We start from the raw sequence: 55291 nt of genomic DNA on the forward strand, positions 1-55291 counted from the left end.
GGCGAGGCCTTCCGCTTGGCTCAATTGGAAATGGTTGAGAGCAACGCCAAGGCGCGTGCCTTGCAGCAGCGCCTGTTAGACGGTTTGAAGGATATCGAACAGGTGTTCATCAACGGCAGCCTAGAGCACCGTGTGCCGCAAAACTTGAACATCAGCTTTAACTATGTCGAGGGCGAGTCGCTGATCATGGGCATCAAAGGCTTGGCGGTATCGTCCGGCTCGGCCTGCACCTCGGCCAGTCTGGAGCCCAGCTATGTGCTGCGCGCCTTGGGCCGCAGCGACGAGTTGGCGCACAGCAGCCTGCGCATGACTATCGGCCGTTTCACGACCGAAGAAGAAATCGACTACGCCATTGCCACCATCCGCGAAAACGTCGCCCGGCTGCGCGAACTCAGTCCGCTGTGGGAAATGTACCAAGATGGCGTGGACATCAGCAGCATCCAGTGGGCAGCGCACTGACTGCGGTTGGATAGCTGCCTGCATTGAACGCATTGACGTATTGAAGAGGAGAACTCCATGGCTTACTCAGAAAAAGTGATCGACCACTACGAAAACCCGCGCAACGTCGGCTCGTTCGACAAGGGCGATGAATCGGTGGGCACCGGCATGGTCGGCGCGCCCGCCTGTGGCGACGTCATGAAACTGCAAATCAAGGTCAACCCGGACACCGGTGTGATCGAAGATGCGCGCTTCAAGACCTATGGCTGTGGCTCGGCCATTGCCTCGTCTTCGCTGGTCACAGAATGGGTCAAGGGCAAGACGCTGGACGAGGCGGCTGCACTGAAAAACAGCACCATTGCTGAAGAATTGGCGCTGCCGCCGGTCAAGATCCACTGCTCCATCCTGGCCGAAGATGCCATCAAGGCCGCAGTGAATGATTACAAGGTGAAGCATGGCGCAGCGGCTGCCACTACTGCCTGAGGACACGCCATGGCTATTACGCTGACTGAAGCAGCGGCGCGGCACGTCAGCCGCTATCTGGCCCGGCGTGGCCAGGGGCTGGGAGTGCGTTTGGGTGTCAAAACCAGTGGTTGCTCCGGTCTGGCTTACAAGCTGGAATACGTGGACCAAGCCGAACCCGAAGACGTGGTGTTTGAAAACCACGGCGTCAAAGTGCTGATCGACCCTAAAAGCCTGGCTTACATTGACGGCACCGAACTCGATTTTGTGCGCGAAGGTCTGAACGAGGGCTTTCGCTTCAGCAACCCCAATGAGCGCGACCGCTGCGGTTGTGGAGAAAGCTTCCGGGTGTGAGTTTGCTGTGCAAGAGCGTGATAACGCTTTTTTGTTCAACCGCCACCGTGCACTGCGCTGGCGGTTTTTTTATGGATCATCCTGGACCCCCTTAGATCACCATGAATCTGCAATCTGACGATTTTGAATTGTTTGGCGTGCCCCGGCACTTTGCCCAGGAGCGCAGCGCACTCGACGCGCGTTGGAAAGAGTTGCAGCGCGAGGTGCATCCCGATCGCTTTGCCGCCCAAGGCGCCGCTGCGCAGCGCGTGGCCATGCAATGGTCGGTGCGCATCAATGAGGCTTATCAGCGCCTGAAAGATCCGCAGCGCCGCGCCGCCTATTTGTGTGAACTGCACGGTGCGCCCATCCGCGCCGAAGACAACACCGCCATGCCGGCAGAATTTTTGATGCAGCAAATGGAGTGGCGGGAAGCCCTGGAAGATGCCGACAGCGTCTCTGCCGTGGACGCGCTGGCGGCCCAGGTGCAGCAGGCGCGCAGTGCGGCGCTGGAGCGTTGCGCCGCCTTGATCGATACGCACGGCGATTTTGCGGGTGCTGCCCAGCAGGTCAGAGCCCTCATGTTCATTGCGCGTTTTGCCCAGGACATCGGGCAGCGTCAGGATCAACTGGGACAATAGGCCTCTTTGCCTCTCACTTATAAAATCCATGGCGCTGTTGCAGATCTCCGAACCCGGCCAGTCTCCCGACCCGCACCAACGGCGCATTGCCGTGGGCATTGACCTTGGCACCACGCATTCTCTGGTCGCCGCTGTACGCAACGGGGTGGCCGAATGCCTGGCCGATGACCAGGGCCGTGTGCTTCTTCCTTCCATCGTGCGCTACCTGGCCGATGGCAAACGCCAGATCGGCCATGAAGCGGCCGCGCAGCAGCAGCACGATGCACACAACACCATCGCCTCGGTCAAACGCCTGATGGGCCGCGGTCTGGGTGATATTGCCGATCGGAAAAAGCTGCCCTACGATTTGGTCGGAGCCGACACCGCGGGCGCACCCGCCAGCGGCATGGTCAGCGTCGTGACGGCGGGCGGCACCAAGTCGCCGGTGGAGGTCAGCGCCGACATTCTGGCCACGCTGCGCTACCGTGCGGAAGATACCTTCAACGATGACCTGTACGGTGCTGTCATCACCGTTCCGGCCTACTTTGACGATGCCCAACGCCAAGCTACCAAAGATGCGGCACAACTGGCCGGCATTCATCTGCTGCGCCTGATCAACGAACCCACGGCGGCGGCGATTGCTTATGGCCTGGACAACGCCAGCGAAGGCGTTTACGCCGTGTACGACTTGGGCGGCGGCACTTTTGATATTTCGATCCTGCGCCTGACGCAGGGCGTGTTTGAAGTGATTGCTACCGGCGGCGACTCGGCCCTGGGCGGCGACGACTACGACAGTGCGCTGGCCGATTGGGTGTTACAGCAACTGGGTCTGAGCGCCCAGACTGCGGCCGACAAAGCCGCCGTGCGCCTAGCCGCACGGGCCTGTAAAGAAGCCTTGACTACTACTGAAACAGTAGCTTATAGCGCTTGTCTGGCGGGCGTTACAGCCCGTTTTGATGTAAAAAAAGACGATTTTGATGCTGCCACTGCGCACCTGACGGCGCGTTCACTGGCCGCCGTGCGGCGTGCACTGCGCGATGCTGAACTCACGCCGGGCGAAGTGCAGGGCGTGGTGATGGTGGGCGGCTCCACCCGGATGCCGCAGGTGCTGCAGGCCGTGGGCGCATTTTTTGACCGGGCGCCGCTGACCAATCTGAATCCCGATGAAGTGGTGGCTTTGGGCGCCGCGCTGCAAGCCAATCAGCTGGCCGGCAACAATACCGCCGGCGATCTGCTGTTGCTGGACGTGATTCCGCTGTCGCTGGGCGTGGAAACCATGGGTGGCCTGGTCGAGCGCATCGTGGCACGCAACGAAACCATTCCGACTGCCAAGGCGCAAGACTTCACCACCTACCAGGATGGCCAGACCGCGCTGGCCATCCATGTGTTGCAAGGCGAGCGCGATTTGGTGCAAGACTGCCGTAGCTTGGCGCGCTTTGAGTTGCGCGGCATTCCACCGATGGCCGCCGGGGCTGCACGCATCCGCGTCACTTTTACCGTCGATGCCGATGGCCTGCTGAGCGTCAATGCCAAAGAGTTGGTCAGCGGTGTCGAAGCCCGCATTGACGTCAAGCCTTCGTATGGCCTGAGCGATGCGCAAATTGCCCAAATGTTGCAAGACGGTTTTGCCACGGCGACCCAAGACATCCAGGCGCGCGCCCTGGCCGAAGCGGGCGTCGATGCGGATCGCCTGCTGATTGCTACGCAAAGTGCGCTCAATGCAGATGGCGATTTGCTCGACAGCGCCGAGCGCACCGCCGTGGACGCACTGATGGCCGAGTTGCGTAGCCTGCGCAGCAAGGGCAGCACTAGCGAAAGTGGTATTGATGCCGCTACGCTGGAAGCCGCGACGCAAGCCCTGGCCAAAGGCACGGAACTCTTTGCCGCAGAGCGCATGAACCGTGGCATTCGCCAGGCGCTGGCCGGTAAAAACGTGCAATCCCTCTAAACCACTTCACCTATAACAAGAACGACGCCATGCCCGTCATCAAAATCCTGCCCCACCCTGAATACTGTCCCGACGGCGCTGAAATTACCGCCCCGGCGGGTACGTCGATTTGCGAAGCGCTGCTAGAAAACAAAATCAATATCGAGCACGCTTGCGATATGAGTTGTGCTTGCACCACTTGTCACGTCATCGTGCGCGAGGGTTTGAATTCGCTCAATGACGCCGAGGAAGAAGAAGAAGACCTGCTCGACCGCGCTTGGGGATTGGAGCCCCAGTCGCGCCTGTCGTGCCAAGCGATCTTGGCGGCGAAAGATGTGGTGATTGAAATTCCCAAATACACCATCAACCACGCCAAAGAAAACCACTGACATGAGCCGGCAGATTTTTCTCGATACCGAAACCACTGGCCTGTCGGCGGAAGGGGGTGATCGCATCATTGAAATTGGCTGCGTGGAGATGGTGGCGCGCAAACCCACCGGCAACAACCGGCACTTCTATCTCAACCCAGGACGCGACAGTCACCCCGATGCGCTGCGCGTCCACGGCATCACCAGCGAATTTTTGCAAGACAAGCCCCAATTTGCGGTGGTGGCGGAGGATCTACTGGAGTACCTGCAAGGGGCCGAGGTGATCATCCACAACGCGGCTTTTGACCTGGGATTTTTGAACAAAGAGCTGGAGCTGATCGCCCGCCCGCCCTTAAAAACCTTTATCGGCAACGTCATCGATACCTTGGTCATGGCCAAGGAGATGTACCCCGGCAAGCGCAATTCCCTCGATTCGCTGTGTGACCGGCTGGGAGTCGATAACTCGGGCCGCACGCTGCATGGTGCGCTGCTCGATGCCGAATTGCTGGCCGAGGTGTATATCTGCCTGACGCGTGGCCAAGAAGCCTTGCTGATCGCCGATGACGAGGGTGAAGACGCCAACGGTGTGAGCGTGCCGCGCATGGACTTGCGCGGTATCGCCTTGCAAGTACTGCAGGCCAATGCAGCCGAATGCGCCGCCCACGCGCAGATGCTGGAGCAACTGGACAAGGCCAGCGGCGGTAAAACAATTTGGCGCAGCGCGCAAAGCGGCGAGAAAGCTGTGCCATAATTTGAGGCTTGCGAAAAATGCAGACGGGTGATTAGCTCAGCGGTAGAGCACTGCCTTCACACGGCAGGGGTCACATGTTCGATCCATGTATCACCCACCAATTTTGCGTCGCAACTCCTGTATTCGGGCTCTTCCCGTTTATCGGGTCGTTAACTCAGCGGTAGAGTGCCACCTTCACACGGTGGAAGCCAGTGGTTCGATCCCACTACGACCCACCAAATCCAAAACAGATTTTTCGCGCCACGCCCGCCAGTGACTACTTGACGGGCTTTTTTCGTGCACGATGCGTTGGCGCCAGCACCCTCGACAAGCCCCAGCCTCTTCAATGCATCCCTTTCATGGCACACCGCGCTCTTTCGACACCGCCACGCCTTCGTTTTGATCGACTCGATGCCCTGCGCGGCTTGGCCATGGTGTGGATGACCCTGTTTCATTTTTGTTTTGACCTGAGCTATCTAGGTTACTGGTCGCAAGACTTTCTTGCTGATCCAGTCTGGACGCTGCAGCGCACGGCCATCGTCAGCCTGTTTTTGTTCTGCGCCGGCTTGGGGCAGGCGGTGACCTTGCAGCAAGTCCAAGGATGGGCGCGTTTTGCCCGGCGCTGGGTGCAGATTGCCGGCTGTGCGCTGCTGGTCAGCGTAGGCTCGTGGTGGATGTTTCCGCACAGTTTCATTTATTTTGGTGTGTTGCATGGCATGGTGGTGATGCTGCTGCTGGCACGCGCTACGGCCGGTTGGGGCCGCTGGCTGTGGCTGGCGGGTGGCGTGGCGCTTTTGCTGCCTTGGGCTGCACACTGGGCGTTGTCCGGGCCTTGGGTGCAATGGGCCATTGACTTCAATGCCAACTCTCTGAACTGGCTGGGGCTGGTGTCGCGCAAGCCCTTTACCGAAGACTATGTGCCGGTGTTGCCGTGGCTGGGCGTGATGTGGTGGGGGCTGGCAGCCGGTCAATGGCTGCTGCTCCACAGGCCGTGCTGGCTACAAGGTGCGCTGCCGCCAGCGTTACAACCACTGCAGCCGCTGGCGACGTTAGGCCGCTGGAGTCTGAGCTACTACCTACTGCACCAGCCCGTGCTGCTGGGCGTGTTGTTCGCTGGGGGCTGGGCTCTTGGGCGCGCACCATGAAAAAACGCGGCCGAAGCCGCGTTGTGGTGGTGCTGCGGTGAGTGCTAGGCGCTGTCCCACCGGCAAGGTTGACTCGATTTAATCGACCTTGGCCTTGCTGCGCAGGTCTTCTTGGAATTTTGACAATTTTTGTTGTTGCAGTTGCTGAGCAATCTGGGGCTTGACTTCGTCGAGCTTAGGCAATTGTGCTTCGCGCACGTCGTCCAAGCGAATGATGTGCCAGCCAAACTGGGTCTTGATCGGCGTTTGCGTCATTTGGCCTTTGCCCAGTTTGACCAGGGCTTCGGTGAATTCTGAGACGTAGCTGCTGGGGTTGGCCCAATCGAGGTTGCCACCATTGGCACCAGAGGCTGGATCTTTCGATTGTTTTTTGGCAATGTCAGCGAACTTTGCGCCCTTTTTGATGGAGGCAATGATCGCCTTGGCCTGGTCTTCTTTTTCTACCAGGATGTGGCTGGCTTTGTATTCTTTGCCGCTGCTGGCGGCGGCAAATTTGTCGTATTCGGCCTTGATTTCGGCGTCGGTGACGAGATTTTTTGTCTGGTAATCGTTAAACAGTTCGCGGATCAGGATGGTCTGGCGGGCCAGTTCCATTTGTGCTTTGTAATCGCTCGAAGTTTCGAGGCCGCGCTTTTGCGCTTCCTGCATGAAAATTTCACGGGCGATGATTTCTTCCTTGATCTGGCCTTCGATTTCTGGGGTAATTTTGCGGCCTGAACGCTCTACCTGTTGCTTAAGCACTTCAATGCGCTCTTTGGGAATGGGTTTGCCGTTGACGATGGCCACATTCTGGGCCAGAACCGGCAGGGCCACAGAGCCCAATAAAGCGGCGGCGACAAGGCCGGACAGAAGCTGTTTCTTCATTCGAAATCCAAAATAAGAGAGATGAGAGTGCAGGTTAATTGCCGGTAAGCAAGAGTGCTTTCAAGGGGGCCTGATCAGAGAATTTCTATCGCAATGGCATGGGCGCCGCGGTCAATAAATTCTTGCAGCGCATCATACACAAGGCGGTGCTGGCGCACGCGTGCCAAACCGGTAAAGGAAGGTGACGCGATACGTACTCGAAAGTGGGTGCCAAAACCGGTGCCGTTGGCACCAGGGTGTCCAGCGTGGAGATGGCTTTCGTCCAGCACTTGCAGCGTGGTCGGGGTCAGCGTCGTGCGCAGGCTGCGCTCCATGGCCGGAGCGATGAGGGCGTTGCTGTGGGCGTCGGTGGCAGGGTCGAGGTCGGGGTAGCTCATGCTTGGGGGTCCTTGGCGTTGGCGGTAGTGTTGTCGGTGTCCTTGACATAGCGGCCCAGGAACAAAGCCTGTGCAATGACAAAGGCAAACATCAGCCCCATGCCGCCAAACAGTTTGAAGTTGACCCAGGTGTTGGTGTCAAAGTTGTAGGCCACCCACAGGTTGAGTACGCCCATGACAGCAAAAAAGCCTGTCCAGCCCCAGTTCATGGCGCGCCAGGCGGATTCGGGCAGTTCCATTTGCGCACCCATCAGGCGCTTAATCAGGTTAACGCGGAAAAACACTTGGCCGATCAGCAAGGCACCACCCATCACCCAGTACAGCACCGTGGGCTTCCATTTGATGAAGTTCTCGCTGTGAAAGTAGATGGTGGCACTGCCCAGCACCGTCACCAACGCCAAGCTGACCCACAGCATGGTGTCCACCTTGCGGCCCTTCGCCTTGATCCAGAGGATTTGTGCCAGCGTGGCTACGATGACCACCACGGTGGCTAGCAGTACCGGTGCTTCGGCCATGCCGACCACGCCGCCGGCGACCATAAAGCCCAGCCATTCAGTGGCGGTGCTGGCGGCCCATTCCTTGTGGCCGTCGGCGTACTTGAACATGCCGAAGAAAAGGGCAATCGGCAAAAAGTCAAACAATATTTTCATCGAGCGATTATCACCAAGAGCCAGGCCGGCAAGTACGGTCGGCGTAATCCGGTTGGTAACGGTTTCACCGGGGGGTGAAATCCAGCGCGGCGGAATTCATGCAGTAGCGCAGGCCGGTGGGCGTGGGGCCGTCGGGGAAGACGTGGCCCAGATGGGCACCGCACTGGGTGCAGACGGTTTCGGTGCGCACCATGCCGTGCGCGCGATCGACGTTTTCAGTGATGGCATCGCCATTTGCTGTTTCTGAGAAGCTCGGCCAGCCGCAGCCGGCATCGAATTTGGTTGCCGATTCGAACAATTTGGCGCCGCAGCAGACGCAGTGGTAGCTGCCGTCCGCCCATTGACTGTTGTATTTGCCGGTGAACGGGCGCTCGGTGGCCGCATGGCGCGTCACTTGCAGAGCGCCCGGTTCGGCGCCTTTGTCCTGCAGTACGGTCTGCCATTGGGCCTCGGTTTTTTGAATGGGAAAGGTCATGATGAGCAGCTGATGGAAATGGTGGACGCCCAATCGGGCGGAAAGTCGGCATAGGCTTCAAAGCCCGGATGCTCGTCAAATGGGCGTGCCAACAGGGTTTGCAAGGTCTGCAGTTCCGACAGGTCGCCTTGCTGCGCGGCGCGAATGGCTTGTTCCCCCAAATGGTTGCGCAAAATGAAGCGGGGATTGGTTTTTAGCATCAAATCGGCCGCTAGCCCTTTATCAGTAAGCGCTAGCAGCTCTTGATACGATAGCAGCCAAACATCCAGTGCAGCGCGGTCAGCAAACAGGTCACGCACCGGTTCAAAGTTGTGCTGTGCCACGGCGTGCGACAGACGGCGCCAGAAGATGGTGTAGTCCACGCCGTTCTCGACCAGCAGGCGCAGCCCGTTGTCCATCACATCGGCCTCGCCCGTCTGGGCGCTGGACAGACCCAGCTTGGCGCGCATCAGCGCCATGAACTCCGCCGGAAAGCGGGTGCGATAAGAATCCAGCGCTGCCATGACCACGGCTGGCGCACCGATCAGCGGTTGCAGTGCCTGACCCAGGCGCAGCAGATTCCAGTAAACGACGTTGGGTTGGCGATCAAAGGCGTAGCGCCCCTGCGTGTCGCTGTGGTTGCAGATGTGGTTGGGCACAAAGGCATCCAAAAACTGGAAAGGCCCGTAATCGATGGTCAGACCCAGAATGCTCATGTTGTCGGTGTTGAGCACGCCGTGGCAAAAGCCCACCGCCTGCCACTGCGCGGCCAGCGTGGCAGTGCGCTCGCTGACGGCCTGCAGCAGGGTGGCGTAGGCGTTTCCCTGGAATTCGCTGCTCTTGCGGCACGCTGGGTAGTGCCGGTCGATGACATAGTCGGCCAGTTGGCGCAGCTCAAGCAATTGGTTGCGCGAGGCAAAATGCTCGAAATGGCCAAAGCGGATGAAGCTGGGTGCGGTGCGGGTGACGACGGCGGAGGTCTCGATAGTTTCGCGCCGCACCGGGTTGGGCGAGCCAGTGACGCACAGCGCACGCGTCGTGGCAATGCCCAGCGCGTGCATGGCTTCGCTGCATAAAAATTCGCGGATGCTGGAGCGCAGCACCGCCCGACCATCGCCCATGCGCGAGTACGGTGTCAGGCCACTGCCTTTGAGCTGTACCTCGGTGCCGGCAGCGGTTTCGCCTAGCAATATCGCGCGGCCGTCGCCCAGCTGGCCGGCCCAGACACCAAATTGGTGGCCGCTATAGACACTGGCCAGCGGATCGGTGCCGGCCAAGCGCTGGTTGCCCGAGAACACTTGCAACGCTGCGTCGGAATGGAACCAGTCCAGATCCAGCCCCAACTCCTGCGCCAGCCCGTCATTGCGCCCGACCCAGTGCGGTGCGGGCAGCGGCGTCGGGGCCAGACGGGTAAAAAACGCCGGGCTAAGCGCCGAAAAAGTGTTGTTCCAAGCCAGACCGCAGTCGGCGGCTACAGCATCGTGGACGTGTAAATTCATTTTTTCATTGTCCCGCAGACGACATGGCCCAGTGCGGGCAGGGCCATGCGGGTGCGCGGCGCTGTCGATCCGGCGACACAATGCGGTGGATTGGTAAAGCAACTAAAGGAGCACCTATGCTGGGTTTGATGCAGAGTCAGCCATTGCTGATTTCGTCGTTGATGGAGTTTGCTGCGCGCCACCATGGTGATGGCGAGATCGTCTCGCGCCGGGTCGAAGGCGATATCCACCGCTACACCTACCGCGACTTGGCCGCACGCGCCAAGCGCTTGGCCCATGCGCTGGACGCCCTGCCACTGGCATTTGGCGACCGTGTCGGCTCGCTGGCCTGGAACGGCTACCGCCACATGGAGATGTACTTTGGCGTCAGCGGCTCGGGACGGGTGCTGCACACCATCAATCCGCGCTTGCACCCCGACCAAATTGCCTGGGTCATGAACCACGCCGAAGACCAAGTGCTGTGTTTTGAACTCAGCTTTTTGCCGCTGGTGCAGGCGGTGCACAAAAAGTGCCCGATGGTCAAAAAGTGGGTGATGCTGTGCGACGCCGACAAGCTACCCGCCGACAGCGGCATTCCGGGGCTGGTCAGCTACGAAGACTGGATTGGCGCTTACCCGGACACTTATGTGTGGCCGCAGTTTGATGAAAATACCGCCTCCAGCATGTGCTACACCAGCGGCACTACCGGCGACCCCAAGGCGGCGCTCTACAGCCACCGCTCGACCACGCTGCACGCGTATGCCGCTGCGCTGCCGGATGTCATGTGCATCTCGGCACGCGACGCGGTGCTGCCGGTGGTGCCGATGTTCCACGTCAACGCTTGGGGCATTCCGTACTCGGCGGCACTGACCGGTTGCAAACTGGTGTTGCCCGGCCCGGCCATGGATGGCCAATCGATCTATGAGCTGATGGAAGCCGAACAGGTGACCTATGCCGCCGGCGTACCGACGGTGTGGCAGATGCTGCTGAGCTACATCGGGCCCAAGGGCTTGAAATTCTCCAGTCTCAAGCGCACCGTGATTGGCGGCTCGGCCTGTCCGCCGGCGATGATTACGGCTTTTCAGGAAGGCTACGGCGTCGAAGTGCTGCACGCCTGGGGCATGACCGAAATCAGCCCGCTGGGCACCCTGTGTACGCTGAAGAACAAGCAACTCAAGCTGCCCAAAGACGAGCAGATGAAAATCCTGCAAAAGCAGGGCCGGGCCATTTATGGCGTGGACATGAAAATCGTCAATGGCGAGGGCCAAGAGTTGCCGTGGGATGGAAAAACCTATGGCGACCTGATGGTCAAGGGGCCGTGGATTTTGGACACTTATTACAAAGGCAGCAGCCCGCTGGTGGCCGACGAGTACGGCCAGCGCTGGTTCCCTACGGGCGATGTGGCGACCATCGACCCCGACGGCTTCATGCAGATCACCGACCGCACCAAGGACGTGATCAAGTCCGGCGGTGAGTGGATCAGCTCCATCGACATTGAAAACATTGCCATGGGTCACCCGTCGGTGGCCATGGCTGCCTGCATTGGGATGCCGCACCCCAAGTGGGACGAGCGCCCGATTGTGGCGGTGGCGTTGAAAGCCGGTGCGCAGGTGACGCGTGAGGAGCTGCTGCAGTTCTACGAAGGCAAAATCGCCAAGTGGCAAATCCCCGATGACGTGGTGTTTGTCGATGCCATCCCCATCGGCGCCACCGGCAAAATGCTCAAGGTCAGACTGCGTCAGGAGCTTAAAGATTACGTCCTGCCGACGCTGTAAATGCTGGCTACGCTAAAGCGTTGACTCCTCTTAGGCCCGATACTCCATCGGGCCTTTTTAATTTTGTCGTGACTATTGTTTGATGAACGCTGAGTTTTTTGTGATCGCCCTGCTCAATGGCGTTAGCTATGGACTGCTGCTGTTCATGCTCAGTTCGGGGCTGACGTTGATTTTCAGCATGATGGGCGTGCTCAATTTTGCGCACACCAGCTTCTACATGTTGGGCGCGTACTTGGCTTACAGCCTGTCGGGCGTGGTTGGTTTTTGGCCGGCACTGGTGCTGGCGCCTTTGATGGTGGGCGTGCTGGGTGCGCTGTTTGAGCGCTACAGCCTGCGCCGCGTCCATAAATTTGGCCATGTGGCCGAGCTGCTGGTGACGTTTGGCCTGTCTTACCTGATTTTGGAAGTGGTGCAGCTGATCTGGGGGCGCGGCACGGTGCCCTATAGCCTACCGACGCAACTGCAAGGGCCGCTGTTTACGTTGTATGGCACGCAGTTTCCCAAGTCACGCGCCTTCATCATGCTGGTGGCGCTGGCGATGCTGGCGGCCGTGTGGTGGTTGCTGACACGCACTCGCATTGGCCTGGTCATACAAGCCGCCCTGCAACACCCCGACATGCTGCAAGCGCTGGGCCACAACGTGCCGCGCGTGTTTATGAGCGTGTTTGGCGGCGGCTGCGCGCTGGCGGCGCTGGCGGGCGTGATTGGCGGCAATACCTACCTTACCGAGCCAGCGATGGCCGGCTCGGTCGGCTCCATCATCTTTGTGGTGGTGGTGGTCGGCGGCATCGGCTCGCTGGCCGGGGCGTTTCTGGCTTCGCTGTTGATTGGCTTGGTGCAAACCTTTGCGGTGGCGATGGACGGCATTGCTGCACAAATGGCGCCGATCCTGCCGTACCTGCTATTGGTTTTGATGTTGATTTTTCGCCCCCAAGGCTTGCTGGGCGCGCGGGATGACTGAGGTCGTCGCTGCACCGGCGTCCTTGAATGGGCGTCGCTGGCTGGTCTGGAGCTTGTTCGTGCTGTGGCTAGTGGTGGCGCCGCTGCTGTTCCCCAGCAGCTTGGCGCGCAGCATCTTGGCACAAATCGGCTACCTCGGCATCATTTGCCTGAGCTACAACCTCTTGCTCGGCCAAGGCGGCATGCTCAGCTTTGGCCATGCGGTGTATACCGGGCTCGGCTCTTTCATAGCCATTCACGCGATGAACTGGGCGGGCCAAGGCACGCTGATGATTCCGTTGGTCTGGGTGCCGCTGGTTGGCGGGCTGGCCGGCTTGCTGTGTGCGGCGCTGCTGGGCTTTGTCAGTACGCGCAAGTCAGGGACCACCTTTGCCATGATTACTTTGGGCATGGGCGAACTGGTGGCAGCGATGGCGCTGATGTTTCCGCAGGTGTTTGGCGGCGAGGGCGGCATTACCGCCAACCGCGTGTACGGCGCGGGGTTCTTTGGCTTTCGCTTTGGACCAGGGCTGCAGGTGTATTACCTGATTTCCGTCTATACCTTCGTCTGCACCGCCGCCATGTTTGCCTTTACCGGCACGCCGCTGGGGCGTTTGTTGAACGCCGTGCGCGACAACCCTGAGCGCGTGGCCTTTATTGGCTACAACCCGCAGCACGTGCGTTATGCCGCATTCATCATCGCAGGCTTCTTTGCCGGCGTGGGTGGTGCGTTAGCAGCTATCCATTTTGAAATAGTCACTGGCGCCGACAGCTTCAGCATGGCACGCTCGGGCAGTTTTTTGCTGTTCACCTTTTTGGGTGGTTCCACCTTCTTTTTTGGCCCGTTGATCGGTGCGGCGCTGTTGGTGCTGGGTTCAGTGCTGCTGTCTGAGTGGACGCAGGCCTGGCTGCTGTACCTGGGGTTGGTGTTTTTGTGCATGGTGATGTACGCACCCGGTGGTATGGCCAGTTTGATCGTGTTGCAGTGGCGCGCGCTCCAGCGTGGTGAGCTGCGCGGCAGGATGCCGGCTTACTTTGCGCTGGGCGCCGCCTTGCTGCTGGCGCTGCTGGGCGCGGCGTGCTTGGTGGAGATGACCTACCACCTGCAACGCAACGCCATCGAGGGACCGGAGCTGCCATTTTTCGGCATCACGCTGGACGCCAGCGCGCCGCTCAGTTGGTGGGGTGCGGCTGGACTGATGTTGACCGGCTTGGGCCTGTTTGCGCTAGGGCGGCGTAAATCATGACGAACACTCCCCCGCTAGCGCTGGAACTGCGCAACGTCCACAAGCGCTTTGGCCAAACCGACATCATCCGTGGCACCGACTTGGCGATCGCGCCCGGTGAGCGCGTGGCGCTGATTGGCCCGAATGGCGCCGGCAAATCGACGCTGTTCAACCTGATCAGCGGCCGCTTTGCTCCCAGCAGCGGACAAATTTTTCTCAACGGCCAGCGCATCGACGGCAAGCAACCGTTTGAAATCAACCGCCTCGGCCTGTCGCGCAGTTTCCAAATCACGCACTTGTTTGCTGGCCTGAGCGTGTTTGACAACCTGCGCTGCGCCATCCTGTGGAGCTTGGGTTACCGCTACAGCTTCTTGCGCTTTCTGGCCCATTTACACGACGTCAATGCCCGCGCCCGCCAACTGATGGCGCAAATTCGCCTCGACACCCGGCGCAACGTGTTGGCCGCCAATCTGACCTACGCCGAGCAGCGTGCGCTAGAAATTGGCGTCACCATCGCCGGCAACGCCCCGGTCATCCTGCTGGACGAGCCGACGGCCGGCATGTCGCGCAGCGAAACCACGCGTTTTATCCAGCTGATCAAAGAAGTCACCGAAGGGCGCACCCTGCTGACGGTGGAGCACGACATGGGCGTGGTGTTTGGGCTGGCCGACAAGATTGCGGTGCTGGTCTACGGTCAAATTATTGCCTTTGACACCCCCGACAAAGTGCGCGCCAACTCGCGCGTGCAAGAGGCTTATCTGGGTTCGGTGGTCGCCGACGCACCAGCCGAAGGTTACTTACATGTTAGAAATTAAAAATTTCTATGCCGGTTACGGCCAAAGCCAAGTGCTGCACGGCGTAACGGGTGTGGTGCAACCGGGTGAAATCGTCGCCCTGTTGGGACGTAACGGCTCAGGCCGCTCCACACTGGCCAAGGCCATCATGGGCTTGGTCGATTGGCAGGGCACGCTGCGCTGGCAGGGCCAGAGTCTGCAAGGCAAACAGACCTGCGACATCGCCTACCTCGGCATCGGTTACGTGCCCGAAAGCCGTGATGTTTTCCCCACACTCACCGTCGAACAAAACCTGTTGCTCGGACAAAAGAGCCACCACAAAAACAGCCGCTGGACGCTGCAGGACATGTACCAAATGTTCCCGCGCCTGCACGAGCGCCAGCACACCGCCGCTGGCGTGCTCTCGGGCGGCGAGCAGCAAATGCTGACGCTGTGCCGCACGCTGATGGGCGACCCTGAGCTGATGCTGATTGATGAGCCGACCGAAGGGCTGGCGCCGAAGCTGGTCGAGTTGGTCGGCGGCTATTTACAAGCGTTGAAAGCACGCGGCATTGCAGTGTTGTTGATTGAGCAAAAACTCACCATTGCCCTGACCGTCTCCGACCGCGTGCTGGTAATGGGGCGCGGCAGCATCGTCTTTGACGGCACGCCGGCCCAGTTGCGCGCCAACCCGTCGGTGCGGCAAGAGTGGCTCGAAGTCTGACCAGCACGCCCGAGACACTGGACGCTGACGCGCTGGCCTTGGCCGAGCGGGTGGCCGATGTGCGTCCGCTGCCGTCGGTGCGCCATCTGACCGCCGCGCCCCCAGCTGGCGGCGCTGCCTACTTTGTCCAAGCGCGCAGCCGCGCCCAAGCACAGGCGCCGCACTTGCCAGCGCCGCTGCGCTGCATCGATGCTGTCGAAGCTGCCACCCAGCGCTCCCTGGCCGACGGCTTGCTGTTCGAGCGTGAACTGTTCTTGCAATTGCTCGCGTCCAGCGAATCGCGTGCGCTGCGCCACCTGTTCCTAGCTGAGCGCGCTGCCGCCAAAATTCCCGATGTACCGGCCAATACGCCCCAGCGCAACATCCAGTCGGTGGCGGTGATTGGCGCCGGCACCATGGGCAGCGGCATTGCCATGTGCTTCCTCAACGCCGGCCTCCCCGTCGTGCTGCTGGAGACGCAGCAGTCCGCGCTGGATCGGGGCCGTGCGCTCATCGACAAAAATTACGCCACCCAAGTCAGCAAAGGCAAGCTGACCCAGGCACGCTACGAGCAGCGCATGGCCTTACTGTCAGGCACGCTGGACTACGGTGATCTGCGCCATGCCGACTTGGTGATCGAAGCAGTGTTTGAGGACATCGGCGCCAAAGAAGCGGTGTTTCGCCAACTGGATGCGGTCTGCAAGCCCGGTGCCATCTTGGCCAGCAATACCTCGACACTGAATATCGACCAAATAGCGGCCTTCACCCAGCGTCCGCAAGATGTACTCGGCCTGCATTTTTTCAGCCCGGCACAGGTGATGAAGCTGCTGGAAGTGGTGCGCGGCGCGCGCACTGCGCCCGAGGTGCTGGCCACCGTGATGGCGCTGGCTAAAACTATTCGTAAAACTGCCGTGGTGTCGGGTGTGTGCGATGGCTTTATCGGCAACCGCATGATTGAGCAATACCTGCGCCAAGCAGGCTTTTTGCTCGATGAGGGCTGCACGCCAGCCCAGGTCGATCAGGCGATGGAAGCGTTTGGCATGGCGATGGGGCCGTTTCGCATGAGCGACCTGAGCGGCAATGACATCGGCTGGGCCATCCGCCAGCGTCGCTACCAAGAGCAACCGGACAAAAAATACAGCCGCACCGCCGATTTGCTGTGCGAGCAAGGACGCTTCGGGCAAAAAACCGGCGCTGGCTGGTACGACTACGTAGCCGGCCAGCGCGAGGCCTTGCCCAGCGCCGCCGTGCTGCAGCTGATTGAGCAACACCGCAGGGCCTTGGGCATCACACCGCGCACCATTACCGATGAAGAAATCGTCCAGCGCCTGGTGTTCAGCCTGGTCAACGAGGCCGCGCGCATCCTGGAGGAAGGCATTGCCAACAAGGCCAGCGACATCGACGTGGTGTATATCTTTGGCTACGGTTTCCCGGTTCACCGCGGTGGACCGCTGCACTATGCCCATGAAGTGGGTTTGCACACGGTGCTGCAGACCATGCAGCACTTTGCCCTCAATCCGCTGGACGACGCTGCGTTCTGGCAGCCTGCCGCCTTGCTGGCTCGTTTGGCTGCGCAGGACCAAACCTTTGCCTGAGTTGGGTAAACCACCCCTGCAACCCCCGGCCCTGTCATTCACTGGCATGATTCGGGAAAACCCTTGGTGGCATGTGGCGCACTGGGGATGGCGCCTCTGCAAGGGGTAAAGAAAGGTTTCTGGTTTTGGCTTTGCCGCATTTCAAACTTGATTACAACCCGGCCCTGGATGGGCTGCGCGGCGTGGCCATCGTACTGGTGCTGCTGTCGCACGCCCATGTGCCGCTGTTTAACGGGGCATTTTTTGGCGTGGACCTGTTTTTCGTCCTCAGCGGGTTTCTGATCACCTCGCTGCTGCTGATCGAGCACCAAGCCCACGGACGCCTGCAGTACTGGCGCTTTTACCGGCGCCGCTTTTTTCGCCTGATGCCAGCGCTGGCGCTGTTTTTGCTTGCCTACTGTTTGTTGGCGCCGCTGCTGTGGCCGGGGCTGGACGACGTCTATCAGGACGCTTTGGTATCCATCCTGTACTTGGCCGATTACGGTATCGCCTTTTTTGACAGTCCGGAAACCTTGCTGCATATGTGGTCGCTGTCGGTGGAAGAGCACTTCTATCTGATCTGGCCGCCGCTGCTGGTGCTGCTGCGCCGCTCCCGTGGTGCGGTGTGGCGCCCGATTGCCTTGCTGTATCTGCTCAGCTGGTTGTGGCGCATTTTGTGGGTGGCGCAAGACCAGCAGTTTTACGAAATCTTTTTTCGCTTCGACACCCGCGCTTCGGGTTTGCTGGCGGGAGCCTTGCTGGCGGCGCTGATGGTGGAAAAGCCGCACTGGATCAAGTGGTTGCGCGCCCGCATGTCCTACGCCATGTGGTTGCCGCTGTCCATTCCGCTGCTGATGGAGTTAGGCTGGGATAACCAGAGCGCCATGGTGTGGGGCCTCACAGTGGTCGAATTGGCAGCGGTGGTGCTGCTGGTGGCCGTACAGCAGCGCTCGGGGCTGGTGTACGACATGCTCAATGCCCCCGTGCTGGTGCGGCTGGGCACGCTGTCCTATGGCATCTATCTGTGGCATTACCCGGTGGTGCGTTACCTGCGCGCTGACTACGCCTGGCCGGTGGTGGTAGTGCTGGGCTTGCTGATCTCGACCGCGCTGTCGGCCTTGTCGTTCTACACCCTGGAGCGCTGGGCCATGCGCTATCGCGATGGCGGCGATCGCCCCGAGGTGGGCAAGAATTTGACGCCTGCGGGCACGCGGGAGCCGGCAGGGGCCAGCAACAGGATGCCTGCACCCTCGGCGCTGGTGGGCGTGCTGCGTTAATCGCTGTCCGCCGTCCGCCATCTCCCAAGTGACAGGCTCGGTGCACGCTCCAGCACACAATGAGCGCAGCCACACCACCACCCCAGGAGACACGCCCATGACCCGTACCATCCAGCAATTGTTTGATCTGTCCGGCAAGACCGCCCTGGTGACCGGCGGTTCGCGTGGCCTGGGACTGCAGCTGGCGCAGGCGCTGGGCGAAGCCGGCGCGCGCATCATGCTCAGTGCGCGCAAGGCGTCTGAACTGGAAGAGGCTACGGCCACGTTGCAGGCAGCGGGCATCGATGCCCGCTGGGTGGTGGCCGACTGCGCCAGCCAGGAAGACATAGGCCACTTGGTGGACGAAACCTTGCAGCGCATGGGTGACATCGACATTCTGGTCAACAACGCCGGTGCCGCTTGGGGCGCGCCGGCCGAAGACCATCCGATCGAAGCCTGGGACAAGGTCATGAACCTCAATGTGCGCGGCTATTTTCTGCTCAGCCAGCAGGTGGCTCGGCGCAGCATGATCGCCCGGCGCAGTGGCAGCATCATCAATTTGGCCTCGATTGCCGGCCTGGGTGGCAACCCCGCCGGCATGAACACCATCGCTTACAACACCTCCAAGGGCGCTGTGCTCAACTTCACGCGCGCGCTGGCGGCTGAATGGGGCAAGTACAACATCCGCGTGAATGCGATCTGTCCGGGCTTCTTTCCCAGCCGCATGACGCTGGGCACGCTCAAGGCCCTGGGCGAAGAAACCCTGGCCGCCCATGCCCCGCTAGGCCGATTGGGTGATGACGAGGATTTGAAAGGCCTGTGCGTGCTGTATGCATCCGACGCCGGCAAGCACATCACCGGCCAATGGCTGGCAGTGGACGGCGGCGTGAGTGTGGTGACCGGCGGCTGAAGCGCAACGCAAAGGCACGCTGTGGATTCTCCATCGCGGTTAATATATGAGTAAAAATGCCCTCTAGCGCTTTACCAGTAAGCGCTTATAGCTATCTTATTTGAAGTAAAGAAAACCATGCCACGCAACCCGCAAATGTCTATTGAACACTGGCAGTGGGCGCGTTTTGATGACCTGGGCGTGCACGCGCTGCACGATGCGCTCGCGCTGCGTTGCCGGGTTTTTATTCTGGAGCAGGGCCCGTACCAAGACCCGGACGGTGCCGACAAGCAGGCCTGGCACTTGCTCGGGCGCGACGCTGCGGGTGCCTTGCAGGCCTGTTTGCGTGTGGTCGATCCGGGCGTCAAGTATGCCGAGCCGGCCATAGGCCGCGTCGTCACGGCCCCCGAAGTACGCGGCGCCGGCGTCGGCCAAGCGCTGATGCGCGCTGGGCTGGCGCATTGCCAGGCGGTCTGGCCGGGCAGGGCGGTGCGCATCAGCGCACAGGCGCATCTGCAAAGGTTTTATGGTGCGCTGGGCTTTGTGACAGTCTCGCCTGAGTACTTGGAGGACGATATTGCCCACGTCGAAATGCTTTTGGTGCCCGATCTGAATCTTGCCTTGGAGGAACCATGACCACCACACTCATCCTGCACCACTACCCGGCCTCGCCATTTTCTGAAAAAATCCGCCTGATGCTGGGCTTCAAGGGGCTGGCCTGGAAGTCCGTCATCGTGCCCAGTTTGATGCCCAAGCCCGAGGTGCAGTCCCTGACCGGCGGCTATCGCAAGACGCCTTTCTTGCAGATCGGTGCCGATATCTACTGCGATACCGCCTTGATCTCCACGTTGCTGGAGCACGCGCAGGACGAGCCCCCGCTGTACCCGCCGCCGCTCAAAGGGTTGGCGCGCATTTTTGCGCAGTGGGCGGACACCACGTTGTTCTGGACCGCCATGGCCTACAACCTGCAGCCACGCGGTGCAGCGGTGCTGTTTGCCAATGCGCCCCCAGGTGCGGCACAGGCGTTTGCCCATGACCGTGGTGCCATGTCGGCAGGCATGGCGCGCCTGCGCCCGCAAGACGCCACGGTGGCGTACCGCTCGTATCTGCGCCGCTTGGGGCACATGGTGCGGGAGCACGACTTTCTGTTTGGCGCCGAACCCTGCGTGGCCGATTTTGCGGCCTACCACCCGCTGTGGTTTACGCGTGCCTGCGTACCTGCCATGGCTGGTATTTTTGACGCCACTCCCGCCATCACCGAGTGGATGGACCGCATCGCCGCCATCGGCCACGGTTACCCGGAAAAGCTCAGCGGCGAGGATGCTATCACTGTCGCTGCCGCTGCGGAGCCTTTACCGCTGCTGGGCGAGGCGTTTCAGGATGAGCACGGCATTGCGCTGGGCACGCAGGTGAAGGTGGCTGCTGAAAGCTTTGGCACCGAGCCAACCCAAGGCGAACTGATCGCCGCCACCCGCACCCGCTACACCCTGCGCCGCCAAGATGAGCGTGTCGGCACCGTGCATGTGCATTTTCCGCGGGTCGGCTATGTGCTGAAGGGGTGCTGAGGGTTGATGGCTGGCCGGGGCTGGGTGCTTACACCAGTGGCGCCACTGCTTATGGCACCGATGCGGCCGCAAACTGGCAGGGCTCGTCCACACCCACAAAATGCAGCTCCGCAAAACCGGCTCGCGCCTGCTCCCCGGTGTTGTCGGTATCAGACGCCACGGCCAGCAGGCTGGCCTAGAAGGGAAGTGGGCCAAACGCGCGCGTGGCATCGGCCAGCACGTTGACGCGCTCGCTCACCCAGCGGCCCACCTGTGCCTGGCCAGAGCGCTGCACGATCATGGCAGCGCGGTCGGTGTAGGCGTTAAAGGCGCGGGTGCCGACGGGGTGCCGGTTGTCCCAAACATAGTTGACCGCAGCATCCGGCACCAACGCGCCATACAGGCTGCGCCCCAGGGCCAGCTTCATGCGCAAACCCAGGCTCAGGGACTCTGCGGGCAAAGCGAACGTGACGTAGACCCGGGCCGCGTAGTCATCCCCCGACTTGTGGCGCAGGTCAGCCTTCTGCAGCACGCCATCCACACGCCACAGCCAGCACAAGACCGGAGTCGCCTGCAGATCAATGGCCAGTGGCCGCGCCAGCAGCGCCATGCTGGCATCTGCGCGGGCCTCCACGGCGGCGCGTCCATCCCAGGGAAGGGCGCGGTACTGGGTGGCCGGCACACGCTGGTCGAGTTGCACCACCTGCCAGGGCGTGGGCGGCGCATCGCCATCGCTTGCAAAACTGCCGACATGCACAGGTGCTGCCATGGCGCTGGTCGCCAGCGTGAGCAGTAGGGCCCACCTGCAGGGGCCGCGCCGGAGGTGGGTGAAGACAGGCTTCATGGTGTGGGACACGGAAAAGCAGGGAGGTCGTCCCGCAGTTCTGCGGGCAACCAAGGCAGGTCGTGCGGCTCGTCGATGTCGTGCAGCGTTGGCAGCCTGCACAGGCGCCAGCCCAAGCGGTCCAGGCGGCGCTGGGTCTCAACGGCCACGGCATCGGTGCTCCAGGGCATGGCGTCGAACAGCACGGGGTGAAAACGGTGCAGGCCCAGCAAGGCATAACCCCCATCGGCGGTGGGTACGAGAGCGGCCTCATGGCGCTGCAGGGCTGCTGCGGCGCTGCGCAGCACAGGGCTATCGAGTGCCGGACAGTCCGTGCCGATCAGCACAATCGCTTCCCCTTTCTCTGTTACCCGCTGCGCCGCGCGGCCCATGCGCGCGCCCAGATCGCCCTCACCCTGGTCAGACCAAACTAGGCCGTCTGGCAGGCCCATGCCCTGCCAGTCAAAGTCCTGCAGCCCGGGGGTGACGCAGAGTTCGACCGGGCCCAGCTGGGTCGCCAGGGCGGTGTGCACCGTGCGTACCAACATGCGTTGCGCCAGTTGGGCAGCGCCGTGCTCGCCCAGGGCAGGGATCAGGCGCGTCTTGCAAAACCCCGGGATGGGCGCCTTGGCGATGATGACGATGCGGGTGGGCTTCATTGGTAGGCCTTGGCAAGCTGGCTGGCAGAAGTGCCCCGCCAATAGGCCCAGCGCAAGCGCCACATGAGGAAAATAGTGCGCCACAGTCCTCGCTGCTCCCAGCGGCGGCCCGACGTGACCACCTGATCCGTCAGGCAGATCGGACGTGACAGGCAGCGCAAGCGGCTGGACATCTCGATGTCTTCCATCAGCGGCTGCGCCGGGAAGCCGCCGACGGCATCAAAGGCCGCACGGGTCATAAAAATACCTTGGTCGCCGGTGGCGATGCCGGTAAGGCGCGAGCGCCAGTTCATCAACCAGGCCACCAGTCGCAGCATGGCGGGGCGGCCTTGTATGCGCACATCAAAGCGCCCCCAGGGATGCGCTTGCGACACGCTGACCTCCAGCCGCTGAAAGGCCGCAGGCGGTAAGCAGGTGTCGGCATGCAGGAACAGCAGTACATTGCCGCTGGCAGCGGCGGCGCCTGCGTTCATCTGCCAGGCACGGCCGCGCGGCGCACGGACCACGCGAAACCCCAGACATTCGGCTAAATCGGCACTGCCGTCTTCGCTGTCGCCATCGACCAGAATGATTTCCACACCCTGGCGCGCCAGGGGCCTCAGGTGCTCGCACAGCCCGGCCAAACCAGCCGCTTCGTTGAGCATGGGGACGATGACCGAGAGCTTCATGGCTTGGTTCCCGGTGACGCCAAAGGTGCGTTGTGGTTTTTGCGACGCCAGGCGTGGTAGCGCTGTAGCCAGGCCAGCACCTGCTGCGGCGCATGTGCCCGCTTCCATTCGCCCGCAGCGTATTTGTTGGCTTCGGCCAGCGTGGGGTAGGTGTGGATGGTGCCGAGGATCTTGCTTAAGCCCAGGCCATGGCGCATCGCCAAAACAAACTCCGCCAGCAGGTCGGCCGCATGTTCGCCGACGATGGTTACGCCCAGAATGCGGTCTTTGCCCGGCACAGTGAGCACCTTGACAAGGCCGTAGGCAGCGCCGTCGGCGATGGCGCGGTCCAGATCGTCGATGCCGTAGCGGGTGGCTTCATAGGCGACGCCCTTTTCCTTGGCCTCTTGTTCGTTGAGGCCGACACGGGCCACCTCCGGGTCGATGAAGGTTGCCCAGGGGATGACCGAGTAGTCCACCTTGAAACGCTTGAAGTGCCCAAACAGCGCATTCACGGCGGCATACCAGGCCTGGTGCGCGGCGGTGTGGGTGAACTGGTAGGGGCCGGCGACGTCGCCAGCGGCGTAGATATTGGGGTAGAGCGTCTCTAGGTACTCGTTGGTCACCACCGTGCGCTGCGTGGGGATGCCCAAGGCCTCCAGGCCATAGCCTTGCAGGCGCGCCACGCGGCCGACGGCACAAACCAGGGCGTCAAATTCGATGCGCCGCTCCACGCCCTCCCGCTCGACCACGATGTATTTGTGTGTGGTGCCGTTGCGTTCTTCGCGTTCGCAGCGCAGCGCTTTGTGCCCGGTGAGCACGTCCACACCATCGCGGGCCAGGGACGCACGGGCCAGCTCAGACACCTCGACATCCTCGCGCGCCATGATGCGTGGCCCCATCTCGATTTGCGTTACGGAGCAGCCCAGGCGCGCAAAGCTCTGTGACAGCTCGCAGCCAATCGGGCCGCCGCCCAGCACCACCAGCCGCGCCGGCGCGGTATCGAGCTGGGCAAAGGTATCCCACAGGGTGTCACTGGTGACGTAGCCCACCGCGTCGAGGCCGGGCAGTGGCGGCACAACGGGCTGGGCCCCGGCGGCGATGACGATGCTGCGCGTCGTCAGGCGCTGCTTGCTGCCGTCGGCCGCCTCGATCTCCACCGTCCAGGGGTCGATCACACGACCGTAGCCTTGCAGCACTTCCACGCCCAGCGATTGATAGCGCTCCACGCTGTCGTGCGGCGCAATGGCGCGGATGACCTCATGCACCCGCGCCATCACTTGACGAAAGCTGAACTGGGGCGCCACAGCCGCCAGGCCGTAGTGGTCTGCATGGCGCATCTGCGCTGCCAGCTTGGCACTTTTGATCAGGGCCTTGTTGGGCACGCAGCCGTAGTTCAGGCAATCGCCGCCCATTTTGTGCGCCTCCACCAGGGTGACCCTGGCCTTGACGGCTGCCCCGATATAGGCCGTGACCAACCCGGCCGCGCCGGCGCCGATGACGATAAGGTTGCGGTCATAGCTGCGCGGACGCGTCCAACGCGCATAGACACGGCGGCGCTGCAGCCAGCCCAAGACGCTCTTGGCGATCAGGGGGAAAACGCCCAGCAGCACGAAGGACAGCATGACGCCGGGCGAAACGATGCCGGCCAGGCTGTCGATCTGCGCCAGCTGGGTGCCGGCGTTCACGTACACCAGGGTGCCAGCCAACATGCCTAGCTGACTGACCCAGTAGAACGTCAACGAGCGAATAGGCACCAGGCCCATCAGCAGGTTGATGAGGAAGAAGGGAAACACTGGCACCAGGCGCAGCGTGAACAGGTAAAAGGCGCCGTCGCGGGCCACGCCCTCGTTGATGGGCTTGAGGCGGTTGCCAAACCGCGCCTGCACCCAGTCACGCAGCAGATAACGCGCGCTCCAGAACGCCAGCGTCGCCCCCAGGGTGGAGGCAAAAGAGGCAATCACGGTGCCCCAGAGCAAGCCAAAGATCGCACCGGCTGCCAGCGTCAGGATGGCGGCACCAGGCAAAGAAAGGGCAGTCACCAGCACATACACCCCGCCAAACGCCAGCCCCAGCAAGGCGGGGGATATGTTCTTCCATGCGGAAAACTGGTCAAGACCGGCTTTCAGACCTGCGAGCGTGAGCCACTGGGGCCCGTCCAGCACAAAGAAGGCCCAAGCCAGGGCGACCAACAGAACCAGCAGCACGAGACGTTTGGCGTTCTTCACCTCATTCCCCGGTGAGTGCGCCGCCGCAGCTGCTGCCCTGGCCGGCCGTACAGCCGTAGCAGTGATCGGCGGTGCGCACCGGTCGGCCGTCGGGGTTTTGCACTAGCAGATCACGCAAATGCGGTTGGACCGCCATACGCACGGCACCGCCAGCGGGCAGCGGCAGGCCCAGCTGCTGGTTGAAGTCACAGTCGTAGAGGTGGCCCTGCCAGTCCACGCTGATCAGGCTGCGGCACATCACGACAGCATGGTTGGGTTCGCTGAAACTGTCGCGCAGCAACTGCATGTAGCTGTTGAATTGCCCTTTGGAGATCAGCATGGAGCCAAAGCGTTGGATGGGCATATTGGTAACGACGAACAGCTCGTTGAACTCAATGCCAAAGTGCGCCTTCAACTCGCGCTTGTAGTCCGCCTGCAGGCGGCCCTGCTCAGGTGGCAGGGTGGCGCCTTGCGGGTTGTAGACCAAGCTAAGCCGCAGGCCAGCGCTTGGCTGGCCGTAGCCCAGGGCGTTGAGCTGCTGCAAGGCAGCAATGCTTTTATCAAACACGCCCTTGCCGCGCTGCTTGTCCACGTTCTCCAGTGAATAGCAGGGCATCGACGCCACCACCTCAACCCCTTGATCGGCGAGGAACTGCGCCAGATGCTCTTGGTCTGGCTCAAACAAAATAGTGAGATTGCACCGATCGATGACATGCACGCCCAGGGCCCGGGCCCGGCGGACCAGCTCCCGAAAACCCTCATTCAGCTCAGGGGCTCCACCGGTCAAGTCCAGCACCTGGATGGAACGGGCTTTCAGTACCTCGATCACCAGGTTGAGGTGGGTGCTGTCCATCATTTCGGTCCGGTTCGGGCCGGCGTTGACGTGGCAATGCACGCAGGTTTGGTTGCAACGGTAGCCAAGATTGACCTGCAGGGTGGTCAGGGCGCCCCGGCGCAGGGCCGGGAAAGTGGTTGCTTCAAGCAAGGGCAAGGTGGCGTGCATGGTGGTTCCCAATGGTGCTGGTGAGCGCGACTGGATACGCGTCATTCTCTGTTAGTCGTTTAGTCGTCCCGCATTTCAGACCCGAGCCGATTCGGCGGAAGGCAGCGACGATACCGCTGTGCCAGTCCAGCACTGGTACCGCCGATGTCGAAGGTAAGGGCCTGGATGTCCATGGGAGCTCTCCTTGCAGATAAAGTGCAACGAACCGGCGCTGCTCGGCAGATCAATCGACCTTGTAGGCGGTAAAGCGACGGACAAAGCGACGGTCGATCCAGTCTTTCCAATGCCAGACCCATGCACCTTCGGCGGACCAAGGCCCCCAGGAAGCAATCGCATAGCGCGGCCCACATGCGAGCAGATAGAGCGAATGGGGCCGGGGCAGATACGCCCGCAGCGGAGCACTTTGCAGCACGGCGAGCAGGTTGTCGGCGAGCACCGGCCCCGCATGCACGGCATGCACACCCGAACGGGACAGGCCCGTATTCGGACGTGCGCAGACGTCACCAGCAGCAAAAACGTTTGGGTGTGACACGCTGCGATGGTATTTGTCCACCAGTATGTAGCCGTCCGTGTCGAGGGCCAGTTTCGACAATTGGAGCCAGACAGGTGCCCGGGCTCCGGTGGCAGCAATCACTAGGTCAGCCGCTATTGGCTGGCCATCTGCCAGCAGAACACCTTCGGGCGTCCCGACGGCCCGCTGAAAATGGATGGTCATGCCTGCACGGCCGGCGTAGGCGAGCAGGCGCTCTTGCACGCGCCGGTGGTGGCCCTTCAGAACACCGCTCTCGGAGGCGATCAGATCCACCTGGACTTGAACGCCTGCGCGTTGGAGCGCAAATTGCGCGGCCAGGGCGATCTCGACACCGGCGGCCCCGGCGCCCACAACGGCCAGATGGAGCGAGCCGCGCTTTTGTGCCGCGGTCAGTTGCTCGGGCCAGCGCGTGAAAAATAGATCCAAGGGTTTGACCGGCAACAACTTGGTGCCCAGAGTTTCGAGCCACGAGGTTTCGGTTTCAGTTCCCACGTCCATGGACAGCCAGTCGTAATGCACATGCCGACCATCACCCAGGCACACGCAATGTCGGGTGGCGTCCATGCCCACCACGCTTTCCAGAATGAGCTGCCCACGCGCTGCGTTGACCAGCGGCTGTAAGTCAATTTGGCAGGCAGAAAGTTTGTAGTGGCCAGAGATCCATCCCGGCAACATGCCGGAATAGTTCTGCTGCGGGGATGGCGTGATCAGCGTAATCTCGACATTCGCTGGGCGTCGGACGGCCAGAGCCGTCAGCACCGAGAGATGGGCGTGGCCTCCTCCGACCAGTACGAGTCTTTTCATGCAGCAGGGGATCAATCTATTTGTTGAAGTGACGCTTGAGCATTCGGGCTGCTACCACGCGGCGTGTGGTGGATGCTTTTTAGTCGCTCTACACGGCGCCGTTCTTACACTGGCAAATACTAATTTTGTAATGAATGCGCCTCGGCAACGACCAAGAGATGCCATCGTCTCAAAATTCTGGAGTAATCACCATGACACATGCCCTGATAGGGATCATCGGCGGAAGCGGCCTCTACCACATGGACGCCTTGCGGGATGCACACGAACACGATTTGGAGACGCCGTACGGCAAGCCGTCCGACAGGGTTGTCACCGGCACCGTCCACGGCGTACCGGTGGCCTTTCTGGCCCGGCATGGCCGGGGCCATCGCTTGACCCCTTCGGAGCTGCCTTATCGGGCGAATATCCATGCCCTGCGACAGTTGGGGGTGCGCTACCTGGTTTCGTTCTCTGCAGTGGGTTCCCTGCGCGAAGAAATGCGCCCGCTGGACATGGTTTTGCCCGATCAGTTCATTGATCTGACCAAACGCAGGGACAGCACGTTCTTTGGCGCAGGTGCCGTGGCGCATGTGTCGCTGGCGCAGCCAGTGTGTGTGAACCTTTCCGACGTTCTGGCCCGTGCCGTGACCGAAGCGGGACTGGGTGACACGATCCGTCTGCACCGCGCAGGCACCTATGTGTGCATTGAAGGCCCCCAGTTTTCCACCATGGCCGAATCGCACTGGTACCGCAGCATGGGGGCCAGCGTGATCGGCATGACCAACATGCCTGAAGCGAAATTGGCGCGGGAAGCTCAGATGGCCTATGCCACGCTGGCCATGGTGACCGACTACGACTGCTGGCACCCCCGCGAGGCACATGTCAGCGCCGAAACCGCGATCGCCAACCTGATGCAGAACGCCGGCCATGCACAAGCGATTGCGGCCGAGGCTATTCGGATACTGGGGCGCGAGATGCCAACCTCTGCCGCCCACACAGCGCTGGACGCGGCCTTGGTGACCGGCAGAGAATCGATGGCCCCACAGGTAAAGCAGCGCCTGCAGGTATTCTGGAGTTGATCCGTCTTTGGATTTGCAGTCATTTACGGCTTGGAGCCTTATGTGGACAGCGCTTCTAGCTATCGAAAGGTGAAAAATGCAGCAACTAGCAACAGGATGGGCACCGTTTGAAACCGCTTTAGGCACCTGTGCCGTAGCCTGGGGGCCGCGCGGTATCGTCGCCATGCAACTGCCTGAAGTCGATGCGCCAGCGACGCAAGCACGTTTGCTCAAAGCCAGCGGCCCGCTGCCACAGGCGACGCCACCCGCAGCGGTGGCCAGCGCTATGGTTGCGGTTCAGGCGCTGCTGGCTGGGCAGCCGCACGATATGGATGCGGTGGTGCTGGACATGCAGGGTGTGACGGAGTTTCAGCGCCGCGTCTACGACCTGACGCGCCGCATTCCGCCCGGCCAAACGCGCACCTACGGCGAGTTGGCCACCGCGCTGGGCAACAAAAACAGCGCCCGCGCCGTCGGCCATGCACTGGGCCTGAACCCGTTTGCCCCGGTGGTGCCCTGCCACCGCGTGCTGGGCGCAGCCGGCAAGCCGTGCGGCTTTTCTGCGCATGGCGGCGTGGTCACCAAAATGCGCATGTTGGCCACGGAAGGGGCTGTGTCGAGCGATACGACGGCGCTGTTTGGATTTGCAGGCTAAATATTGCGCTTTTGTCCCACACGCCAGTGAAAGAAAAATGCCCATTATTGGGCCATGACCGATTCGCTCAACTGCGCTGGCACTGGTGCCTGTCACCGTTAACTCGCGCTGGTCCTTGTGGCAGCGGCGGTCGTGCGGTATCGAGAGTTCATCGTCGTGAGCCTCGGTTCCCGGTTGTGTAAAGGCGACGCCCCATTGGCGTTAATCCCGGTGGCAATGCCACCCGATAAAGGAAACGTAATGAACAAAGATCAAGTCCAAGGCACCCTGGAAAAAGCCAAAGGAAACGTAAAGGAAGCGGCTGGCAAATTGGTGGGCAACGAACGCCTGCAAGCCGAGGGCCAAGCTGATCAGGTGGCTGGCGCTGTGCAAAAGAAGGTCGGTGACGTCAAGGACGCTGTCGAGACCATTACCAAAAAACCTTGATTCCAGCGTCGAATTTTTGTACTGACATAGTGCAAGCCTGCCTGTTTTGAAACAGGCAGGCTTTTTTACGTGCTCTCTTGAATGTCAATGGTTGTTTTGCGCCGCTGGGTCGCTCATCCGGCGCGTCAGGGCGCTGCGGGGGTTTTATGTGTACCGCGCAGGTACGGAAACGGGTTGATGGGCACACCGGTCCACCAGCGCTGTTCGGCATCCAGCCGAAAGATGCCGAAGTGCAGGTGAGGCGCCGCTGGGTTGGCGTTGCCGGTGGAGCCGACGTAGCCCAGAAGTTGGCCCCGGCGAACCGCTTGGCCCTGGGCCAAGCCTGCGGCATAGCCGTCCAAGTGGGCGTAGTAATAGGCAAAGCGGCGGCTGGGATCAAACTGGTAAATGGTGATGCCGCCGGGTTGGCTCAAAAACAGCTTGGTAATCACGCCGTCGTCTACCGCCAGCACCGGCGTGCCCCGCGGGGCCATGAGGTCCAGCGCCTCGTGTACGCGGGCGCCACCACTGCGCTGGTCGGCATAGGTGTCGCGCAAGGACTCTGCTAGCAGCCCTTGCACCGGCATGTCCAGCGCTGGCGGCTCGACCGGCGCAGCTAACACATGCGCCGGTGGTAATGGTGGCGCCGCAGCGGTGCTCCAGGCGGGTAAAACCAGCACCGCGCCCGCCAACCAGGCCAGCCGCCAGCGGTGCTCAGGCATGGACATCCACGCCAAAGCCGGTCTTGACCAGTTGCGCCAGGCGCAGCACGTCCCAGTTGGTCAAGTGGACACAGCCGTTGCTCTCGGCCGTACCCACGCGCGCCGGGTGCGGTGTGCCGTGGATGCCCCAGTGCGGCTGGCTCAGGCCGAGCCAGTACACGCCGACCGGGTTGTTGGGGCCCGGGGGGAGGTCCACTTTTTTATCGGTCTTTTTAGTGCCCTTAAGCAAGTCGGGGTCAAAAGTGAACACCGGGTTTTTGGCAGCGTTCTTGATTTCCAGGCGCCCGACCGGTAGGGGATCGGAGCGGCCACCCATGCTGATCGGGAAAACTGCTATGACGGCATCGTCCTTGCCCAGCACCGACAGCACCCGGCCTGCTTTGTCGATGCGCAGAGCGCTGGCGCCCGTTGGTGCCTTGTCGGTTTCGTCCGCCACAAACGGCACCACGATGCTGTCGCCGGTTGCAAAGCGGCTGCCGGGGTTGGCGTTGCGCAGCCAAGCAGGACTGCAATGGAATTTTTCACCTAGCGCTTCTGGCAGGCTCTCGAAGTCCAGGGCTGTGAGCTTGGCGCGCTCCATGACATCTTTGGGCAACTTGGCAAAGGGGCCGGCCGTGTCCGCTGCCTGAAGCGTGTATTGCGCCAGCACGGGCGCAGGGGCGTCGCCTTGCAATGCTTTCCAAGTGCTCGCGTCGATGCGACCGCTGACCTGCAGACCGCGTGCCTTCTGGAGGGCGCGCACGCTGCGCTGCAGGTTGATACCAAAAATGCCGTCGATCTCGCCAGGCGAGAACCACGCCTGGTCCATAAGCACCTGAGCGCGCAGCACCGCTTCACCGCGCGCGCCCTTGGTCAGCGTAGGGGTGTCGGTGGCGGTGTTGACACGTTCGAGCAATTCACTGGCATTGGTCTTTTTAGCTGCAGCACCCGTAGCCGCAGCGCGCGGTGCAGCGGCGAAGGCAGCGGGGCAAGTGAGCGCTGCGAATAGGCAGACCAGCAAAGGGCGGCGTGTCAAAGAAGCGTTTGAAGAGGGAAGGGGCATTGCGTAGAAAACAGAACAGCCACAGTGGCGATGGGCCATCTTAAAAGCGATGCTGCTGTCGCCATGTCAGCCGAGGCCGTGTTACGCAGTTGCTGCGGAGCGCCATTAACTGTGCAGCCAGGCGGCCAGAGAGGTGCAGTCGTTGCCCATAGACGCGGCTGAGTTTGTCTGATCCGGCGCCCTGGCTTGCCCTGTATCTGACAGTGTTTACCGATGCCTGCCAGCATCGATGGAGCCGTGTAGCGACAATCGTGGGCTATGCTTTTTTCTCGCTATTTCCGCTTGGCCCTGATTTTGGGCTTGCTCTCGGCCATTGGCCCGTTTGCCATTGACATGTATTTACCGGCGCTGCCGGCCATTGGCGCCAACTTGGGCGCCTCGGTCGGTGCGGTGCAGTGGAGTCTGACGGCGTTCTTTTTGTCGCTCGGTGCCGGTCAGCTTTTGTATGGCCCGGTGTCCGACATACTGGGGCGCAAAGTGCCGCTGTATTTTGGGTTGGGCATTTTTACCGTCGCCAGCATCGGCTGCGCGCTGGCCAGCAATATTGAAACCCTGGTTGCGCTGCGCTTTTTGCAGGGCTTTGGCGCTGCGGCCGGCATGGCCATTCCACGCGCTGTGGTGCGTGACCTGTACACCGGTAACGAAGCAGCGCGGCTGATGTCGCTGCTGATGCTGGTATTCAGCGTCTCGCCCATCCTGGCGCCGCTGGTCGGCAGCGGGGTGATTGCCGTTGCTGGCTGGCGCGGGGTGTTCTGGATGGTGACGCTGGCGGCGCTGGCCGGGCTGGTGCTGGTCTATACCCAGCTGGACGAAACCCGGCCGCCGTCGCAGCGCGTCGATAGCAGCCTGGGCAGTGCGCTGCGGGGCTATGGCCTGCTGCTGCGCGACGGGCATTACCTCGGGCTGGTGATGATTGGCAGCTGCTCGATGGCCGGTTTTTTTGTCTATCTGGCCAGTTCACCGTTTATTTTTATCGACTACTACGGCCTGACGCCGACGATGTACAGCCTGACGTTCTCCCTCAACTCGGTGGCGTTTATTGGCGCGGCGCAGTTCACCGGCTGGCTGGGTGAGCGCTTTGGCTTGGTGCGCGTGGTCAAGGTGGCGGCGAACGCAGCCGGCGCAATCATGGTGCTGCTGCTGGGCTACTACGTGGCCGGGGGCGACAACATGTGGGTGCTGATGGGGCTGTACTTTGTCTCCAGCGCCTTTATGGGGCTGGTGATTCCGACCACCTCGGTGCTGGCGCTGGAGGAGCACGGCGCCATTGCCGGCACCGCGTCGGCCTTGCTGGGCACGCTGCAAATGCTGGGCGGCGCCTTGGCTATGGGCGTGATTGGCCTGTTTGCCAATGGCAAGCCGCTGCCGATGGTGATTGGCATGACCACCGGCGCGCTGATCGGTGTGGCGCTGACGTGGATCACCTTGGGCCGCGCTGGCACGCAGCGGCTGGCGCAGCAGGGCAGTTGATGGCTGACAGCACGCAGCCATCCCCACCCGACGGCCTAGAAAAGCCGGCGCGTGGCCGGGCGATGCTGGTCATCGTGCTGGGCATCACGCTGGCGGTGCTGGACGGCAGCATCGTCAATTTGGCCCTGCCCGGCATTGCGCGCGAGCTGCACTCCACGGCGGCGCATTCCATTTGGGTGGTCAACGCCTACCAGATCGCTTCGCTTCTTTTGCTGCTGCCGCTGGCCTCACTGGGCGAGCGCATCGGCTACCGGCGCGTGTATCTGGTCGGGATGGCGGTGTTTACGGTGTCGTCCGTGGGCGCCATGCTGGCCGACTCGCTGCCCACCTTGATTGCCGCGCGGGCGGTGCAGGGGCTGGGCGCCGCTGGCATCATGAGCGTGAACGCGGCCATGGTGCGCCTCATTTATCCGCGTGCGCTGCTCGGGCGTGGCATGGGCATTAATTCGATGGTGGTGGCGTTTGCTGCCATGTCGGGGCCGACGATAGCGGCGGGCATTTTGTCGGTGGCGCCGTGGCCGTGGCTGTTTGCGCTGAATTTACCGCTGGGCGCGTTCACGCTGTGGCTGGGCCGGCGTGCGCTGCCGTTCAACCCGGTGGCCAGTCGGGGCGCGCGCCCTGCGGCCATCGACCTGATCCTCAATACGTTGATGTTTGCGCTGATTTTTATCGGCGGCGAGCGCCTGAGCGTGCGCGGCCCCGGTGGCGCCGGTACCGACACCGGTCTCGGGCTGGCGCTGCTGGTCGCTGGGGTATTGGTCGGCTGGATCTATTTGCGCCGCCAAGCGCGCCAGCCGGTGCCGCTGTTTCCGCTCGACCTGTTGCGCCTGCCGGTGTTTGCGCTGTCGATGGCGTCGTCGGTGGGCGCGTTTTGTGCGCAAACGCTGGCCTATCTGTCGCTGCCGTTTTTGCTGCTGGAGAGTTTTGGCCGCACGCCGTTGCAGGCCGGCTTGCTGATCACCGCCTGGCCGCTGGCAATTGTGGTGGTGGCACCGTTGGCCGGGCGCCTGATTGGCCGCTACCCCGACGGCCTGCTGGGCGGCTTGGGCATGGTGATTTTTGCGGCGGGTGCGGTGCTGCTGGCGCTGCTGCCGGCCAGCCCGTCAGATGGGGACATGGTGTGGCGCATGGCGCTGTGTGGTGTCGGCTTTGCGTTGTTCCAGTCGCCTAACAACCACACCATCGTCACCTCGGCGCCGCTGGAGCGCAGCGGTGCTGCCAGTGGCATGTTGGGTACGGCACGGCTGACCGGACAGACTATGGGGGCCGTGCTGCTGGCCGCCATTTTTGGCCTTTTGCCGCCCAGCAGCGGCCAGGGCGAAATGTGGGCGATGTGGCTGGCCGCCGGCTTTGCCGCGCTGGCAGCGGTGTGCAGCACGCTGCGGGTGCACACGGCAGCCGGCCCAAGCCACTGACGCTGTTGCGATACGGGTGTCTGACGGGGCTAATTGAGCTATTAAAAAAATAGCTTAAAGCGCATATCCACTATGTCTTGGATGCGTATTACATCCCTGTTTTTAATGGTGCAGGCCGGCCATCTTGGCCGCGTGATGGCTGTGTGATGGTCGCCAAGCTGCGCGCGCGTTTAGTGCCTGCTGCCGTTCTGCGCGGCGCGCCAGGGTAGCGGAATCATGTCGTAGAGGGGCGTGGGGTCGTGCACAAAAAGCTGTGGACTGGGCGCAGACAGGATCGAGAGTACGGCGCCTTCGCGGGTGATGTCCAAGTTGGCCAGTTGCTGCATCCAGGCGAGGTCCACTGCGCCATCGGGGCCAGGGCGCGAATAGATGCGCTCCAGCATACGTTGGGCTGCCTGGCTGCCGTTGGCGGCGGCGACCTGGTACAGGCGCAGGGCTTCGGTGTAGTTGGCGGGTACGCCGTCGCCCCGGTGGTAGCGGCGGGCCTGGGTGAGCCATGCGTCTGCGCCCTGGTGACCGGGCGTTGGCTGCAACTGCACTTGCAAGCGGTTGGCCAGCAGCCGGGCGTTGGCGGCGGCGGCGGGTGAGTGCAGCGCGGCAGCGCGGAACTGTGCCAGTGCCTGGGGCAGGCGAGCGCTGCTTACGCTCTCCAGGCCCAGCTCGTTGAGGGCTTGTGCATTGCCTGCCTGGGCGGCGCGCACCAGCAGTTGGTGCTGGGGGGAGCTGTCTATGGTCGCCGGGGTGTTTGGCATCTCGGGGGTGGCAATGCGCAGCGGCGCGAGTTGGGTTTCCAGGCGCCACTCCAGGTAAAGAGCGCGCCCAGGGTCTGCGCTGCGCAGCTTGGCAATCCAGGGGCGTGCTGCAGTCGGGTTGGGCGGGCCGGTGCACCCGTCCATCAGGCACCAGGCCAGGCCGGCAGGCGCCAGCGGGTGGCCCAGCCGTTGTGCGCGCTCAAACCAATAGCGTGCCTCAGCGGCATTGGCGGGCATGGCGCGGCCATGCAAGGCCAGCAAGCCCAGTAGCCAGGCTGCATCCCGTGGCGCAGGGTGGCCAGAGGCCCGCCTGGACGATATGGCATTGGCTGCGACACGCAGTTTTTGCAGGGCTCGCTCCTGCGAGGGGTTGTCGGGGCCGGGAGGCTGCAGCGCGTGGGCATTCAGTTGCTCTGGGTCGATGTGTTGTGGCGTGTCCGGACTGGCCATGCGCTGCTGGCCGGGATCGCGGTAGCGTGGTGCAGTGGGGTGCAGCTGGGCGGGGTCAATAGGCTGAGCCTGGGGCAGGCCCTGCGCCTGGGCACATACGCCGCCTTGGCAGAGCGCCAGCGCAAGGCAGCACAGCAAGGTCGAGTGCGCGCTGGCGCATGGCAAAGGCCATGGGGGGCAGGGCGCCCTGCTCATTTGCTGGCCTGCGGCGCAGTGGGTCGCTTGGGCACCACTTTCCAGTATTTGGCGTTGCCGGTGTAGCCGTCTGCGCCCAGTGCCTGGGCAAAGGCTTGGTTGACCTGCTCGAGCCGCTGGTAGTCCGGGATGGTCTTGAGCGCTGGGCCTCGCAATGCCTCGGGCAGCTGTGCCATGTGGTCTTCTGCGGTGGCAAAACAGGCCACACCTTCGATTCCGGGGGCGACTGCATCCATGATGAAGCCGGGGTTGGGGCTCATCCAGTCGGGAATGCGCACGGCTTGGTTAGCCGACACCCAGCCCGAGGGGTTGGCGCTGTTGGGTAATAGGCGCATTACCGTGCCCAGGCCGTCCACCAGGTAGCACGACAGGTACGAGGTACGCGAGAGCGTGGCCGACAGGAAAATCTGCTCGCCCACTTCAAAGGCCGTGCGCTCCAGCAGGATGTTTTCAATCTGCATGTTGATGGTGCGCGCCGGGGCGGCTGCTCCATAGGCCAGTCCCGTCGGGTGGGGCAGCAGCTCTGTGGTGGCGGCAACGCTAGCGGCTGCCGCGTTGGGTGGTGGTGCGGGAGGCACCGGGGTGGCGTTGGTGGTGGCCCAGCCCACGCGCACGAGCTTGCCATCGGTGCCCAGTCCCACAAAATTGCGCAGCGCGCGCTCGTAGGTGGTGAAATCGATCACGCCGCTGACCACCATGCCCTGATCGGCCTGAAAGCGCGCTACGGCAGTGCGCAGTTGCGGGCTGTTGTTGGGCCATTGTTCGTCCCCGGCGCTCAGGTAGCCGCGGCTGATCAGTGAGCGCTTGACCAACTGGTGTTGCACCACCGAGTCGCCCTCCTCGTACCAGTCGTGCAGCTGGCGCTGGAAGTCCGGGTGTGTCTGCTCCAGCGTCAGGCACTGCCAATACGGGATGCGTGCCCATTTGCCAATCAGCTCGATGGTGGCCAGCTCGACCAGGGTGCGCACAGCGCCGCCCGTGCCCTGGGTGTAGTCACGCCCCACGTTGAATTGCACGCCATAGGTGCCAATGCGCCCCGCCAGATCTACCCCCTGGCCGCCGTTGCCGACGATGACCTCGTTGGCAGAGTCCAGGCCCGGAATCAGCGTGCGCGTGCGAAAGTCGCCCAGGTGCATCTCCAGCCCAATAACGGTGGCATTGCGGCTCTTGCTGTAGCCCATGTCAATGCGCGGGCCCGACAGGCCGGCATCAAAGCGGTTGTTAATCACGTTTTGGTCCACGAAGGCAATGGCCCCCGACAGGTACAGCGCGGGGCGTTGCAGCTGCATCTGGTTGTTGTTGAGCAAGATGGTGGTGAGGTTTTGCACCGTGTCCTGGCGTGCAATATCTACCTCGTAGTCCACGAAGCGAAACGCATTGCTCAGCCGCGACATCTGCGAGATGGCGGTGATCACCATGTCTTTGGTAGCCACCGAGACCCGCGCCGAATAGTCGGGAATTTGCTTGCTGGTAATGAGCGTGGTGGGTAGCTGGGCATTGCGCAGCATGTGGTCCATGCACTGCAGAGAATCCGAGAAGCTGGAGATCGAGCGTGTGGGCCGCACTACAGGTCGGTCTGCAATGGATGCCTGGCTTTGGAAGGCAGCATCGTTGCGCGCGTTCATGGGCGTGCTGCAGCCCGTGGCCATCAGCACGAGTACGAGCGCCAGGGCCAGCAAAGTGCCACAGCGCAAGCGATGAAACTGCGACAGGCGGGCTGCAGTGCCGGCAACGGCGGTGGACGACATAGGCCTCCCTCTACCTGCTGTGCAGGCGCTTTTTTATTGGATGTCGATTTATTTACAGATGTTCACCAGATCGCCGCGCAGTACCACCACCTGCGGCGCCTGGTTGGGGCCATAGCGGGCCGTGCTGGTGCTGCTGCCCGACAGCGTGTTGCTGCCCACTTCCTGGACACAGGTTTTTTGCATGCCTTGGGCATTGGCAGTGGTCACCACGTCGTTGTTGGTGAGGATGCCGGCAGTGTCTGCCGAGTAGGCCTTGGCTTCGTAGCGGGCAATACGCGCCCGCAGCCAAGAAGGCGTGCCGCCGTTGGAATCGAGGTTGCCCGAAGCTTGGGGCGGGGCCGTAGGCATCATCTGGATGATGAGTTTTTTACCCAAAACGACCGGGTCTTCGCCGGGTGCCTGCGCCCAGACCAAGGTGGTGGCGCACCAGGCCACGAAGGTGGCCGCCATCCATTGCGACAGGGTAGGTAGGGTCATGGGGCACCTTTATGAATTAAGGGGAGAGGCGGCCCCGCCCTGTCTAGGGAGCAAAGTCCGCCTTCCTGCAATACACCGGCAGTGGCTCACTGGCCGGAGGTGGTGCAGAGGTTTCTGCACTAGGGGGACATTTAATTAATTGCCCCAACCGCCACCGCCATGGTTGGCAGGCAAGCAGCTGACGCAGGCGTTGTTGCTGGCGACGTTTTGTACCGCTTTGCTGTTGGTACCGCTTGCAAGGTTGCTGAGCGTGGAGTAATTCAAGGTAGTCGTTTGCGTGGAATTGCCTGCGATGGTCACGTCGCCCAGGTTGGACGACACGTTCTGGCTGGCATAGGCGTCAGTGGCCGAGGCCTCATTGGTCACCGATGAGCCCCAGTTGGCAGTCATGGATTGCGTTGAGTTACCACCGATGGTCACATCGCCGGCATTGCTGGCCAGGTTTTGAATCGCTTGGCTGTCAGTACCGGTTGATTTGTTGCTGGCATTTGCCGAACTCATCGATACAGTCTGGGTCGAGTTACCTGTGATCTTGATTTCTGGATTGGAGCTAGTGGGTGTAGAGGTGGCCGCCATGGCGGCGGAAGCGATAACACTCAGGGCGATGAAAGCAAGGGATTTCATGATTGTTCCTACAAGATGTGGATTCAACACTGGCAGCCTTTGCAGTGGATCTGCGGGGGCAGCCGACCTTGACAGGACGTTGAGTGAAACCGCTGTGCCGAAATTTCGGTCAAGGCCCGTTGGCGTTCTGTCTGTGGTCAGTTTCTGCCCGTTGTCGTGCGGTGCACATACCTAATTTACGCGGCCTTCATCGTGTGAGTTCCCCGCCCTTGCAGGCACGTTGCTCTATAGGGAAAAAGTGTCTCGGCGCCGTGGAAAGAGCGGGCAAAACATCCATAAAGAGTAGGTAGTTTTATTGCGTAAGTAGAGCAACGTTTGCAAATACCGAGCGAATAGACAGGGGGTTGGCTGTTGTTTTTCATGTTTGGCCTGCAAGATGGCGCTTGCAGGCCACTATGAATGCACCGCTTCCTTGGTGCGCAGGCTATAGATCATCCATAACGGCAAGCTCGGTCCGCTGGCTTATTTGCCGCAGGTTTACCGAAACTCGCGTATGTCCACATCACTGGAGGTTTTATGGTCATTAATGAAATCGCAGAGATCGTGACAGAGCTCCCTGGGGCCGTACAAGCGCAGGTAGCCAGACAAGTCCATTTCAGTATGTATTCCCCACCGCCCTCGGTGTGGCCTGACTATCTGACAGGGCAGGTGGAGCGTCCGGTGCGCGTTTTGCTGGTGGACGACGATGGCCATATCCGTAGAGTGGTTGCGCAAGACCTGATGGCTGACCCGCGCCTCTTGCTGGTGGCCCAGGCCGCCAGCGTGCGCGAGGGCCGTAAAGCCATCAAACAGCACGAGTTTGACGTGATGTTGGTGGACTTGAACCTGGGGGATGGAGAGGGCCTGGAGCTACTGGACTACATGAAAACCGTGCGCCCCTCGGCCGAGGCCGTGGTGGTTTCCATCATGGAAAACGACGAAAAAGTGTTGCGCGCCTTCGAGCTCGGTGCGGTGGGCTTCTGGGTCAAAAACTCCTGGTTTGGCAACTATGCGCAAGCTGTGCTGCAGGTGGCCAACGGGGGCGCGTCCATTACGCCTCTATTGGCCAGGCGTCTTTTGCAGCGCTTTGACCAGGCCCCTGACCGTGTCTCCCAACGCAGTCAACCCGAGGGGGTTGACCGCCTTTCTGCGCGTGAGAAAGAGGTCCTGCGCATGGTGGCCAACGGTTACACCAGCACTGAAATTGGCACGCGCCTGCTGATCAGCACCATGACGGTCAACACCCACGTCAGAAATATTTACCGCAAACTGCAGGTGCGCACCCGTGCTCAGGCGGTACGCTTGGCATCACTTCGAGGTCTTTTTTAACGCCGTTCAATGATTTGTTGCGCATTCTTCATGTTTCGCACACGTCCCCCCCGTTTTGCGCTGGCTAGCTTGGCCATCTGGAGTGCGCTGTGCTTGGTCAGCGTGGCCAATGTGTGGCGCTGCTGGGTCTACAACATCCCCGGTTTGCAGTACTGGGCGATGGCCGAGATAGTGCTGATCGCCATTTTGGGCGTGCTCTTGTGGATGCACCTGCCCCGGGCCTTGCAGTGGCATATGCGCAACAGTGTGCGTCCCAGCGCTGAACTGCAGGCCGAACGCCAGCGTATTGCACGCGATTTACACGACCACGTCGGCTCCCAGTTGGTCGGCGCCATGGCCTTGCTCGACTCGGCCGTGCCGGCCCAGGCGCAGGCGCTGCGGGCGCTGGAGCAGTGCCTGTTCGATGTGCGATGGGTAGTCGATTCCATGGACAGCACCGGGGAGTTGCTGACCGAGCGCCTGGCACGGTTGCGCCATCGACTGCAACCGGTGCTGGAGCGGCGCGGCATTCAGATGGCCTGGAGCGTGGACTGCACGAGCGACGTCCGCCCGCCTGATGGGGAGCGCGCCGCACATCTGATGTGCATTGCGCAGGAGGTGTTGAGCAACGTAGTGCAGCACTCTGCTGCCACGCAGGTTGAAGTGCGCATGGCGCATGTGCCCCACGAGGACGCCTGGTATCTGGAAATCAGCGACAACGGTATCGGTTTGTCCAGTGCAGGCACGCACGTTGCCAGCGGCCAGGGATTGGTGGGTATGCACAAGCGCGCACAGATGGCCGGGGGGCATTTACACCTGCTGTGCCCGCCCCAGGGCGGAACATGTGTCCGCGTGGTGTTGCCCTGCACCCAAGAAACCGGCTTGACGCTTGGCAGCCCCTCGTTGAACACGCTTTTAGGGGCCTACAAGGCTTGATAATTTTGTGTAGTTTTAGTCTCAAATAGACGCTAGCGCTTTCCGATAAAACTCCAGCAGCTATCAAAAAAATAGTTTTTTGCGCTGCTGACGGTAGCGCAGCACAGGTCGCTGTGGACGGTGCCTGTGGCAAACTGGCCCGCTTTTCTCAGACCCTTCCCACCCCTCAGACTCGCCTTCGTGGGGCAGAACCGCCATGCAAAAAATCATTGGGCAAATTGCCGCAGAAATCCGTGTCACCCCCGCGCAAGTGCAAGCTGCTGTGGACCTGCTCGACAGCGGCGCCACGGTGCCGTTCATTGCGCGCTACCGCAAAGAGGCCACCAACGGCTTGGACGACATCCAGCTGCGTGAGTTGGAAGCGCGCCTGTCCTATCTGCGCGAACTGCAGGAGCGGCGCATCACCATCCTCAAAGCCATTGACGAGCAGGGCAAGCTGACCGACGCGCTGCGCAGCGCGATTGCCGCCGCGCCGACCAAGCAAGAGCTGGAAGACATCTACCTGCCGTTCAAACAAAAGCGCCGCACCAAAGGCCAAATGGCGCGCGAAGCCGGCATCGAGCCGCTGGCGGACAAGTTGTTTGCTGACCCGACGCTCGACCCCGCCTTGGAGGCCGCCGCCTTCACCCGCCCACCCGAAGTGCTGGACGACGGCAAGATTGGCGCAGATTTTTCGACCGTGCCCGCCGTGCTGGACGGCGTGCGCGACATCCTGTCCGAGCGCTGGGCCGAAGATGCCGCGCTGGTGCAACACCTGCGTGAATGGCTGTGGGCCGAGGGCTTGCTGCGCAGCAAAAAGGTCGATGGCAAAAACGAGAACGACCCGGAAGTGTCGAAATTCCGCGACTACTTTGACTACGACGAGCCGATGGGGCGCATCCCGTCCCACCGCGCGCTGGCGGTGTTTCGCGGCCGGGCGCTGGAGATGCTGGATGCCAAACTAGTGCTGCCGATCGAACCTGAGCCGGGCAAACCCAGCCTCGCCGAGGCCAAAATTGCCCAGCACTTGCGCTGGAGCTACCAAGGCCGCGCCGCCGACGACCTGCTGCGCAAATGCGTCGCCTGGACGTGGCGCGTCAAGCTGAGCCTGTCCACCGAGCGCGACCTGTTTTCGCGCCTGCGCGAAGACGCGGAAAAAGTCGCCATCAAAGTCTTTGCTGACAACCTGCGTGACCTGTTGCTGGCCGCCCCGGCTGGCCCGCGTGTGGTGATGGGGCTGGACCCGGGCATCCGCACCGGCGTCAAAGTGGCGGTGGTCGATGCCACCGGAAAGCTGGTCGACACCGCCACGGTGTTTCCGCATGAGCCGCGCAAAGACTGGGACGGCGCGTTGCACACCTTGGCGCAACTGAGCCAAAAACACGGCGTGCAACTGCTGGCGATTGGCAACGGCACCGCCAGCCGCGAAACCGACAAACTGGCCGGCGAACTCATCAAATTAATGGCTAAAATGGCTGTAGCCCAAGCAGGACAAGCGCCAGCAGCTATCGAAAAGATAGTTGTCAGCGAAGCCGGTGCCTCGGTCTATTCGGCCAGCGAATACGCCAGCCAAGAAATGCCCGACGTCGATGTCAGCCTGCGCGGCGCCGCCAGCATTGCCCGCCGCCTGCAAGACCCGCTGGCCGAGCTGGTCAAAATTGACCCGAAAAGCATCGGCGTCGGCCAGTACCAGCACGACGTGAACCAGAGCGAACTGGCGCGCACGCTGGGCACCGTGGTCGAGGATTGCGTCAACGCCGTCGGCGTGGACTTGAACACCGCCAGCGCGCCGCTGCTGTCGCGGGTTTCTGGCCTGTCTGGCAGCGTCGCCAAAGCGGTGGTGCGCTGGCGCGAGGCCAACGGCGCCTTTAAAACCCGCAAACAGTTGATGGAAGTGGCCGGCTTGGGTGCCAAAACCTTTGAGCAAAGCGCCGGCTTCTTGCGCATTCGCGGTGGCGAAAATCCGCTCGATATGACCGGCGTGCACCCAGAAACCTACCCGGTGGTCGAAAAAATCATGCAAACCACCGGCCGTCCGGTGGCAGAGTTGATGGGGCGCGCCGATATGCTGAAAACGCTCAAGCCCGAGCTGTTGGCGAATGAGAAATTTGGCGTCATCACCGTCAAAGACATCCTGACCGAGTTAGAAAAGCCGGGCCGCGACCCGCGCCCCGACTTCAAAGTGGCGCGCTTTAACGACGGCGTCGAAGACATCAAAGACCTGAAAGAAGGCATGACGCTGGAGGGCACGGTCAGCAACGTGGCGCAGTTTGGTGCGTTCATTGACTTGGGGGTGCACCAAGACGGCTTGGTACACGTCAGCCAGCTGGCGCACAAATTTGTCAGCGACGCGCGCGAGGTGGTCAAGACCGGCGACATCGTCAAGGTGCAGGTGCTGGAAGTGGACGTGCTGCGCAAGCGCATCAGCCTGACGATGAAGCTGGGCAGCGCGCCGCAGTCGCGCGACAGCCAAGGCGCAGGGCCGAATCGCTTTGAAGGCGCTGGCCGCCAGCCGCCGCGCCGCACGGGCAACAGTAATGAACCAGCGCCGCAGTCCAGTATGGCGGCGGCGTTTTCCAAGTTGCAGACCAAGCGTTAGCCGGCGGCTGGGCTTGGCCCTGCACGCCGATCATGGCCCGCCGCCGATGGCGGTTTACTTTGCCGACCTATTGCACCCCCCCGATTGCTATGGAACTGAATGCCTTGCTGGCTTTGCCGGCCGTCTTGCCCAGCCTGCCACGTGTTGTGGCGCTGTTGATCGCCGAGCTGGCACGCGACGAACCCAATTTGCGCCGTGTCAATCAGCTGGTGGGTTCCGACCCGGCCTTGGCGGCGCGCGTGCTGGAGTGTGCCAATGGGGCTGAATTTGAGGCGCAGCAGTGTATTGCCGGCGTGCCCGAGGCGCTGGCGCTGCTGGGTACGCTGCAATTGCGTGAGCTGGTCGGCTCGGCCCCGCTGGGCACCACTTCACGCAGCGTGCCGGGCATGAATTTGCAGCATTTTTGGCGCTACAGCCTCAACACCGCCAAGCTGGCGCGGGCGCTGGCTGGCAGCGTGCACCAGAACCAGGTGGCGGCGTACACCGCTGGCCTGCTGCATGGACTGGGCGAACTGGTGATCCATCTGGCCGACCCGGAGCGGGCGCAATCGCTCAACACCCTGGTATCGCCGCTGGACATGCGCCGCAGCAAATTGGAGCAGCGCGTTTTTGGTTACTGCTATTGCCATGTCAGCGCCGCTCTGGCACAGCGTTGGCAATTGCCCCAGGTGGTGGTGGATGCGCTGAATTACCAGCACAGCCCGTTCGACAACAACGCTTATGAACCTCTGGCGGGCGTGCTGCATTTGGCGGCGTGGCGCGCGCGGGCACGGGAAGTGGGGCTGGACGACCGGGAAATGGCCGTCACCTTTCCCGACCAAGTCGGGCTGCCGCTGGGGCTGGACATCGACATGGTGTTGCAGCAAGACCCGATTGACTGGACGGTCCGGCCCGAGGCCGGCGCCTTTGTCTGAAGCCTGAAAAACGCCATTACATCGACGCTAGCAGCATGGCGCGGTAGTCGTCGGCGCTGGCCAGACGCGGGTTGGTGCCGTGGCAATGGTCGGCCAGGGCGTTTTGGATGATGGCGTCGAAATGCGCCTCTTGCACGCCCAATTCGGCCAGGCCGCTGGGCAGGCCCAGGCGCTCGCTCATGGCACGGAGGGCGTCGGGGATGTCGGCTGCACCGGGTAGGCTCATGGCGCGAGCCATGCGTTCTAGGCGCAAATCTTTTTGCACCGACGCGCAGTCGGTGTTGAAGCGCACCACGGCGGGTAAAAACAGCGCGTTGAGCGTGCCGTGGTGCAGGCGCGGGTTCTGACCACCCAGGCTGTGGCTCAGGCTGTGCACGCAGCCCAGCCCTTTTTGAAACGCCATGGCGCCTTGCATACTGGCGCTCATCATGTTCAGGCGCGCCTCGCGGTCGGCGCCGTGGTGGGTGGCGCGCTCAATGTGCGCCCAGCCGCGCTCCAGGCCATCCAGCGCAATGCCGTCCGCCGGTGGGTTGAAGGCGGCCGACATAAAGGTTTCTATGCAGTGCGCGATGGCATCCATGCCGGTGGCAGCGGTCAGCAGTGGCGGCAGGCCCAGCGTCAGCTCCGGGTCGCAAATGGCGCTTTTGGGCACCAAGTGCCAGGAATGAAAACCCAGCTTGCGGTGGTCATCGACGATGAGGATGGCGCCGCGTGCGACCTCGCTGCCGGTGCCGCTGGTGGTCGGCACGGCAATGATCGGCGCCACGCGCTCGGTGATGCGCTGCGAGCCGCCTTCGATGGTGGCGTAGTACGTTAGCGGCCCGGCGTGTGTCGCCGCAATGGCGACGCCTTTGGCGCAGTCGATGGCGCTGCCGCCGCCCACGGCAATGATGCCGTCGCAGCCTTGCGCTTGATACATCTGCGCAGCGGCGCGCACGGCGGCTTCGGTGGGGTTGGACGGCGTCTGGTCAAACACCGCAGACGCCATGCCGCCCAAGGCATCGAGCGCTTTTTGCAACACGCCAGCGGCTTTCACGCCGGGGTCGGTGACGATGAGCGGGCGCTGGATGCCGACGCGCGCGCATTCTTGCGGCAGCAACTGGACGGCGCCAAACGCGAACTGGACTTGGGTGACGTAATAGATAAGTGCCATGGCCTGATCCGGGGTGGGTGGATGGGACGGCTGCGAAGGTGCTGCGCGCCGCTTGCGATTAGGATCGCTGCAAATACTTTAAACCCCACAGCGCCTACCGCCAGCCGACAAACCCTGGTCTGTGCGGTGTTCGGCGTCGCCAGCGAGACCGGCGCTGCGCGCGTATGTGCCTGCCAACCGCCGGGCATGGCCCGAATTTCTTAATTGCTCACGATGCCTTCAAAAACAGCTGTCCCCTTGGCGCCCTCCTGGCACCTGCACCGCAACCGCCTGACGCCGCAAATGCACAGCGTGCTCGAACGTATGGCACGTGCCGGCCAGCCGCAACTGCATACCCTGACGCCGCCCCGGGCGCGTCTGGCCTATGAGGTCGGCGCAGGTGTACTGGAACTGCCCAAGGCGGAGCTGGCACGGGTCGAGGACTTCACCATTCCCACGCGCGACGGTCAGGCGCTGCCAGCCCGGCTGTACGCACCCAGTCTCCAGAGTAGCGAGCCCGGTTTGCCGCTGCTGCTGTACCTGCACGGCGGTGGCTTCACCATTGGCAGTATTGCCACGCACGATGTGCTGTGCCGCGAACTGGCGCGTCTGGCTGGCTGCGTGGTGGTGTCGCTGGCGTACCGGCTGGCGCCGGAGCACCGCTTTCCTATCGCGTCCAACGATGCCTGGGATGCCCTGCAGTGGCTGGCGGCGCAGGCGGCCACTTTGGGTGCCGATGCGAGTCGCCTGGCCGTCGGCGGCGACAGTGCCGGGGGTACGCTGGCGGCGGTGTGTGCCATTCAGGCACGCGATGCCGGCCTGCTGCTGGCCCTGCAACTGCTGTTTTATCCCGGCTGCGCGGCGCACCAGGACACGCCTTCGCACGCCACGTATGCCCACGGGCTGGTGCTGGACGCACTGGCCATTCGCTGGTTTTTTGACCACTACGTGCACAGCCGCGCCGAGCGCGAGGATTGGCGTTTTGCCCCCTTGATGGCGCCCGATGTCGATGGTGTCGCCCCGGCGTGGTTTGGCCTTGCCGAGTGCGATCCGCTGGTGGACGAAGGCATTGAGTACGCCGACAAGCTGCGCGCGGCCGGTGTCGCCGTCGATCTGGAGATTTACCGCGGCGTGACGCACGAATTCATCAAGATGGGCCGCGCCATTCCTGAGGCCCGCCAGGCCCACGCTGATGCGGCGCGCGCTTTGCGCCAGGCATTTGGCCTGCAGCACTGAAAGTGGATGCCATGAAAGATCGATTGAAGGTTGAAGCTGGGGGAGCCTTGGCCGAGGTACGGACCGGCCGCTGGAGCGCGTTGCGCCAAGACGCCACTCCGCTGCGTACCGCTGTGTTTGTCCAAGAGCAGGGCATTGCGCCCGAATTGGAGTTGGACGCGCTGGACGCGACGGCCATCCACGCTGTGCTCTACAACCGCCTTGGGATGCCGATTGCCACCGGGCGGCTGCTGCAACCCGCGCCCGGCGTGGGACGCATTGGCCGCATGGCGGTGGATCGCGCCTTGCGCGGTGCCGGCTGGGGGCGCCAGTTGCTCGATACGCTGGTGCAAGCCGCCCGGGACCGGGGCGATACCGAGGTGCAACTGCACGCCCAGTGCAGTGCCCAGGGCTTTTATGCCGCCGCTGGTTTTGCTGTGCGCGGCGTGGCGTATGAAGAAGCCGGCATCCCGCACATCACCATGGTGATGGTGTTGTAGCCGGTTTGAATGCGGGATGAATTCCTGTTTTGCTAGCTGCTAGCGCTTTCACCATAAGGGTTTGCGCCATATTTGATGATTTTTTACAGATCTTCCAGCAGGACGTAGGGTAGGGGGCCCAGCGTCAGTGCCGGGCCATCACCAGCGCCCACGTGCAGGGCACCGGCTTCAGCGGCGCTGATTTGTAGCGCCACCAGCGCATCCCAGCCGCCAGCGGGGGCGGCAGCGGCCTGTAGCACGGTGCCACAGGGCTGCTCCAGGTCGTCTGGCGCAAATACCGATGTGCCCACTTCCAGTGCCAGCGGCGCGTGCGCCAGATAAGTGCGCCGCTTGATGGCACCGCGAAACTGGCTGCGCGCCACGACTTCTTGGCCGGGGTAGCAGCCTTTTTTGAAGCTGACACCACCGACCGACTCGTAGTTCAGCATTTGCGGCACGAAGGCATCGACCAGGGGTGCGCTCAAGGTGGCAACGCCGCTGTGCACTTCGCCCCAGGCCCACAGCGCCGGGTCCAACGCGGGGCCAACGGGGGCGGCCTGCGTGGCTGGTGCCACCCATAAAGCGCGCGGCTGGCCGCAGGCGCTGGGCAGGTGTACCAGGCTTGCAGCATAAAAATCGGCTTTTACCCAAGCAGGCTGTGCGCTGTCAGCTATTGAAAGCAGAGTATTGCCAGCAATGCCGTAGAGCGCAAATTCGTCGCTGGCGTCGCTCAGTTTGGCTTTGGCACGCATGACAAACATCGACAGGCGCTTGAGCGTCGGCGCCAGCAGGTCGCGGCTGCAGATCAGCAAAATTTCGGTGGGGCTGCGCTTGAAGCCGATGAAGCTGGCTTGCATCCGGCCTTTGGCCGACAAAAACGCTGCCAAGCGCGCTTCCTGCAGGCCCAGTAAAACAAAGTCTTGTGTCAACTGGCCATGCAGAAATTTGGCTGCATCGTCACCCTCGGCGCGGATCACGCCAAGGTGGAGCAGGGGGGTAATGCCGTCAAGATTCGAAGTCATGGCTGAATTATGATGCCCGCTCCCTCTCTTACAGGTTGCAAGGTTGTGCTGCGTTTGTTGTCTTGGTTATTGTTTTTGGCTTTGGCGCTGGGGGGCGCGGCCGTGTGGTGGGTATACACCCCGATGCCCGTGGGCAATGCGGCGCTGGAGCTGGAAATTGAACCCGGCACCTCGCCCCGGGGCGTGGCACGCAACGTCGAGGCCGCCGGCGTGCGCGTTGACGCGCGGCTGCTGTATGCGTGGTTCCGGGTCTCGGGGCTGGATCGGCGCATGAAGGCGGGAAACTATGAAATCCCCCCCGGTACCACGCCCTACAGCCTGCTGCAAAAACTGGCGCGTGGTGAAGAAAGCCTGCAGGCGCTGACGCTGGTCGAGGGTTGGAATTTTCGCCAGGTGCGTGCGGCGCTGGCGCGTGAGAACGGCATCAAACACGACAGCGCAGCCCTGTCCGATGTTGATCTGATGGTGCGTCTGGCGCGCCCCGGCGTGGTGCCTGAGGGGCGGTTTTTCCCTGATACCTACACCTACGCCAAAGGCAGCAGTGATTTGGCCGTACTGCGCCGCGCCCTGCACGCCATGGACCGGCGCTTGGAGGCCGCGTGGAGCCAGCGCGCCAGCGATACACCGCTCAAAAGCGCGGACGACGCCTTGATTCTGGCCAGCATTGTCGAGAAAGAAACGGGTCGCCCCAGCGACCGCGCACAGATCGCCGGCGTGTTCAGCAACCGTCTGCGCGTTGGCATGTCGTTGCAGACCGACCCGACGGTGATCTACGGCCTGGGCGAAAAATTTGATGGCAATCTGCGCAAGCGCGACTTGCAGGCCGACACGCCCTGGAACACCTACACCCGCTCTGGCCTGCCGCCCACGCCGATTGCCATGCCCGGCAAGGCGGCACTGCTGGCCGCCGTGCAGCCCGCCGCGACCCGTGCGTTGTATTTCGTTGCCAAGGGCGATGGCACCAGCCATTTCAGCGAGTCGCTGGGCGAGCACAACCGCGCCGTCAACCGCTACCAGCGTGGTCAATGAATCCCGTGTTGCAGAAAGATCCAACCATGGCGCCGACCGGCTTGTTCATCAGCTTTGAGGGCATCGACGGTGCCGGCAAATCCTCTCACATCGAGGGCCTGGCCGACGCCTTTCGCGCCCAGAGTCGCAGCGTGGTGTGCACGCGCGAGCCCGGCGGCACGCCGCTGGCCGAAAAGCTGCGCGAACTGCTGCTGCACGACGCTATGGACGCGCTCACCGAGTCGTTGCTGGTGTTTGCTGCGCGGCGCGACCACCTGTGCCAAGTGATCGTTCCGGCGCTGGCGCGTGGCGACGTGGTGCTGTGCGACCGCTTTACCGACGCCACCTTTGCCTACCAGGGCGCGGGGCGCGGCTTTGATCTGCAGGCGCTATCGATACTGGAGCGTATGGCGCAGACAGGCATTGGGCTAGAGGCCAATTTGATGCATGAACCGCAGCTGACGCTGTGGTTTGATTTGGCGCCCGACGTGGCCGCCCAGCGCCTGGCGGGTGCGCGCGTGCCCGACCGTTTTGAGGCGCAGCCGGCCGAATTTTTCCGCCGTGTGGCGCAAGGCTATGCCGACCGCGCCGCTGCTGCGCCGCAGCGCTTTGCCCGCATCGACGCGGCGCAAGAGCGCGTGGCGGTGTGGCAGCAAATCATGGACGTGTTCGTTCAGCGCGGCTGGCTGGCCGTGCAAGGCACCGCACTGTGACCCGTCCGGTGCTGGCCTCCTGGATTGCCGCGCAGCGCAGCCGCTTGCTGGCGCAGCAGGGACACGCCTGGTTGTTGCAGGGGCCGTCGGGCCTGGGGCAGTTTCAGCTGGCGCTGGAGTTGGTGCGCGCCTGGCTGTGCGAGGCGCCAATCGAGCAGGGCGCGTGCGGCGTCTGCGGCAGTTGCCACGCTATCGATGTGCGCACCCATGCCGATCTGTGCGTGTTGATGCCCGAGGTGCAAATGCTGGCGCGCGGCTGGCCGCTGCCAGAAAAGGCGCAGGCCGATCTTGACGATAAAAAGCGCAAACCCAGCCGCGAAATTCGCGTCGATGCCATGCGCCAAGCGGTGGAATTTACCCAGCGCACCAGTGCGCGTGGCCGGGGCAAGGCGGTGCTGGTGTACCCAGCCGAGCAGATGAACGTAGTCACGGCCAATGCGCTGCTGAAAACCCTGGAAGAGCCTCCCGGGGAGGTGCGCTTTGTGCTGGCCAGCGAGGCCGCGCACCAGTTGCTGCCGACCATTCGCAGCCGCTGCCTGGGCCATACCATGGCCTGGCCAGCGCAGGCCGATATGCTGCACTGGCTGACCGCACAGGGCCTGCCAGTCGATGTAGCCGAGGTGTTTTTGCGCATCAGCGGTGGTCGGCCGGACGATGCGCTGGCGCTGTTCCAATCGGGCTGCAACCCGCAGAGCTGGGCGCAATTGCCCCAGGCGATGCTGCGCGGCGATGCCAGTGCGCTGACCGACTGGACGCCGCCGCAGGCCATCGAAGCGCTGCAAAAGCTCTGCCACGACTTGCTGGCGCTGTGCGTGGGTGCGGTGCCGCGTTATTTTGCGCTGGCTGATTTGCCCGATGTCCCGGCCATCGGCCCGCTGACGCGCTGGTCGCGTGCGCTGAGCACCGCTGCACGCACCGCTGAGCACCCTTTCAACCCCGGCCTGATGCTGGAGGCCTTGGCTGCCCAAGCGCGCAACGCCCTACACTCGCGCCAGTAATCTGCTAATAGCCCGCCATTTCAACGCCGTTTTACCCGCCCCCCCACTTATGAGCAGCCCTTCGACCGCCCCCCGCCCCAGCGTCATGCAGCTGGCCATCAAAGAGAAAGCTGGTTTGTATGCTGCCTACATTCCCTTTTTTATCGAAGGCGGCATTTTTGTGCCAACCCCCCGGGAATACAAATTGGGAGACGATGTGTATGTGCTGCTCACTTTGCCTGACGATACGCAGCGCTATCCGGTCGCTGGCCGGGTGGCTTGGGTAACGCCAGCACGCGCCGGTGGCAACCGCGTCCAGGGGGTGGGCATCCAGTTCCCCAAAGATGACAAGTCGCGCCAGTTGAAACTCAAAATTGAAGAAATTTTGGGGACAGCGCTGGGATCGGACAAGCCGACGCAAACCATTTGATTTTTTGCGTTGTGCCGTGCCGACCCGCTGCGTGCCGGTCGGCATTGTTTTTTATTTTTGTTGTTGGAGGTCCATGTTTACCGATTCGCATTGCCACCTCAATTTTCCGGAACTGGCTGAGCAGTTGCCTGCCATCCGCCAGGCCATGGCAGCGGCGCAGGTGGGTCGGGCGCTGTGCATTTGCACTACGCTGGAAGAGTTTGACGGCGTCCATGCGCTGGCATTGGCGCATGACAACTTTTGGTGCTCGGTCGGTGTGCATCCCGACAACGAGGGCATTGCCGAGCCGTCGGTGCAAGATCTTTTGGATCGCGCCGCGCTGGCGCGTGTGGTGGCGATTGGTGAAACCGGCCTCGATTACTACGGCATGGAAGACCGCAAAGGCGGGCGCAGCATTGCCGATCTGGAGTGGCAGCGCGAGCGCTTTCGCACCCATATCCGCGCCGCGCGCGCCTGCGCCAAGCCGTTGGTGGTGCACACACGCAGCGCCGCTGACGACACGCTGGCCATCTTGCGCGAGGAGGGGGAGGATGGCACCCGCAATCGCGCCGGCGGCGTCTTCCATTGCTTCACCGAGTCGGCCGAGGTGGCGCGGGCGGCGCTGGATCTGGGTTACTACATCTCGTTTTCCGGCATCATCACCTTCAAGAGTGCGCAGGCGCTGCGCGACGTAGTGGCTTTTGTGCCGATGGATCGCTTGCTGATTGAAACCGATAGCCCGTATCTGGCGCCGGTGCCGTATCGCGGCAAGACCAATAACCCGTCTTATGTGCCGTGGGTGGCGCAGCAGGTGGCCAGCGTGCGTGGTATGGCGCTGGAAGACGTGGCGCAGGCCACCAGCCGCAATTTTGACGCTTTGTTTACAGGGGTTTTGGCATGACAGGAATGGTGGGTAGGGCTGAGAGGGCTGAGAGAGGGGTGGGCCGACGTGCAGTGCTGGGGCTGGCGTTGCTAGGGGGCGCCCTGGGCGCACGGGCGGGGTCGCATGAGGATTTTTTCACTGCTATTCAGCGCGATAACGGCGCTGCCATTACGGCGTTACTGGGCCGGGGTTTTGACCCCAATACGCGTAATTTGCAGGGCCAGGTGGGTTTGACCTTGGCATTGAAGCTAGACGCGCTGCGTGCCGTCCAGGCGCTGCTGAAAGCACCCCAGCTCCAGGTGAGTGCACTCAATGCGAACGATGAGAGCGCCCTCATGTTGGCCGCCATCAAGGGCCATAACGAGGTGGTGCAGGCGCTGATTGCGCGCGACGCCGACGTCAATAAAACCGGCTGGACGCCGCTGCACTATGCGGCTTCCGGGGTGCAGCCGCAACAAGTTGCCATTGTGGCGCTGCTGCTGGAGCACTATGCCTATATTGATGCCGCCTCGCCCAATGGCACCACGCCGCTGATGATGGCGGCGCAGTACGGTACGCGCGAAGTGGCGCAATTGCTGCTCGACGAGGGCGCAGATCCTGCACTGAAAAATCAGCTGGGCCTGAGTGCTGCCGACTTCGCCTTGCGTGCCGAGCGCTCGGATGTGGCCCAAGCCATTGCGGCGGCGGTGCGCCAGCGCCAACCCGATCGAGGCAAGTGGTAGGTGGATATCAGGCCACGTGAGGGCGCGTTTGCAGCCGGGCGTACAGCCCGCCCAAGGCCATGAGTTCGGCGTGTGTGCCTTGCTCGGCAATGCGCCCGCGCTCCATCACTACTACGCGGTCGGCGTGTTCGATGGTCGAGAGCCGGTGCGCAATCACCAGCGTGGTGCGCCCGCGCATCAGGCGTTGCAAGGCTTCTTGCACCAGTCGCTCGGATTCGGTATCGAGTGCCGAGGTGGCTTCGTCCAGAATCAGAATCGGCGCATTTTTGTAGAGTGCGCGTGCAATCGCCAGCCGCTGGCGCTGCCCGCCCGATAGCTGCACTGCGTTGTGACCCAGTACGGTATGGATGCCTTGGGGTAGGGCGGCTATATGCTCGGCCAGATTGGCGGCGGCCAGGCATTCCTGTACTCGCACTACGTCCACTGCAGCGCCCAAGGCGACATTGGCGGCAATGCTGTCGTTGAACATCACCACGTCCTGGCTGACCAGCGCAAACTGCGCGCGCAAGCTGTCCAATTGCCAGTCAGGCAGGGCGTGCTCATCAAGCAGCACCTGGCCCTTGGACGGCGCAATAAAACGCGGTAGCAGATTGACCAGGGTTGTCTTGCCGGCCCCGGACGGGCCGACCAGGGCGACGATTTCACCCGGTTGAATATGCAGGCTGATGTTGTCCAGCGCCGGGGCCTGGTCGGCGGCAAACGCCACGCTGACACCTTGCAGACTGATGGCGCCTTGCACCTGCTGGGGTGCGTAGCTGCCACCGGTTTCAGCCGGCGTGTCGCCCAGCAGCGCCATGCCGCGTTCCAGTGCTGCTACGCCGCGTGTGATGGGGTTGGCCACGTCTGCCAGGCGCCGTATCGGCGCGATCAGCATCAGCATGGCGGTGATGAAAGCAACAAAACCGCCCACTGTCACATCGTGCGGTCCGGTGGCCGAGCGGCTTTGCCACAGGGCGACACAAATCACCGTGGACAGCGCTGCAGCGGCCAGCAACTGCGTCAGCGGCGTCATGGCTGAAGAGGCAATGGTGGATTTGATGGCCAGCCGGCGCAGGCTGTGGCTGAGCACGCTAAAGCGCTCAGCTTGGCCGGTCTGTGCGCCATGCAATCGCACCATGCGGTGTGCCAGCACGTTTTCTTCGACCACGTAGGCCAGTTCGTCGGTGGCCTTTTGGCTGCGTTTGGTCAGACTGTAGAGGCGCCGTGACAGAGTTTTCATGATCCAGGCCACGCCCGGCACGATCACCGTGACGATCAGCGTCAACTGCCAGTTCAGGTACATCAGGTAGCCCAGCAGGGCCAGCAGCGTGAAGCCATCGCGCGACAGCCCCAGCAGCGCTTGCACCAGCAGCGTGGCGCCAGTTTGTACTTCATACACCACGGTATTGGACAGGGCGCTGGCCGACTGGCGCGCAAACAGGCCCATGTCTGCCGCCAGCAAGCGGGCAAACAGTGTCTGGCGCAAGATCAACATACCTTCATTGGCAATGCGTGCCAGCGCATATTGGCCGACGAATTGCGCTGTGCCACGCACCACAAACACCCCCATGATGGCCAGCGGAACTGTCCACAGGGAGAGTGCACCTTCGGTAAAGCCGCGGTCCAGCAGCGGCTTGAGCAGTGCTGGAATGAGGGGTTCGGTGATGGCGCCGACCAGAGTGGCGACGACTGCCAGTGTCCAGGCCAGGCGCTGGTGGCCAAAGTAGACCGAGAGGCGCCGCAGACGAGCGAGCAGGCGCTCGGACTGTGCAGGTGTCGGTGGTGCTGTTGTTGCGGAAGATAGCGGCGGTGCGCTGGGATCAGGGGCTTGCATGTAGGGCGAATTCTACGATTGACACCCGTCTTTCAACAGTTTGTCACATTGGCAGCCTTTGTCAGTGTGTAACATAGCAGGCTGACATCCAGCCATCATCCGGTTGCTTTTTTGCGAATGACCATTCACCCATTGCTTATGATCCTGCCCGCCGCGGCCGTGCCGCACCCCTCCCGCCGCCATGTCATAGCCGCTCTGATGGCTTCGTCGGCATTGCCCGCGTTGGCACAGTTTCGCGTCGAGGTTTCCGGCGTCGGACTGACACAGTTGCCTGTTGCCTTGGCGCCGTTTCGTGGCGAGGCACAGTCTCCACAAAAAATCAGCAGCATCGTGCAGGCCGACTTGGAGCGCAGCGGCCAGTTTCGTGCGATTGATGCGTCTGGAGCGGTACTGGATGAAACCTCACGCCCCGATGTGGCGCTGTGGAAGCAGAAAAATGCCGATTCACTGGTCACTGGCAGCATTGCGCGCTTGGCGGACGGTCGCTTTGATGTGCGCTTTCGTCTGTGGGATGTGGTGCGCGGCGAAGACCTGGGTGGGCAAAGCTATGTCATCTCGCAAGGGGACCTGCGCTTGGTGGCGCACCGCATTGCCGATTACGTCTACGAAAAACTCACCGGTGAGCGTGGTGTGTTTTCAACGCGCATCGTCTATGTCACCAAGGCCGGAACCCGCTATAGCCTGTGGGTCGCCGATGCCGATGGCGAAAATGCCCAGGCTGCGCTGTCCAGCCCCGAGCCCATCATCTCGCCGGCTTGGTCGCCCAGCGGCGGGCAAATTGCCTACGTGTCGTTTGAGTCGCGCAAACCCGTGGTGTATGTCCACGATGTGGCCTCTGGCCGGCGTCGCCTGATTGCCAATTTCCGCGGATCCAACAGTGCTCCAGCCTGGGCTCCCAATGGTCAGAGTCTGGCGCTCACCCTGAGCCGTGATGGCAACTCGCAGCTCTACACCATCGATGCCAATGGCGGTGAAGCGCGCCGGCTGATGCAGAACACGGGCATTGATACC

General features: G+C 62.2%; 55 protein-coding genes, 2 tRNA genes and 1 pseudogene (2 of these 58 only partly in view). 38 read left to right on the forward strand and 20 right to left on the reverse strand.

Annotated elements, in window-relative coordinates; genetic code table 11:
• The 10 genes from Q390_RS0104365 to Q390_RS0104410 all read left to right on the forward strand — a co-directional run.
• On the forward strand, nt 1-459 hold the final stretch of the coding sequence (locus tag Q390_RS0104365; RefSeq protein ID WP_027994974.1) for an IscS subfamily cysteine desulfurase. Its footprint begins 762 nt before the window's first position; only the last 459 of its 1221 coding nucleotides appear in the window; its start codon lies off the left edge, out of view; it ends in the stop codon at nt 457-459.
• 57 nt (nt 460-516) lie between these two features.
• Complete coding sequence (gene iscU, locus Q390_RS0104370) at nt 517-921, forward strand: Fe-S cluster assembly scaffold IscU (RefSeq protein WP_027994975.1); 405 nt, start codon at nt 517-519, stop codon at nt 919-921.
• A gap of 9 nt (nt 922-930) precedes the next feature.
• Nucleotides 931-1254 carry an iron-sulfur cluster assembly protein IscA gene (gene iscA, locus Q390_RS0104375; RefSeq protein WP_027994976.1) on the forward strand — a complete coding sequence of 108 codons (324 nt, stop codon included), beginning with the start codon at nt 931-933 and terminating at the stop codon, nt 1252-1254.
• A 101-nt stretch (nt 1255-1355) separates the two neighbouring features.
• Nucleotides 1356-1874 carry a Fe-S protein assembly co-chaperone HscB gene (gene hscB / locus Q390_RS0104380; RefSeq protein ID WP_027994977.1) on the forward strand — a complete coding sequence of 173 codons (519 nt, stop codon included), beginning with the start codon at nt 1356-1358 and terminating at the stop codon, nt 1872-1874.
• A gap of 28 nt (nt 1875-1902) precedes the next feature.
• The gene (hscA, locus tag Q390_RS0104385) at nt 1903-3801 is read left to right on the forward strand and encodes a Fe-S protein assembly chaperone HscA (RefSeq protein ID WP_027994978.1); all 1899 of its coding nucleotides are present in this window, start codon (nt 1903-1905) and stop codon (nt 3799-3801) included.
• Between the two features lie 29 nt (nt 3802-3830).
• A complete protein-coding gene (gene fdx, locus Q390_RS0104390; RefSeq protein WP_027994979.1) occupies nt 3831-4169 on the forward strand; it encodes an ISC system 2Fe-2S type ferredoxin in 339 nt (112 codons plus the stop codon).
• A 1-nt stretch (nt 4170) separates the two neighbouring features.
• Entirely contained in the window at nt 4171-4899 is a 729-nt protein-coding gene (gene dnaQ, locus Q390_RS0104395) for a DNA polymerase III subunit epsilon (RefSeq protein ID WP_027994980.1), read from the forward strand.
• 25 nt (nt 4900-4924) lie between these two features.
• Nucleotides 4925-4999: transfer RNA gene (locus tag Q390_RS0104400), tRNA-Val, on the forward strand.
• A gap of 43 nt (nt 5000-5042) precedes the next feature.
• A tRNA-Val gene (locus Q390_RS0104405) sits at nt 5043-5117 on the forward strand.
• 120 nt (nt 5118-5237) lie between these two features.
• Nucleotides 5238-6023 (forward strand): heparan-alpha-glucosaminide N-acetyltransferase, encoded by a 786-nt coding sequence (locus Q390_RS0104410; RefSeq protein ID WP_027994981.1) that lies wholly within the window; start codon nt 5238-5240, stop codon nt 6021-6023.
• Nucleotides 6024-6101: 78 nt separating this feature from the next.
• Here Q390_RS0104410 and Q390_RS0104415 read toward each other — a convergent pair whose 3' ends face one another.
• The 5 genes from Q390_RS0104415 to Q390_RS0104435 all read right to left on the reverse strand — a co-directional run bounded on the left by Q390_RS0104415 (nt 6102) and on the right by Q390_RS0104435 (nt 9867).
• A complete protein-coding gene (locus tag Q390_RS0104415; protein WP_027994982.1) occupies nt 6102-6887 on the reverse strand; it encodes a peptidylprolyl isomerase in 786 nt (261 codons plus the stop codon).
• Between the two features lie 74 nt (nt 6888-6961).
• The gene (locus Q390_RS0104420) at nt 6962-7201 is read right to left on the reverse strand and encodes a BolA family protein (RefSeq protein WP_425423932.1); all 240 of its coding nucleotides are present in this window, start codon (nt 7199-7201) and stop codon (nt 6962-6964) included.
• A 59-nt stretch (nt 7202-7260) separates the two neighbouring features.
• Nucleotides 7261-7914, reverse strand: coding sequence for a septation protein A (locus tag Q390_RS0104425; protein ID WP_027994984.1), 654 nt, complete (start codon nt 7912-7914; stop codon nt 7261-7263).
• 64 nt (nt 7915-7978) lie between these two features.
• Nucleotides 7979-8389, reverse strand: a complete 411-nt coding sequence (gene msrB, locus Q390_RS0104430) for a peptide-methionine (R)-S-oxide reductase MsrB (protein WP_027994985.1) — start codon at nt 8387-8389, stop codon at nt 7979-7981.
• Nucleotides 8386-9867: a protein adenylyltransferase SelO gene (locus Q390_RS0104435; RefSeq protein WP_027994986.1), complete on the reverse strand. Its 1482-nt coding sequence runs from the start codon at nt 9865-9867 to the stop codon at nt 8386-8388. Before Q390_RS0104435 ends, msrB begins: the two co-directional genes overlap by 4 nt.
• 116 nt (nt 9868-9983) lie before the next feature.
• Between Q390_RS0104435 and Q390_RS0104440 the strand changes: the two genes are divergently transcribed.
• From Q390_RS0104440 to Q390_RS0104485, 10 genes are all read left to right on the forward strand, one after another.
• A complete protein-coding gene (locus tag Q390_RS0104440; protein WP_027994987.1) occupies nt 9984-11621 on the forward strand; it encodes a 3-(methylthio)propionyl-CoA ligase in 1638 nt (545 codons plus the stop codon).
• A gap of 82 nt (nt 11622-11703) precedes the next feature.
• The gene (locus tag Q390_RS0104445; RefSeq protein WP_027994988.1) at nt 11704-12582 is read left to right on the forward strand and encodes a branched-chain amino acid ABC transporter permease; all 879 of its coding nucleotides are present in this window, start codon (nt 11704-11706) and stop codon (nt 12580-12582) included.
• Nucleotides 12575-13807 (forward strand): branched-chain amino acid ABC transporter permease, encoded by a 1233-nt coding sequence (locus tag Q390_RS17490; RefSeq protein ID WP_084153766.1) that lies wholly within the window; start codon nt 12575-12577, stop codon nt 13805-13807. The genes Q390_RS0104445 and Q390_RS17490 overlap by 8 nt, the downstream gene beginning before the upstream one ends.
• Complete coding sequence (locus Q390_RS0104455; RefSeq protein ID WP_027994989.1) at nt 13804-14601, forward strand: ABC transporter ATP-binding protein; 798 nt, start codon at nt 13804-13806, stop codon at nt 14599-14601. The genes Q390_RS17490 and Q390_RS0104455 overlap by 4 nt, the downstream gene beginning before the upstream one ends.
• A complete protein-coding gene (locus Q390_RS0104460) occupies nt 14588-15283 on the forward strand; it encodes an ABC transporter ATP-binding protein (RefSeq protein WP_027994990.1) in 696 nt (231 codons plus the stop codon). Before Q390_RS0104455 ends, Q390_RS0104460 begins: the two co-directional genes overlap by 14 nt.
• Nucleotides 15268-16857, forward strand: coding sequence for a 3-hydroxyacyl-CoA dehydrogenase (locus Q390_RS17495; protein ID WP_084153767.1), 1590 nt, complete (start codon nt 15268-15270; stop codon nt 16855-16857). Before Q390_RS0104460 ends, Q390_RS17495 begins: the two co-directional genes overlap by 16 nt.
• Before the next feature lie 71 nt (nt 16858-16928).
• Nucleotides 16929-18113, forward strand: a complete 1185-nt coding sequence (locus tag Q390_RS17500) for an acyltransferase family protein (protein ID WP_084153768.1) — start codon at nt 16929-16931, stop codon at nt 18111-18113.
• A gap of 97 nt (nt 18114-18210) precedes the next feature.
• A complete protein-coding gene (locus Q390_RS0104475) occupies nt 18211-19002 on the forward strand; it encodes an SDR family oxidoreductase (RefSeq protein WP_027994991.1) in 792 nt (263 codons plus the stop codon).
• 117 nt (nt 19003-19119) lie between these two features.
• Nucleotides 19120-19617: a GNAT family N-acetyltransferase gene (locus tag Q390_RS17505; RefSeq protein WP_425423929.1), complete on the forward strand. Its 498-nt coding sequence runs from the start codon at nt 19120-19122 to the stop codon at nt 19615-19617.
• Complete coding sequence (locus tag Q390_RS0104485) at nt 19614-20546, forward strand: glutathione S-transferase family protein (protein WP_027994992.1); 933 nt, start codon at nt 19614-19616, stop codon at nt 20544-20546. Before Q390_RS17505 ends, Q390_RS0104485 begins: the two co-directional genes overlap by 4 nt.
• Nucleotides 20547-20721: 175 nt before the next feature.
• On the opposite strand, the gene Q390_RS17510 is transcribed toward Q390_RS0104485, so the two are convergent.
• From Q390_RS17510 to Q390_RS0104515, 6 genes are all read right to left on the reverse strand, one after another.
• On the reverse strand, nt 20722-21294 hold the full coding sequence (locus tag Q390_RS17510) for a DUF3047 domain-containing protein (protein WP_211250412.1): 573 nt from the start codon (nt 21292-21294) through the stop codon (nt 20722-20724).
• Nucleotides 21295-21365: 71 nt separating this feature from the next.
• Nucleotides 21366-22007 carry a TIGR04282 family arsenosugar biosynthesis glycosyltransferase gene (locus tag Q390_RS0104495; protein WP_027994993.1) on the reverse strand — a complete coding sequence of 214 codons (642 nt, stop codon included), beginning with the start codon at nt 22005-22007 and terminating at the stop codon, nt 21366-21368.
• Complete coding sequence (locus tag Q390_RS0104500; RefSeq protein WP_027994994.1) at nt 22004-22675, reverse strand: TIGR04283 family arsenosugar biosynthesis glycosyltransferase; 672 nt, start codon at nt 22673-22675, stop codon at nt 22004-22006. Before Q390_RS0104500 ends, Q390_RS0104495 begins: the two co-directional genes overlap by 4 nt.
• Nucleotides 22672-24882, reverse strand: coding sequence for an FAD-dependent oxidoreductase (locus Q390_RS0104505; protein WP_027994995.1), 2211 nt, complete (start codon nt 24880-24882; stop codon nt 22672-22674). The genes Q390_RS0104500 and Q390_RS0104505 overlap by 4 nt, the downstream gene beginning before the upstream one ends.
• A gap of 1 nt (nt 24883) precedes the next feature.
• Nucleotides 24884-25864, reverse strand: coding sequence for an arsenosugar biosynthesis radical SAM (seleno)protein ArsS (gene arsS, locus Q390_RS0104510; protein ID WP_027994996.1), 981 nt, complete (start codon nt 25862-25864; stop codon nt 24884-24886).
• Nucleotides 25865-26087: 223 nt separating this feature from the next.
• Nucleotides 26088-27200 carry an FAD-dependent oxidoreductase gene (locus Q390_RS0104515; RefSeq protein WP_027994997.1) on the reverse strand — a complete coding sequence of 371 codons (1113 nt, stop codon included), beginning with the start codon at nt 27198-27200 and terminating at the stop codon, nt 26088-26090.
• Between the two features lie 191 nt (nt 27201-27391).
• Here Q390_RS0104515 and mtnP point away from each other — a divergent pair, with 191 nt between their 5' ends.
• The 3 genes from mtnP (at nt 27392) to Q390_RS0104530 (ending at nt 29318) form a co-directional block, all read left to right on the forward strand.
• Complete coding sequence (gene mtnP, locus Q390_RS0104520; RefSeq protein ID WP_027994998.1) at nt 27392-28258, forward strand: S-methyl-5'-thioadenosine phosphorylase; 867 nt, start codon at nt 27392-27394, stop codon at nt 28256-28258.
• Nucleotides 28259-28334: 76 nt separating this feature from the next.
• Entirely contained in the window at nt 28335-28892 is a 558-nt protein-coding gene (locus Q390_RS0104525; protein WP_027994999.1) for a methylated-DNA--[protein]-cysteine S-methyltransferase, read from the forward strand.
• A 240-nt stretch (nt 28893-29132) separates the two neighbouring features.
• On the forward strand, nt 29133-29318 hold the full coding sequence (locus Q390_RS0104530) for a CsbD family protein (protein WP_027995000.1): 186 nt from the start codon (nt 29133-29135) through the stop codon (nt 29316-29318).
• 125 nt (nt 29319-29443) lie between these two features.
• On the opposite strand, the gene Q390_RS17515 is transcribed toward Q390_RS0104530, so the two are convergent.
• A complete protein-coding gene (locus tag Q390_RS17515; protein WP_051603026.1) occupies nt 29444-30019 on the reverse strand; it encodes a M23 family metallopeptidase in 576 nt (191 codons plus the stop codon).
• Nucleotides 30012-31034, reverse strand: a complete 1023-nt coding sequence (locus tag Q390_RS0104540) for a L,D-transpeptidase family protein (RefSeq protein ID WP_211250413.1) — start codon at nt 31032-31034, stop codon at nt 30012-30014. The genes Q390_RS17515 and Q390_RS0104540 overlap by 8 nt, the downstream gene beginning before the upstream one ends.
• 285 nt (nt 31035-31319) lie before the next feature.
• Here Q390_RS0104540 and Q390_RS0104545 point away from each other — a divergent pair, with 285 nt between their 5' ends.
• Together Q390_RS0104545 and Q390_RS0104550 are read left to right on the forward strand one after the other, a co-directional pair.
• Nucleotides 31320-32531 (forward strand): multidrug effflux MFS transporter, encoded by a 1212-nt coding sequence (locus tag Q390_RS0104545; RefSeq protein ID WP_027995002.1) that lies wholly within the window; start codon nt 31320-31322, stop codon nt 32529-32531.
• The gene (locus Q390_RS0104550; protein ID WP_027995003.1) at nt 32531-33946 is read left to right on the forward strand and encodes an MFS transporter; all 1416 of its coding nucleotides are present in this window, start codon (nt 32531-32533) and stop codon (nt 33944-33946) included. The genes Q390_RS0104545 and Q390_RS0104550 overlap by 1 nt, the downstream gene beginning before the upstream one ends.
• 170 nt (nt 33947-34116) lie before the next feature.
• Here the strand turns inward: Q390_RS0104550 and Q390_RS0104555 are convergent, their stop codons facing one another.
• The 4 genes from Q390_RS0104555 to Q390_RS0104570 form a co-directional block, all read right to left on the reverse strand.
• Nucleotides 34117-35343 (reverse strand): tetratricopeptide repeat protein, encoded by a 1227-nt coding sequence (locus Q390_RS0104555; RefSeq protein ID WP_051603027.1) that lies wholly within the window; start codon nt 35341-35343, stop codon nt 34117-34119.
• The gene (locus Q390_RS0104560; protein ID WP_084153770.1) at nt 35340-37091 is read right to left on the reverse strand and encodes a DUF4384 domain-containing protein; all 1752 of its coding nucleotides are present in this window, start codon (nt 37089-37091) and stop codon (nt 35340-35342) included. Before Q390_RS0104560 ends, Q390_RS0104555 begins: the two co-directional genes overlap by 4 nt.
• A 48-nt stretch (nt 37092-37139) precedes the next feature.
• A complete protein-coding gene (locus tag Q390_RS0104565) occupies nt 37140-37568 on the reverse strand; it encodes a hypothetical protein (RefSeq protein ID WP_027995006.1) in 429 nt (142 codons plus the stop codon).
• A gap of 135 nt (nt 37569-37703) precedes the next feature.
• Nucleotides 37704-38192, reverse strand: a complete 489-nt coding sequence (locus Q390_RS0104570) for a hypothetical protein (RefSeq protein ID WP_027995007.1) — start codon at nt 38190-38192, stop codon at nt 37704-37706.
• A 600-nt stretch (nt 38193-38792) separates the two neighbouring features.
• Between Q390_RS0104570 and Q390_RS0104575 the strand changes: the two genes are divergently transcribed.
• The 4 genes from Q390_RS0104575 to Q390_RS0104590 all read left to right on the forward strand — a co-directional run bounded on the left by Q390_RS0104575 (nt 38793) and on the right by Q390_RS0104590 (nt 43907).
• Complete coding sequence (locus tag Q390_RS0104575; RefSeq protein WP_084153771.1) at nt 38793-39500, forward strand: LuxR C-terminal-related transcriptional regulator; 708 nt, start codon at nt 38793-38795, stop codon at nt 39498-39500.
• 30 nt (nt 39501-39530) lie between these two features.
• A complete protein-coding gene (locus tag Q390_RS17520; protein WP_051603030.1) occupies nt 39531-40415 on the forward strand; it encodes a sensor histidine kinase in 885 nt (294 codons plus the stop codon).
• Between the two features lie 196 nt (nt 40416-40611).
• Nucleotides 40612-42993 carry a Tex family protein gene (locus Q390_RS0104585; protein ID WP_027995009.1) on the forward strand — a complete coding sequence of 794 codons (2382 nt, stop codon included), beginning with the start codon at nt 40612-40614 and terminating at the stop codon, nt 42991-42993.
• An 89-nt stretch (nt 42994-43082) separates the two neighbouring features.
• Nucleotides 43083-43907, forward strand: coding sequence for an HDOD domain-containing protein (locus tag Q390_RS0104590; protein WP_027995010.1), 825 nt, complete (start codon nt 43083-43085; stop codon nt 43905-43907).
• 16 nt (nt 43908-43923) lie between these two features.
• Here the strand turns inward: Q390_RS0104590 and Q390_RS0104595 are convergent, their stop codons facing one another.
• Nucleotides 43924-45060: an iron-containing alcohol dehydrogenase gene (locus Q390_RS0104595; RefSeq protein WP_027995011.1), complete on the reverse strand. Its 1137-nt coding sequence runs from the start codon at nt 45058-45060 to the stop codon at nt 43924-43926.
• A gap of 213 nt (nt 45061-45273) precedes the next feature.
• Between Q390_RS0104595 and Q390_RS0104600 the strand changes: the two genes are divergently transcribed.
• Together Q390_RS0104600 and Q390_RS17525 are read left to right on the forward strand one after the other, a co-directional pair.
• On the forward strand, nt 45274-46275 hold the full coding sequence (locus Q390_RS0104600) for an alpha/beta hydrolase (RefSeq protein ID WP_051603031.1): 1002 nt from the start codon (nt 45274-45276) through the stop codon (nt 46273-46275).
• Between the two features lie 32 nt (nt 46276-46307).
• Nucleotides 46308-46754: pseudogene (locus tag Q390_RS17525) on the forward strand (GNAT family N-acetyltransferase); the annotation flags it as partial.
• A gap of 83 nt (nt 46755-46837) precedes the next feature.
• Here the strand turns inward: Q390_RS17525 and ygfZ are convergent.
• A complete protein-coding gene (gene ygfZ / locus Q390_RS0104610; protein WP_027995013.1) occupies nt 46838-47755 on the reverse strand; it encodes a CAF17-like 4Fe-4S cluster assembly/insertion protein YgfZ in 918 nt (305 codons plus the stop codon).
• Nucleotides 47756-47764: 9 nt separating this feature from the next.
• Here ygfZ and mltG point away from each other — a divergent pair, with 9 nt between their 5' ends.
• The 6 genes from mltG (at nt 47765) to Q390_RS0104640 (ending at nt 52467) form a co-directional block, all read left to right on the forward strand.
• On the forward strand, nt 47765-48784 hold the full coding sequence (mltG, locus tag Q390_RS0104615) for an endolytic transglycosylase MltG (protein WP_051603032.1): 1020 nt from the start codon (nt 47765-47767) through the stop codon (nt 48782-48784).
• Nucleotides 48785-48810: 26 nt separating this feature from the next.
• Complete coding sequence (gene tmk / locus Q390_RS0104620) at nt 48811-49476, forward strand: dTMP kinase (RefSeq protein ID WP_027995015.1); 666 nt, start codon at nt 48811-48813, stop codon at nt 49474-49476.
• Nucleotides 49473-50474: a DNA polymerase gene (locus Q390_RS0104625; protein WP_027995016.1), complete on the forward strand. Its 1002-nt coding sequence runs from the start codon at nt 49473-49475 to the stop codon at nt 50472-50474. The genes tmk and Q390_RS0104625 overlap by 4 nt, the downstream gene beginning before the upstream one ends.
• 49 nt (nt 50475-50523) lie before the next feature.
• The gene (locus Q390_RS0104630; protein ID WP_027995017.1) at nt 50524-50883 is read left to right on the forward strand and encodes a PilZ domain-containing protein; all 360 of its coding nucleotides are present in this window, start codon (nt 50524-50526) and stop codon (nt 50881-50883) included.
• Nucleotides 50884-50956: 73 nt separating this feature from the next.
• Nucleotides 50957-51763 carry a TatD family hydrolase gene (locus tag Q390_RS0104635; RefSeq protein WP_027995018.1) on the forward strand — a complete coding sequence of 269 codons (807 nt, stop codon included), beginning with the start codon at nt 50957-50959 and terminating at the stop codon, nt 51761-51763.
• A gap of 5 nt (nt 51764-51768) precedes the next feature.
• Nucleotides 51769-52467, forward strand: a complete 699-nt coding sequence (locus tag Q390_RS0104640) for an ankyrin repeat domain-containing protein (protein ID WP_051603033.1) — start codon at nt 51769-51771, stop codon at nt 52465-52467.
• 7 nt (nt 52468-52474) lie between these two features.
• Here Q390_RS0104640 and msbA read toward each other — a convergent pair whose 3' ends face one another.
• Nucleotides 52475-54280: a lipid A export permease/ATP-binding protein MsbA gene (gene msbA, locus Q390_RS0104645; protein ID WP_027995020.1), complete on the reverse strand. Its 1806-nt coding sequence runs from the start codon at nt 54278-54280 to the stop codon at nt 52475-52477.
• Nucleotides 54281-54397: 117 nt separating this feature from the next.
• Between msbA and tolB the strand changes: the two genes are divergently transcribed.
• A protein-coding gene (gene tolB, locus Q390_RS0104650) for a Tol-Pal system beta propeller repeat protein TolB (RefSeq protein ID WP_027995021.1) crosses the window boundary here: on the forward strand, nt 54398-55291 show its 5' portion. 426 nt of this gene lie beyond the right edge of the window; 894 of the gene's 1320 nt are visible here — the first part of the coding sequence; the start codon lies at nt 54398-54400; its stop codon lies beyond the right edge, outside the window.

Source organism: Simplicispira psychrophila DSM 11588, assembly GCF_000688255.1.
GTDB classification, from domain to species: Bacteria; Pseudomonadota; Gammaproteobacteria; order Burkholderiales; family Burkholderiaceae_C; genus Simplicispira; species Simplicispira psychrophila.

Excerpts from the sequence above, each read along its gene's own strand:
- Q390_RS0104485 (WP_027994992.1), top strand. The coding sequence starts at position 19,614 with ATGACCACCACACTCATCCTGCACCACTACCCGGCCTCGCCATTTTCT.
- dnaQ (WP_027994980.1), top strand. The coding sequence starts at position 4,171 with ATGAGCCGGCAGATTTTTCTCGATACCGAAACCACTGGCCTGTCGGCG.
- Q390_RS17510 (WP_211250412.1), bottom strand. The coding sequence starts at position 21,294 with ATGGCAGCACCTGTGCATGTCGGCAGTTTTGCAAGCGATGGCGATGCG.
- Q390_RS0104420 (WP_425423932.1), bottom strand. The coding sequence starts at position 7,201 with ATGGAGCGCAGCCTGCGCACGACGCTGACCCCGACCACGCTGCAAGTG.
- Q390_RS0104525 (WP_027994999.1), top strand. The coding sequence starts at position 28,335 with ATGCAGCAACTAGCAACAGGATGGGCACCGTTTGAAACCGCTTTAGGC.
- msrB (WP_027994985.1), bottom strand. The coding sequence starts at position 8,389 with ATGACCTTTCCCATTCAAAAAACCGAGGCCCAATGGCAGACCGTACTG.
- fdx (WP_027994979.1), top strand. The coding sequence starts at position 3,831 with ATGCCCGTCATCAAAATCCTGCCCCACCCTGAATACTGTCCCGACGGC.
- iscA (WP_027994976.1), top strand. The coding sequence starts at position 931 with ATGGCTATTACGCTGACTGAAGCAGCGGCGCGGCACGTCAGCCGCTAT.
- iscU (WP_027994975.1), top strand. The coding sequence starts at position 517 with ATGGCTTACTCAGAAAAAGTGATCGACCACTACGAAAACCCGCGCAAC.
- Q390_RS17505 (WP_425423929.1), top strand. The coding sequence starts at position 19,120 with ATGCCACGCAACCCGCAAATGTCTATTGAACACTGGCAGTGGGCGCGT.
- mtnP (WP_027994998.1), top strand. The coding sequence starts at position 27,392 with ATGACACATGCCCTGATAGGGATCATCGGCGGAAGCGGCCTCTACCAC.
- Q390_RS17500 (WP_084153768.1), top strand. The coding sequence starts at position 16,929 with ATGTGGCGCACTGGGGATGGCGCCTCTGCAAGGGGTAAAGAAAGGTTT.
- Q390_RS0104545 (WP_027995002.1), top strand. The coding sequence starts at position 31,320 with ATGCTTTTTTCTCGCTATTTCCGCTTGGCCCTGATTTTGGGCTTGCTC.
- hscA (WP_027994978.1), top strand. The coding sequence starts at position 1,903 with ATGGCGCTGTTGCAGATCTCCGAACCCGGCCAGTCTCCCGACCCGCAC.
- Q390_RS0104410 (WP_027994981.1), top strand. The coding sequence starts at position 5,238 with ATGGCACACCGCGCTCTTTCGACACCGCCACGCCTTCGTTTTGATCGA.
- Q390_RS0104565 (WP_027995006.1), bottom strand. The coding sequence starts at position 37,568 with ATGACCCTACCTACCCTGTCGCAATGGATGGCGGCCACCTTCGTGGCC.
- Q390_RS0104515 (WP_027994997.1), bottom strand. The coding sequence starts at position 27,200 with ATGAAAAGACTCGTACTGGTCGGAGGAGGCCACGCCCATCTCTCGGTG.
- Q390_RS0104590 (WP_027995010.1), top strand. The coding sequence starts at position 43,083 with ATGGAACTGAATGCCTTGCTGGCTTTGCCGGCCGTCTTGCCCAGCCTG.
- Q390_RS0104440 (WP_027994987.1), top strand. The coding sequence starts at position 9,984 with ATGCTGGGTTTGATGCAGAGTCAGCCATTGCTGATTTCGTCGTTGATG.
- Q390_RS0104640 (WP_051603033.1), top strand. The coding sequence starts at position 51,769 with ATGGTGGGTAGGGCTGAGAGGGCTGAGAGAGGGGTGGGCCGACGTGCA.
- Q390_RS0104460 (WP_027994990.1), top strand. The coding sequence starts at position 14,588 with ATGTTAGAAATTAAAAATTTCTATGCCGGTTACGGCCAAAGCCAAGTG.
- Q390_RS0104530 (WP_027995000.1), top strand. The coding sequence starts at position 29,133 with ATGAACAAAGATCAAGTCCAAGGCACCCTGGAAAAAGCCAAAGGAAAC.
- msbA (WP_027995020.1), bottom strand. The coding sequence starts at position 54,280 with ATGCAAGCCCCTGATCCCAGCGCACCGCCGCTATCTTCCGCAACAACA.
- mltG (WP_051603032.1), top strand. The coding sequence starts at position 47,765 with ATGATGCCCGCTCCCTCTCTTACAGGTTGCAAGGTTGTGCTGCGTTTG.
- Q390_RS0104445 (WP_027994988.1), top strand. The coding sequence starts at position 11,704 with ATGAACGCTGAGTTTTTTGTGATCGCCCTGCTCAATGGCGTTAGCTAT.
- Q390_RS0104555 (WP_051603027.1), bottom strand. The coding sequence starts at position 35,343 with ATGAGCAGGGCGCCCTGCCCCCCATGGCCTTTGCCATGCGCCAGCGCG.
- Q390_RS17520 (WP_051603030.1), top strand. The coding sequence starts at position 39,531 with ATGTTTCGCACACGTCCCCCCCGTTTTGCGCTGGCTAGCTTGGCCATC.
- Q390_RS0104425 (WP_027994984.1), bottom strand. The coding sequence starts at position 7,914 with ATGAAAATATTGTTTGACTTTTTGCCGATTGCCCTTTTCTTCGGCATG.
- Q390_RS0104585 (WP_027995009.1), top strand. The coding sequence starts at position 40,612 with ATGCAAAAAATCATTGGGCAAATTGCCGCAGAAATCCGTGTCACCCCC.
- hscB (WP_027994977.1), top strand. The coding sequence starts at position 1,356 with ATGAATCTGCAATCTGACGATTTTGAATTGTTTGGCGTGCCCCGGCAC.
- Q390_RS0104415 (WP_027994982.1), bottom strand. The coding sequence starts at position 6,887 with ATGAAGAAACAGCTTCTGTCCGGCCTTGTCGCCGCCGCTTTATTGGGC.
- arsS (WP_027994996.1), bottom strand. The coding sequence starts at position 25,864 with ATGCACGCCACCTTGCCCTTGCTTGAAGCAACCACTTTCCCGGCCCTG.
- Q390_RS0104500 (WP_027994994.1), bottom strand. The coding sequence starts at position 22,675 with ATGAAGCTCTCGGTCATCGTCCCCATGCTCAACGAAGCGGCTGGTTTG.
- Q390_RS0104570 (WP_027995007.1), bottom strand. The coding sequence starts at position 38,192 with ATGAAATCCCTTGCTTTCATCGCCCTGAGTGTTATCGCTTCCGCCGCC.
- Q390_RS0104635 (WP_027995018.1), top strand. The coding sequence starts at position 50,957 with ATGTTTACCGATTCGCATTGCCACCTCAATTTTCCGGAACTGGCTGAG.
- tmk (WP_027995015.1), top strand. The coding sequence starts at position 48,811 with ATGGCGCCGACCGGCTTGTTCATCAGCTTTGAGGGCATCGACGGTGCC.
- Q390_RS0104630 (WP_027995017.1), top strand. The coding sequence starts at position 50,524 with ATGAGCAGCCCTTCGACCGCCCCCCGCCCCAGCGTCATGCAGCTGGCC.
- Q390_RS17515 (WP_051603026.1), bottom strand. The coding sequence starts at position 30,019 with ATGCCTGAGCACCGCTGGCGGCTGGCCTGGTTGGCGGGCGCGGTGCTG.
- Q390_RS0104575 (WP_084153771.1), top strand. The coding sequence starts at position 38,793 with ATGTATTCCCCACCGCCCTCGGTGTGGCCTGACTATCTGACAGGGCAG.
- Q390_RS0104435 (WP_027994986.1), bottom strand. The coding sequence starts at position 9,867 with ATGAATTTACACGTCCACGATGCTGTAGCCGCCGACTGCGGTCTGGCT.
- Q390_RS0104600 (WP_051603031.1), top strand. The coding sequence starts at position 45,274 with ATGCCTTCAAAAACAGCTGTCCCCTTGGCGCCCTCCTGGCACCTGCAC.
- Q390_RS17490 (WP_084153766.1), top strand. The coding sequence starts at position 12,575 with ATGACTGAGGTCGTCGCTGCACCGGCGTCCTTGAATGGGCGTCGCTGG.
- Q390_RS0104550 (WP_027995003.1), top strand. The coding sequence starts at position 32,531 with ATGGCTGACAGCACGCAGCCATCCCCACCCGACGGCCTAGAAAAGCCG.
- Q390_RS0104455 (WP_027994989.1), top strand. The coding sequence starts at position 13,804 with ATGACGAACACTCCCCCGCTAGCGCTGGAACTGCGCAACGTCCACAAG.
- Q390_RS0104475 (WP_027994991.1), top strand. The coding sequence starts at position 18,211 with ATGACCCGTACCATCCAGCAATTGTTTGATCTGTCCGGCAAGACCGCC.
- Q390_RS0104595 (WP_027995011.1), bottom strand. The coding sequence starts at position 45,060 with ATGGCACTTATCTATTACGTCACCCAAGTCCAGTTCGCGTTTGGCGCC.
- ygfZ (WP_027995013.1), bottom strand. The coding sequence starts at position 47,755 with ATGACTTCGAATCTTGACGGCATTACCCCCCTGCTCCACCTTGGCGTG.
- Q390_RS0104495 (WP_027994993.1), bottom strand. The coding sequence starts at position 22,007 with ATGAAGCCCACCCGCATCGTCATCATCGCCAAGGCGCCCATCCCGGGG.
- Q390_RS0104560 (WP_084153770.1), bottom strand. The coding sequence starts at position 37,091 with ATGTCGTCCACCGCCGTTGCCGGCACTGCAGCCCGCCTGTCGCAGTTT.